At 66.9% G+C, this 57,671-nt stretch carries 49 protein-coding genes (1 of these 49 cut by a window edge); 17 read left to right on the plus strand and 32 right to left on the minus strand.

Features of this window, described 5'->3' with window-relative positions; translation table 11 throughout:
• Nucleotides 1-304: 304 nt before the first annotated feature.
• From MU582_20765 to MU582_20775, 3 genes are all read right to left on the minus strand, one after another.
• Entirely contained in the window at nt 305-1,444 is a 1,140-nt protein-coding gene (locus MU582_20765) for a S8 family peptidase (GenBank protein ID UPK74838.1), read from the minus strand.
• Between the two features lie 153 nt (nt 1,445-1,597).
• On the minus strand, nt 1,598-2,497 hold the full coding sequence (locus tag MU582_20770; GenBank protein UPK74839.1) for a helix-turn-helix domain-containing protein: 900 nt from the start codon (nt 2,495-2,497) through the stop codon (nt 1,598-1,600).
• A 163-nt stretch (nt 2,498-2,660) separates the two neighbouring features.
• On the minus strand, nt 2,661-4,082 hold the full coding sequence (locus tag MU582_20775; GenBank protein ID UPK74840.1) for an MFS transporter: 1,422 nt from the start codon (nt 4,080-4,082) through the stop codon (nt 2,661-2,663).
• 100 nt (nt 4,083-4,182) lie between these two features.
• On the opposite strand from MU582_20775, the gene MU582_20780 reads away from it, so the two are divergent.
• The gene (locus tag MU582_20780; protein UPK74841.1) at nt 4,183-5,043 is read left to right on the plus strand and encodes a helix-turn-helix transcriptional regulator; all 861 of its coding nucleotides are present in this window, start codon (nt 4,183-4,185) and stop codon (nt 5,041-5,043) included.
• A gap of 50 nt (nt 5,044-5,093) precedes the next feature.
• Here MU582_20780 and MU582_20785 read toward each other — a convergent pair whose 3' ends face one another.
• Nucleotides 5,094-6,956, minus strand: a complete 1,863-nt coding sequence (locus tag MU582_20785) for an ABC transporter ATP-binding protein/permease (protein UPK74842.1) — start codon at nt 6,954-6,956, stop codon at nt 5,094-5,096.
• Nucleotides 6,953-8,626 carry an ABC transporter ATP-binding protein/permease gene (locus MU582_20790; protein ID UPK77212.1) on the minus strand — a complete coding sequence of 558 codons (1,674 nt, stop codon included), beginning with the start codon at nt 8,624-8,626 and terminating at the stop codon, nt 6,953-6,955. Before MU582_20790 ends, MU582_20785 begins: the two co-directional genes overlap by 4 nt.
• A 308-nt stretch (nt 8,627-8,934) precedes the next feature.
• Between MU582_20790 and MU582_20795 the strand changes: the two genes are divergently transcribed.
• Entirely contained in the window at nt 8,935-9,087 is a 153-nt protein-coding gene (locus tag MU582_20795; protein ID UPK74843.1) for a hypothetical protein, read from the plus strand.
• Between the two features lie 11 nt (nt 9,088-9,098).
• Here MU582_20795 and MU582_20800 read toward each other — a convergent pair whose 3' ends face one another.
• The 3 genes from MU582_20800 to hisC form a co-directional block, all read right to left on the minus strand.
• The gene (locus MU582_20800) at nt 9,099-9,323 is read right to left on the minus strand and encodes an RNA-binding S4 domain-containing protein (protein UPK74844.1); all 225 of its coding nucleotides are present in this window, start codon (nt 9,321-9,323) and stop codon (nt 9,099-9,101) included.
• A 31-nt stretch (nt 9,324-9,354) separates the two neighbouring features.
• Nucleotides 9,355-11,175 (minus strand): prolyl oligopeptidase family serine peptidase, encoded by a 1,821-nt coding sequence (locus MU582_20805; protein UPK74845.1) that lies wholly within the window; start codon nt 11,173-11,175, stop codon nt 9,355-9,357.
• Nucleotides 11,176-11,290: 115 nt separating this feature from the next.
• A complete protein-coding gene (hisC, locus tag MU582_20810) occupies nt 11,291-12,376 on the minus strand; it encodes a histidinol-phosphate transaminase (protein ID UPK74846.1) in 1,086 nt (361 codons plus the stop codon).
• Between the two features lie 117 nt (nt 12,377-12,493).
• Here hisC and MU582_20815 point away from each other — a divergent pair, with 117 nt between their 5' ends.
• Nucleotides 12,494-12,631, plus strand: a complete 138-nt coding sequence (locus tag MU582_20815; protein ID UPK74847.1) for a hypothetical protein — start codon at nt 12,494-12,496, stop codon at nt 12,629-12,631.
• A 16-nt stretch (nt 12,632-12,647) separates the two neighbouring features.
• Here the strand turns inward: MU582_20815 and MU582_20820 are convergent, their stop codons facing one another.
• Nucleotides 12,648-13,523, minus strand: coding sequence for an SMP-30/gluconolactonase/LRE family protein (locus MU582_20820; protein UPK74848.1), 876 nt, complete (start codon nt 13,521-13,523; stop codon nt 12,648-12,650).
• A gap of 159 nt (nt 13,524-13,682) precedes the next feature.
• Complete coding sequence (locus MU582_20825; protein UPK74849.1) at nt 13,683-14,576, minus strand: arginine deiminase family protein; 894 nt, start codon at nt 14,574-14,576, stop codon at nt 13,683-13,685.
• A gap of 105 nt (nt 14,577-14,681) precedes the next feature.
• On the opposite strand from MU582_20825, the gene MU582_20830 reads away from it, so the two are divergent.
• The 7 genes from MU582_20830 to MU582_20860 all read left to right on the plus strand — a co-directional run bounded on the left by MU582_20830 (nt 14,682) and on the right by MU582_20860 (nt 21,201).
• On the plus strand, nt 14,682-15,347 hold the full coding sequence (locus tag MU582_20830) for a GntR family transcriptional regulator (GenBank protein UPK74850.1): 666 nt from the start codon (nt 14,682-14,684) through the stop codon (nt 15,345-15,347).
• Nucleotides 15,348-15,439: 92 nt separating this feature from the next.
• Nucleotides 15,440-15,817 (plus strand): phage holin family protein, encoded by a 378-nt coding sequence (locus MU582_20835; GenBank protein ID UPK74851.1) that lies wholly within the window; start codon nt 15,440-15,442, stop codon nt 15,815-15,817.
• 10 nt (nt 15,818-15,827) lie between these two features.
• Entirely contained in the window at nt 15,828-16,343 is a 516-nt protein-coding gene (locus MU582_20840) for a low molecular weight phosphotyrosine protein phosphatase (GenBank protein UPK74852.1), read from the plus strand.
• 47 nt (nt 16,344-16,390) lie between these two features.
• Complete coding sequence (locus MU582_20845; GenBank protein UPK74853.1) at nt 16,391-17,272, plus strand: fructosamine kinase family protein; 882 nt, start codon at nt 16,391-16,393, stop codon at nt 17,270-17,272.
• Between the two features lie 12 nt (nt 17,273-17,284).
• Nucleotides 17,285-17,977 carry a response regulator transcription factor gene (locus tag MU582_20850; GenBank protein ID UPK77213.1) on the plus strand — a complete coding sequence of 231 codons (693 nt, stop codon included), beginning with the start codon at nt 17,285-17,287 and terminating at the stop codon, nt 17,975-17,977.
• Nucleotides 17,978-17,982: 5 nt separating this feature from the next.
• On the plus strand, nt 17,983-19,428 hold the full coding sequence (locus MU582_20855) for a HAMP domain-containing histidine kinase (protein UPK74854.1): 1,446 nt from the start codon (nt 17,983-17,985) through the stop codon (nt 19,426-19,428).
• Nucleotides 19,429-19,851: 423 nt separating this feature from the next.
• Complete coding sequence (locus MU582_20860; GenBank protein ID UPK74855.1) at nt 19,852-21,201, plus strand: trypsin-like peptidase domain-containing protein; 1,350 nt, start codon at nt 19,852-19,854, stop codon at nt 21,199-21,201.
• A 49-nt stretch (nt 21,202-21,250) separates the two neighbouring features.
• Here MU582_20860 and MU582_20865 read toward each other — a convergent pair whose 3' ends face one another.
• From MU582_20865 to MU582_20930, 14 genes are all read right to left on the minus strand, one after another.
• On the minus strand, nt 21,251-23,125 hold the full coding sequence (locus MU582_20865) for an anthranilate synthase family protein (GenBank protein UPK74856.1): 1,875 nt from the start codon (nt 23,123-23,125) through the stop codon (nt 21,251-21,253).
• A 128-nt stretch (nt 23,126-23,253) separates the two neighbouring features.
• On the minus strand, nt 23,254-24,777 hold the full coding sequence (locus tag MU582_20870; protein ID UPK74857.1) for a DHA2 family efflux MFS transporter permease subunit: 1,524 nt from the start codon (nt 24,775-24,777) through the stop codon (nt 23,254-23,256).
• 255 nt (nt 24,778-25,032) lie between these two features.
• The gene (locus tag MU582_20875) at nt 25,033-26,700 is read right to left on the minus strand and encodes a metallophosphoesterase (GenBank protein ID UPK74858.1); all 1,668 of its coding nucleotides are present in this window, start codon (nt 26,698-26,700) and stop codon (nt 25,033-25,035) included.
• Nucleotides 26,701-26,742: 42 nt separating this feature from the next.
• Nucleotides 26,743-28,890: an AAA family ATPase gene (locus MU582_20880; protein ID UPK74859.1), complete on the minus strand. Its 2,148-nt coding sequence runs from the start codon at nt 28,888-28,890 to the stop codon at nt 26,743-26,745.
• 96 nt (nt 28,891-28,986) lie between these two features.
• Complete coding sequence (locus tag MU582_20885; GenBank protein UPK74860.1) at nt 28,987-29,760, minus strand: enoyl-CoA hydratase family protein; 774 nt, start codon at nt 29,758-29,760, stop codon at nt 28,987-28,989.
• Nucleotides 29,761-29,773: 13 nt separating this feature from the next.
• A complete protein-coding gene (locus MU582_20890) occupies nt 29,774-30,919 on the minus strand; it encodes a phosphatase PAP2 family protein (GenBank protein UPK74861.1) in 1,146 nt (381 codons plus the stop codon).
• A 25-nt stretch (nt 30,920-30,944) separates the two neighbouring features.
• Nucleotides 30,945-32,450: a glycosyltransferase family 39 protein gene (locus tag MU582_20895; GenBank protein UPK74862.1), complete on the minus strand. Its 1,506-nt coding sequence runs from the start codon at nt 32,448-32,450 to the stop codon at nt 30,945-30,947.
• Between the two features lie 288 nt (nt 32,451-32,738).
• Nucleotides 32,739-33,908: an acyl-CoA dehydrogenase gene (locus MU582_20900; protein UPK74863.1), complete on the minus strand. Its 1,170-nt coding sequence runs from the start codon at nt 33,906-33,908 to the stop codon at nt 32,739-32,741.
• On the minus strand, nt 33,901-35,865 hold the full coding sequence (locus MU582_20905; protein ID UPK74864.1) for a biotin/lipoyl-binding protein: 1,965 nt from the start codon (nt 35,863-35,865) through the stop codon (nt 33,901-33,903). Before MU582_20905 ends, MU582_20900 begins: the two co-directional genes overlap by 8 nt.
• Nucleotides 35,846-37,381, minus strand: coding sequence for an acyl-CoA carboxylase subunit beta (locus tag MU582_20910; protein UPK77214.1), 1,536 nt, complete (start codon nt 37,379-37,381; stop codon nt 35,846-35,848). The genes MU582_20905 and MU582_20910 overlap by 20 nt, the downstream gene beginning before the upstream one ends.
• Nucleotides 37,382-37,434: 53 nt before the next feature.
• Nucleotides 37,435-38,589 (minus strand): acyl-CoA dehydrogenase family protein, encoded by a 1,155-nt coding sequence (locus MU582_20915; protein ID UPK74865.1) that lies wholly within the window; start codon nt 38,587-38,589, stop codon nt 37,435-37,437.
• Entirely contained in the window at nt 38,586-40,337 is a 1,752-nt protein-coding gene (locus MU582_20920) for a DUF1446 domain-containing protein (protein ID UPK74866.1), read from the minus strand. The genes MU582_20915 and MU582_20920 overlap by 4 nt, the downstream gene beginning before the upstream one ends.
• Nucleotides 40,334-41,134: a TIGR03084 family metal-binding protein gene (locus MU582_20925; protein ID UPK74867.1), complete on the minus strand. Its 801-nt coding sequence runs from the start codon at nt 41,132-41,134 to the stop codon at nt 40,334-40,336. The genes MU582_20920 and MU582_20925 overlap by 4 nt, the downstream gene beginning before the upstream one ends.
• Nucleotides 41,131-41,745: a TetR/AcrR family transcriptional regulator gene (locus tag MU582_20930; GenBank protein ID UPK74868.1), complete on the minus strand. Its 615-nt coding sequence runs from the start codon at nt 41,743-41,745 to the stop codon at nt 41,131-41,133. The genes MU582_20925 and MU582_20930 overlap by 4 nt, the downstream gene beginning before the upstream one ends.
• Nucleotides 41,746-41,925: 180 nt before the next feature.
• Between MU582_20930 and MU582_20935 the strand changes: the two genes are divergently transcribed.
• The 5 genes from MU582_20935 to MU582_20955 are packed head-to-tail and all read left to right on the plus strand — an operon-like array spanning nt 41,926 to nt 46,984.
• Complete coding sequence (locus MU582_20935; protein UPK74869.1) at nt 41,926-42,984, plus strand: ABC transporter substrate-binding protein; 1,059 nt, start codon at nt 41,926-41,928, stop codon at nt 42,982-42,984.
• The gene (locus tag MU582_20940; GenBank protein UPK74870.1) at nt 42,981-43,826 is read left to right on the plus strand and encodes an ABC transporter permease; all 846 of its coding nucleotides are present in this window, start codon (nt 42,981-42,983) and stop codon (nt 43,824-43,826) included. The genes MU582_20935 and MU582_20940 overlap by 4 nt, the downstream gene beginning before the upstream one ends.
• Entirely contained in the window at nt 43,802-44,578 is a 777-nt protein-coding gene (locus MU582_20945) for an ABC transporter ATP-binding protein (GenBank protein UPK74871.1), read from the plus strand. The genes MU582_20940 and MU582_20945 overlap by 25 nt, the downstream gene beginning before the upstream one ends.
• 10 nt (nt 44,579-44,588) lie before the next feature.
• Nucleotides 44,589-45,929: an LLM class flavin-dependent oxidoreductase gene (locus MU582_20950; protein ID UPK74872.1), complete on the plus strand. Its 1,341-nt coding sequence runs from the start codon at nt 44,589-44,591 to the stop codon at nt 45,927-45,929.
• A gap of 32 nt (nt 45,930-45,961) precedes the next feature.
• A complete protein-coding gene (locus MU582_20955; protein UPK74873.1) occupies nt 45,962-46,984 on the plus strand; it encodes an aldo/keto reductase in 1,023 nt (340 codons plus the stop codon).
• A gap of 529 nt (nt 46,985-47,513) precedes the next feature.
• Here the strand turns inward: MU582_20955 and MU582_20960 are convergent.
• The 7 genes from MU582_20960 to glgA all read right to left on the minus strand — a co-directional run bounded on the left by MU582_20960 (nt 47,514) and on the right by glgA (nt 53,989).
• Nucleotides 47,514-48,284 carry an SDR family oxidoreductase gene (locus MU582_20960; protein ID UPK74874.1) on the minus strand — a complete coding sequence of 257 codons (771 nt, stop codon included), beginning with the start codon at nt 48,282-48,284 and terminating at the stop codon, nt 47,514-47,516.
• A 16-nt stretch (nt 48,285-48,300) separates the two neighbouring features.
• The gene (locus tag MU582_20965) at nt 48,301-48,957 is read right to left on the minus strand and encodes a histidine phosphatase family protein (protein UPK74875.1); all 657 of its coding nucleotides are present in this window, start codon (nt 48,955-48,957) and stop codon (nt 48,301-48,303) included.
• On the minus strand, nt 48,957-49,769 hold the full coding sequence (locus tag MU582_20970) for an SDR family NAD(P)-dependent oxidoreductase (GenBank protein ID UPK74876.1): 813 nt from the start codon (nt 49,767-49,769) through the stop codon (nt 48,957-48,959). Before MU582_20970 ends, MU582_20965 begins: the two co-directional genes overlap by 1 nt.
• Nucleotides 49,770-49,779: 10 nt before the next feature.
• On the minus strand, nt 49,780-50,826 hold the full coding sequence (locus MU582_20975) for a phosphotransferase family protein (protein ID UPK74877.1): 1,047 nt from the start codon (nt 50,824-50,826) through the stop codon (nt 49,780-49,782).
• Nucleotides 50,827-50,880: 54 nt separating this feature from the next.
• Nucleotides 50,881-51,972: a DUF4185 domain-containing protein gene (locus MU582_20980; protein ID UPK74878.1), complete on the minus strand. Its 1,092-nt coding sequence runs from the start codon at nt 51,970-51,972 to the stop codon at nt 50,881-50,883.
• Between the two features lie 95 nt (nt 51,973-52,067).
• Nucleotides 52,068-52,706 (minus strand): hypothetical protein, encoded by a 639-nt coding sequence (locus MU582_20985; protein ID UPK74879.1) that lies wholly within the window; start codon nt 52,704-52,706, stop codon nt 52,068-52,070.
• 92 nt (nt 52,707-52,798) lie between these two features.
• Nucleotides 52,799-53,989, minus strand: coding sequence for a glycogen synthase (gene glgA / locus MU582_20990; protein UPK74880.1), 1,191 nt, complete (start codon nt 53,987-53,989; stop codon nt 52,799-52,801).
• A 726-nt stretch (nt 53,990-54,715) separates the two neighbouring features.
• Here glgA and glgC point away from each other — a divergent pair.
• Nucleotides 54,716-55,987 carry a glucose-1-phosphate adenylyltransferase gene (gene glgC / locus MU582_20995; GenBank protein UPK74881.1) on the plus strand — a complete coding sequence of 424 codons (1,272 nt, stop codon included), beginning with the start codon at nt 54,716-54,718 and terminating at the stop codon, nt 55,985-55,987.
• On the opposite strand, the gene MU582_21000 is transcribed toward glgC, so the two are convergent.
• Nucleotides 55,963-57,597: an alpha/beta hydrolase gene (locus tag MU582_21000; protein ID UPK74882.1), complete on the minus strand. Its 1,635-nt coding sequence runs from the start codon at nt 57,595-57,597 to the stop codon at nt 55,963-55,965. The two genes, glgC and MU582_21000, sit on opposite strands and share 25 nt — an antisense overlap.
• A gap of 63 nt (nt 57,598-57,660) precedes the next feature.
• On the opposite strand from MU582_21000, the gene MU582_21005 reads away from it, so the two are divergent.
• Nucleotides 57,661-57,671, plus strand: partial view of a pirin family protein gene (locus MU582_21005; GenBank protein UPK74883.1) — the 5' end (the start) only. It continues 985 nt past the right edge of the window; the window shows 11 of its 996 coding nt (coding positions 1-11); it begins with the start codon at nt 57,661-57,663; its stop codon lies beyond the right edge, outside the window.

Genomic DNA, 57,671 nt, shown 5'->3' on the forward strand with positions numbered 1-57,671 from the left:
CATATTCAAGCCGGAACGAGCAAGCCGGCAGCGAGCCCCAGCCCGAAACTGCCGATCCCGCGTCGCCGCGTCTTTTCCCAACCGGACGAAGCGGGAAGGCCGACAACGAACGGAACTCGAGCGGACGGATGTCGCCGTAGAACTACGGAACGCCGACAGCGCACCTCAACCGAAGCGGCGGGTTGTCGCACCGTCAGGCCCTACTCTCGGACGCAGAAATGCGCCCGGCGGGCCGAGCACAGGGAACTCGGTCCGCCGGGCGGTCTTGCAGCAGTACTCCGACGAGTACGCGGCTATGCGCCTCCTAGAAGTCCTGCGGGTAGTTCAGCAGCAGGTTCGCCGTACCCTCGGGCAGACCCTGGATCGCGTCCGGGACTGCGCCGTCGACGAGGCCCTGGCTGACCGCGGCCGGGTCGGCGTCGGGGTTCGCCTCGAGGTACAGCGCGGCGACTCCGGCAACGTGCGGCGAGGCCATCGACGTACCGCTGATCGTGTTCGTGGCGTCGTCGCCACCGATCCAGTCCGACGTGATGTCGGTGCCCGGAGCGGCCAGGTCGACGCAGGAACCGCCGTTCGTGAAGTCCGACGCCGAATCGTCGTCGGCAGTCGACGCAACCGTCAGCGCGTCCGGAACCGCCGCTGGCGACGACTCACACGCATCCGCGCCGTAGTCGTTGCCGGCCGCGACCGCGTACGTCACGCCCGCCTCGATCGAGCCCGCAACCGCGTCGTCGAGGGCCGGATCTGCCGGACCGCCGAGGCTCATGTTCGCGACCGACGGACCACTGGCGTTCTCGGTGACCCAGTCGATGCCCTTGACGACACCCTCGGTCGAACCGCTGCCGTTCGCGTCGAGTACGCGTACGGGCTCGATTGCGACCTCCTTCGCGAGTCCGTGCTCGGTGCCGCCGACCGTGCCGGCAACGTGCGTGCCGTGCCCGTTGGCGTCATCCGTGCCACCGTCGACCGCGGAGAATCCTTCGCCGACCCGTCCCTCGAAGTCCTGGTGCGTGGCGTTGATGCCGGTGTCGATGATGTAGGCGGTTACGCCCGCACCGGTCTCGTTGTAGGTGTACGAATCGTCGGCCGGCAGTGCCTCCTGGTCGACCCGGTCGAGACCCCAGCTCGGAGTCGGCGTCTGGGTCTCGGTGGCGTGGACCTCCTGGTTTGCCTGGACGTACGCGACGCGCGGATCGGCGCGCATCTCGTCTACTGCGGACTTGCTCATCGACGCCGAGAAGCCAGTGAGCGCGCTCTTGTACTCCTCGCGCACCGTGGCGCCGGCGTCGGCGGCGATCGAACTCACGGAGTTCCGTGCGGCGATCCCGGCGTCGTCCTTCAGCACCACGATGTACTTACCCGGAATGGCCGACTCGCTCTTCGCTCCGTACAGCGGAGCCATCGCGTCCGAGCTCGGTGACGACGGAGCGGCGTGGGCAACCATCGGGGTTGCCAATGCGAGTGCCGAAACCGAACCGATCGCTACCCTGGTAATGACCTTTGTGAACATGTACGTCCCTCGATTGCTCGCGGATTGCGGACAACACGAGGCTGCCCGTCGGATCGCGGTTCAATCGCGCGGAAGTTACTTAACAGTTCAGGTCGTCGCGTACGCAGGGTCTTGCGTCCACCGCACCGCGTAGCGACCCGGCGGGAGATTGTGCCGGATCACGCGTACGCAATGCGTGCTGTCGACGGCAATCGGCGCATGGACCTCATCGCTCCCGTCGAGCGTGCTCTGCACCAGCTCGCACGCTGTCGGAAGCGCGTCGGGGTCGAACTGGATCTCGAGTACGAACTCACGCAAAGACGCCCTGCGCGCCGTTGCATACTCCATATCCGAGGGCGGGCCGCCGAGCGCGTACTCGACGATGATCGACTCGCCACGGTCCAGAACCCGGTCGAGTAGGACCTCTTGGGCGATCAGCGACGACCGATGGTCGGTGTACGTCTCACCCGCCGCACAGTGCAGTAGCGGCTCGAACGTCGGGTCGGGCCCATCAGGGTCGCGTTTGACCCGGAGCACCAGGAAACGGTCGGCACCGTCGACCTCGGAGTTCAGTACGCGGCGTACCCACCGCGAACGCATCCGGCACGACTCGTCCACATGGATCGTGCAGTGGTCGCTCATGATGTCGAGCATCTCGCGCAGCCGAGAGTCGGCGCGTAGCAGCCGCTCGGACATCGGGTCGCCGCTGTCGAGGATGTCGCGCAGCAGGGTGCTCGCAGCATTGGTGCGCGTACGAACCGTGCGACCGAGATGTGCCTGCAGCTCGCCCGCGGATAGCCCGAGCAGCTCCTCGATGTGCGGAAGAGCGGCGACGCTGGCCCGGCGACCCGGCTCGCTGCGTCCCGACTGCCAGTAGCTCAGGGTCGCGACGCTGATGTCGACACCCCGCTCGCCGAGGCGGGCTTGGATCCGCTCCAGGCTCAGCCCGCTGTCGGCGATCGCCGAGCGCAGAATCGGCGCGAACCCGCTCTTCGTACGTTCGCTCATCGATCCCCGACCCAGCCACAGCCCCCCGAAGGCGTGTCGATCATGGCAGGCCCTTCCGCAGCGTTACTTGTCCGTGACACAAGGTACCCGGCCACCGGGCGACCGGGGAGACCCGTGGTCGATATGCGGTCGGCGGCCGGTGTACGGGCGGCACACGCTGCGGCTACACCGCCCGTCGCGGAGCGAGCGAACGAGTGAGCCCGGCGAGGGCAAGGATGACCAGCGCGAGCGGCAACATGGTGAGGCCGAACGCATCGGACGCACCCCTGCCGTCGACGAGGCCGAGGTACAGCGAGCCGACGATCGCGCTGCCCATGCCGAGGCACATCTGCAGCGTCGTGATGAGTACGCCGCTGCCCAAGCCGGCGGCAGCGGTCGGTACACCGCTCAGCACGATGCCGAACAGCGGCGACCAGACCAGTCCGACCCCGAATCCGCAGACGAGCAGCGCCGGCAGGACCGTCGCCGTGTGCGATGGGTCGTCGTGCTGTACGGCGTAACCGACCGCCGCGTACCCGAATGCCGCCAGAACGGCACCGACCGTCAACACCACTACGCCGTACCGCGCCACAAGTCGCCCGGCAACGATCGACGCTGCCAGGAACGCCAGCGACATCGGCAGCAGACTCACCCCGATCTCGAGCGGTGTCATCCCGCTCGCTTGCGCGCAGAGTGCGTACACGAACATGAACCCGCCGAACGCAGTGAAGAAGGGCGCGCCGATCGCGAGACCGACAGCCATGGTGCGCATCGCCACCATCGACGGTGGTACGAGGGGCATTCCGCCGTGTCGCTCGGCGCGCTGCTGCCACCACCAGAAGCCGGCCGCGACAGGTACGAAGGCTGCGAGTGCGAGCCAGGTCCAGGCCGGCCAGCCGACGGCACGGCCCTCTGTGATCGGCCCGATCAACAACGTCATCGCCGTAGCGAGCAGAACCGCACCCACCAGATCGAGCCGCGGCCTCGACGCCCCGCGTACCTCTGGCACCCAGCGAGCAACGGCGAGCATCACGACGCCCGCGATCGGAGCGTTGACCCAGAAGACGGCGCGCCACCCGAGCCAGTCGAGGCCCGAGCTCGTCAGCGCGCCCGCGAAGAGGAACGCGACGGACGTGGCGACGCCCGCGGTCGCTCCGAACAGACCCACGGCGCGCTCACGGTGCCGGCCCTCGTTGCCGGCATGAATCATCGCAAGTACCTGCGGGGCGACCATCGCGGCAGCGACGCCCTGCGCCAGGCGAGCCGCGATCAACTGGCTCGGGGTCTGCGCAACGGAGGCGAGCACGCTGGCGAGCGCGAAGGAGGCGGAACCAATCTGCAGCATTCGGCGACGACCGAATCCGTCGCCGAGACGACCGCCGATGACCACCAGGCTGGCGTACGCGACGCCGTACGTCGCGATCACCAGTTGGAGCACCGCGGGAGACGCGTCCAGCTCGGCGCCGAGCTCACCGAGCGCGACGTTGACGCCGAAGAAGGACATGACGGGAAGCGTGGCCGCGGCCAGGATCGCGAACAGCGCCGGGAAGGACATACGTCTCGGCGCCCGCTGGTCGGCCGAGAGCTCGGAGAGGGAAACTGTCATGGGTCGATCATGTTGCGGTCTGATCCTGGTAGTAAGTGCTTGATTATCCTGGTATTGGGGGTACCTGGTACTGACCGCACGACCCGGCAATAATCGGATCATGTCAACGAGGTCTGACAGTCGGCGTACCGAACTCGCCGACTTCCTTCGTACCCGCCGCGAGCGGATCACACCCGACGACGTCGGGCTGCCGTCAGGCGGGCGGAGACGTACGCCCGGGCTACGACGCGAGGAGGTCGCGCACCTCGCGGGCGTCGGCGTCACTTGGTACACCTGGCTCGAGCAGGGACGCCGGATCAACGCATCGGTTCAGGTCCTCGACGCGATCGCGCGCACCTTGCGCATGGACGCTCAGGAGCGCTGGCACCTGTTGAAGCTCGCCGGTGTGGCGATCGTCCCCGGCAACGCGCCGACGGCACCACCCGAAGGCGTCGAGACGATTCTGTCGCAGCTCGACCCGTTTCCCGCCTTCGTGATCTCGGAGCGATACGACATCCTCGCTTACAACCGGGCGTACGGCCTCATGGTCGGCGACCTCGACGAGGTCGACCCGGATGAGCGCAACCACCTCTGGCTGTACTTCACCGACCCGTACTGGCGCCGCATCTGCATGAACCGCGCCCCGGCCGCGCGTCACCTGGTCAACAACCTGCGCGCAGCCATGGCCAACCACCTCGATGATCCGCTCTGGACGTCGCTGATCGGGCGTCTCACGGCCGCGTCGCCGGAGTTCTCGGACCTGTGGAAACGCCACGACGTGACGTCGACGGCGCAGCCGGAGAAGAGCTTCCGCAGTCCGTACGGCGTCCTCCATGTGCACGGCACCCGGCTGTCGGTCGGCGACGACGGGCTCAATCGGTTGCTGATCTACTCGCCCCGCGACAACGAGAGCCGGATCCGGCTCGAGCGCCTCTGCAGCGAAGGGCTGCCAGCGGGCGTGCGAACCCCGGAACCAGTTTGACCCCGGCCGCTCAGCCAAGCCGAGCGCGCATGCATGCACCACGACTCGACCTAGGCGAGCGAGGCGATCCAGGCATCGTGAAGATCGGCGTACCGCCCAGAGCCGGCGGCCACCAAATCTGCCGGAGCGCCGTCTTCGACGATGCGGCCGTGCTCGAGCACGACGACCCGGTCGGCCACCTCGACGGTCGTGAGCCGGTGCGCGATGATCACGGAGGTCCGGTCGGCGAGGATCGTGCGCAGTGCGCGCTGCACGAGGCGCTCGCTGGGTACGTCGAGCGACGATGTCGCCTCGTCGAGGATCAGCACCGCGGGGTCGGCGAGAAACGCACGAGCGAAGGCGATCAGCTGCTTCTGCCCCGCCGACAGCCGCCCACCGCGCGACTCCACTTGGGTTTCGTAACCGAGCGGCATTGCTTCGATGAACGTGGAGGCACCGATGGCGTCGGCCGCCCGGCGCACCTCCTCATCGGAGGCGTCAGGTTTGCCCAGTCGGATGTTGTCGGCGATGGAGCCGGCGAACATGAAGTTCTCCTGGGTGACCATCACGACGTCGTGGCGTAGGTCGTCGTCGGCGATATCGCGTAGGTCGACGCCGTCGAGGAGAACCCTACCCGCCGTCGGGTCGTAGAAGCGGGCGACCAGCTTCGCAATCGTCGTCTTGCCGGCACCGGTCGTGCCGACGAGCGCGAGAGTCTGCCCCGCGGGAATCTCCAGATCGAGCCCGGGCAGGACGGGCCGACCCTCCTGGTACTCGAACCGCACCTCGCGGAAGGCGACGTCGCCGTGCACCGTGCCGAGATCGACCGGTCGACTCGGCTCGGCGACGTCCGGCTCCTCTTCGAGCACTCCGGACAGCTTCTCGAGTGCGGCGCTGGCCGACTGGAAGGTGTTGTAGAACTGGCTGATCTCCTGCATCGGCTCGAAGAACTGCCGCAGGTAGATCAGGAACGCGGTCAGCACGCCGATCGTGACGGCGCCGTCGAAGACGCGGTACGCCCCGACGAACAAGACCGCCGCGATGGTGACGTTGCCGATCAGCTTGATGCCCGGCATGAACAGCGCGACGAGCCGGAAGGCGTTCTCGTTCGCGATCCGGTTGTCGTCGTTGACCTCCGCGAACAGCTCCTCGTTGCGGTGCTCCCGCCGGAACGCCTGCACGGCGCGGATGCCGGTCATCGACTCGACGAAGTGCACGATCAACGCCGCGATCGTGACCCGCGTACGCCGGTAGGTGAGCGCGGACTGGCGCCGAAACCACGATGTGAGCAGCAGCAGGACCGGGAACGACAGTAACGAGATCAGACCCAGCTCGAGGTCGAGGACGAGCAGCATGATCGCGGTGCCGACGAGCGTCAGCACGGCGGTGACCAGGCCGTCGAACCCGGTGTCGAGCATCTCCTCGATGGCATCGATATCCGAGGTCGAGCGGGAGATGACGCGACCCGAGGTGTAGCGATCGTGGAATGCCGGCGTCAGTCGCTGGAAATGCCGGAACAGCCGGCGCCGGAGTTCGAGCAGAGACTGTTGACCGACGCGGCCGGCCATGATCAAGAACGCCTGCCGGGTCACGGCCTGCACGAGCACGATCGCGACGACGGAGACGATGACCCAGGTCAGGATCGTCGTGCCGTCGCCGGCCTTCATCGGGGGTATGCCCTCGTCGATGCCGACCTTGACGAGGTACGGGATGGCTAGCCGGGCGGCGTTCTCGACCAGGACGACCGCGAGGATCGCGAAGAGCGTGCGCCGGTGCGGCGCCAGTAGCGAACCGAGCAGCCGGCGCGAGCGGTCGCGCAGCACGAGCGACTGAGTCGCCGCGACCTCGTCGATGTCTTCGGCGGCGACGCCCCTCCAACGGCTGTCGGGATCGGCGTCGTCGGAACGCGGCTCGTTCGTTTGTGGGTCGCTCATCGGCCGGCACCGACTTCGGCCTCGGCGTCTGCGGCAAGCAGCGAGCGGTACGCCGGGACGTTCGCGAGCAGTTCGGAGTGCTCACCCACATGGGTGAGCGTGCCGCCCTGCAGCAGTGCGACCTTGTCGGCCAGCAGCACCGTCGACGCCCGATGCGCGACCACGATGCCGGTCGCATCGGCAAGCACGTTGCGCAGCGCCGCTTCGACAAGAGCCTCGGTGTGTACGTCGAGCGCAGAAAGTGTGTCGTCGAGGACCAGGATCCGTGGCTGGGCGACGACCGCCCGTGCCAGAGCAAGACGCTGACGCTGACCGCCCGACAATGCCATGCCCTGCTCGCCGATGCGGGTGTCGAGGCCCCAAGGAAGGTCGTAGACGAACTGGGCCTGAGCCGTCTCGATCGCGGCTGCGATCTCGTCGTCGGTCGCGCCCGGTCGGCCGAGGGAGAGGTTCTCCCGCGCGCTCATCGAGAACAGCGTGGGTTCCTCGAAGGCGGTTGCAACCGTTGACCGAAGCGAGTCGATGGTCAGATCACGCACATCGACCCCGTCGATGGTGACCCGTCCACCGGTCACATCGTGCAACCGCGGGATGAGCCCGGTCAGCACGGTCTTGCCCGCGCCGGTCGCGCCCACGACTGCGACGGTCTCCCCCGGGCGTACGTCGAGGTCGACGCCGTCGAGGACGTCCTCGTCGCTGTCGGGGAAGCGGAACGACACCTGTTCGAACCGCAGATGCCCTTGCGGTCGCTCGAGGGTGACATCGCCGCCGACGATCGCGGGCCGGGTGTCCAGGATCTCGAGCACCCGATCGGAGGCCGTCATCGACTCCTGCGCCATCGCCAGGATGATGCCGAGTGCCTCGACCGGCCAGATCAGGCTCAGCATCAAGGTGACGAAGGCGACGAGCGTGCCCAGCGAAAGGGCGTCGTTGCCGACGGCGATCGACCCGAGCAGCAACACGAGCACGAGGGCGAGGTTGGGAAGCACCTCGAGGAACGTCCAGAACCGCGCCGAGAGGCGTACCTGGTCCATCGACGAGCCGTACAGCTTGACGGCCCGCCGGTCGTACTTTCCGAAGGCGTACTCGCGGCGGCCGAAGCTGCGGATCACCCGGATGCCGAGCGCCGCCTCCTCGACCTGGGTGGCCACATCGCCCTTCTCGTCCTGTACGCGGCGCGAGACCGTGGTGTACTTCCGCTCGAAGCGCATCGAGGTGTAGACGATCGGGATGGCGGCGAGCACCACCACGATGCCGAGCGGCCAGTAGAGCCGAAGCAACAGCACGGTGGTCACGATCAGCTGCACGATGTTGATGATCAGGAACAGCATCCCGAAACCGGAGAACCGGCGGATGGTGGACAGATCGCTGGTCACCCGAGACAGCAGCTGACCAGACTGCCAGCGGGCGTGGAACTCCATCGGCAGGGCATTCAGATGCGCGTACAAATCGCCCCGGATCGCGGTCTCGACCCCGAGCACGGCGCGAGCCTGCACCCAGCGGCGGATCAGGATCAGCACCGCCTCTACGATGCCGAGCGCGAGCGCCAGGAGGCCGAGCCAGACGATCCCGGCGCGGTCACGGTCGGCGATCGGCCCGTCGATCACTGCTCGGGTGACGAGCGGAATCGACAGTGCGATGAACACGCCGACAAGGGCTGTCACCAGCATCGTCACGAGCCGCCACCGGTATGGCCAGAGGTACCCGCGAAGCCTCCACAACGACGTGGTCGAGCGGGTACGCGCGCCTGGAGGGCGGGGCTGAGTGACGGATCTTGGTGGCATCAGGTGTTGGTTGCTCCTCGCGACGATCTGAGGATCAGAGTACGGCGCATCCCCGACAGGCCCGCAAACCGTTTTCTCGTCGGCCAGGGCCGCGTGACCAATCCTGAAACATCAAGCGAACTCGAGGTCAAGGGCAACCTGAACGGGGAGTTGGCCGTCTAGATGGGTGAGTCCGAATCGGGAGGAGACCCGCGATGGCACCTGACACCCCCACCGGACACGCGCCCGCCCCGACGAGCAGCGAGGTCGGGCTGTCCCGGCGCCTCCGGGTGAGCCTCTGGGTGGTCGCCATCACTGCCCGAAGTGCCGTCGACGCCTTCCGGACGCGTAACGCGACGCATCCGTGAAAAGCGGGCGATCAGCCGTGCGCCGCGACGCGTACGCTCTCGCCGCCGTACTCGACGACGTCACCGACCACCAACTGTCGGCCTCGCCGCGTTTCCAGCTCACCATTGACCACGATCTCACCGGCGGCGAGCAGCGATTTGACGTCCGAGCCCGAGTCGACGAGACCGGCCAACTTCAACAGCTGTCCGAGCCTGATGGACTCGTCGTTGATCTCGATCGCGCGTAGGTCGGCCATGGGTCGAGCGTAGGAGATGGCGCAGTACGCGTCACGCGGAGCCCTTGAGCTGCTCGGCCAGAAACGATACGACCGCCGGGTACGCAGTGAGCCGGTTGGCGCGCTTCGCGAGACCGTGACCCTCGTCGTCGAAGACCATCAGCTCACACGGTACGCCCGACTCATCGAGTGCCGACTTGATCTGCTCCGACTCCGTGAGCGGTACGCGTGGATCGTTCGCGCCGTGGATCACGAACAGCGGCGCAGAAATGTGGTCGAGGTACGTGATCGGCGATGCCGCCTCGAGGAACCTCCGGTCCTTCGCCAGCGAGCCGTACTCGCGTTCACGAAGTGCACGGCGATAGTCGGAGGTGTTCTCCAGGAACGTCACCAGTGACGACATGCCGACGATATCGACGCCCGCACGCCACGCCGGTGCCTGCATCGACAAGCCGGCGAGCACCATGTAGCCGCCGTAGCTGCCGCCGTACAGCGCCACCCGGTCGGCGTCACCGCCGACGTTGGGCACCCATTCACGGAGTGCGAGCAGGTCGGCGACCGCATCGAGTCGCAGCCGCCCGTCGTCCATGGAGTACCAGCGTTTTCCGTATCCCGTGGAGCCGCGGATGTTCGGGACGAGCACCGTCATCCCGGCGCCCACCATCGCCTGGACGACAGGGTTGAACACCCGCTGCGCCTGCGCTTCGGGCCCGCCGTGGATGTTGATGACGACCGCGCCGGTCGCTGCACCCGAGTCGAGGTGCGGACGATAGACGAAACACGGAATCGCCTCCTCGTCGATCGTCTCGACGCGATGGACCGTCGGCTCCACGAGCGCTTCGATCATGCCGTCCGGTGCACCGTCACCGGACGAAACCACCTTCTGTGCAACACCGCTGGCGACATCGAGGGTGAGAATGTCGCCCGGCACCCGCGGCGCGTTCAGGCCGATCACCGCGCGACCGGAGTCCGGCGACCAGCAGGCCGTGACCACACCTTCCGCGGGCAGCTGAACATCGCGTACGTGGCGTCCATCGGAGTCGTACACCGCGAGCTCGGTAGCGCCCTCGACGTGACGTACGACCAGCAGCACGACGCCGTCCGGAGATTGGAAGAAGTCGAGGTCGTGCTCATCGGACTCGACCAACCAGGTCCAGCTGCCGTCCGGGCGTACGCGCACGATGCCGCGGAACTCGCGATCGTGGTTCGAGGACATCAGCAGGCCGGTGCCGTCGGGTAGCCATTCGACACCGGTGTGCAGAGCATGGTCGTCAGCTGCGGTGACGGCAGCGACGCCACCGTCGACGGCGATGCTGACCTGCGTAGAGCACGGCGGCGCCGACAGACAGGTCACTGCGACCTCGCGCCCGGACGGCGACAGAGCGGCGTCGGCGACGTAACCGCCCGCGTCGTACAACGTCTGCTCGGCGCCCGTCGCGGTGTCGAGCACGACCACGTCGAAGTCGACGCCGTTGCGCCGGTTGGTCGCGAACAGGATGCGGCGCTCTCGTACGTCGAGCAGGTTGTGCATGAACTCCGGGCGGCGGACGAGCGGTTCCAGGTCATCGAGCGCCGCCGGACCCTCGCGGTCGAGGCGCAGCAACGACAGCTGGGTGTTCTCGTTGCCTCGGTCGTCGTGCTGTACGACAACGGCGCGTTCGCCGACCAGATAGCGACCGGTGCAGCGGTGGTCCAGTGCGGTCAACTCGCGCAACGAGCCGTCCGTGCCGATCTCGACGAGCTGGGTGGTGCCACTGCCGTCGTAGCCGGCCAGAATCCGGCCGGCGTCGTCGACATCGAGCGGCTCCCAGACATGCAGGTCGAGCAGTGCGCGTACGTCTGTGACCGGGAACTCTGCCCGATGCTTGCTCACGATCCGTCCCTCCCCGTTCCATCGACGCAGCCGGGCGTGCTGCGTCGGAGGGAGTCTAAGAGATCGCGACCGCTACGAGCTCGCGCGGATGGGGAACCGCCGGGCCAGCGAACCTCTAGCCGTGCGCGCGTCGCCACTCCTGTGCAACCTCGAGCACGATGTCGTTGGCCTCCGACTCGCCGATCGTGATGCGGGCTCCGTCGCCCGCGAACGGGCGGATCATCACACCCTCGGCTGCGCACGCCGCCGCGAAGTCCAGCGTGTCGGCGCCGAGCTCCAGCCAGAAGAAGTTCGCCTGTGTGTCGGGAACCGTCCAGCCTTGTCCGCGCAGCGCGTCGACGACCCGGGTGCGCTCGGCGACCAGCGCCTCGACCCGCTCGAGCAATGCGTCCTCCGCCTCCAGCGAAGCCGTCGCGGCGACCTGGGCGAAGTCCGAGACGCCGAACGGCAGCGATGCCTTGCGTACCGCCGCCGCGAGGGGCGCCGGCGCAATGGCGTACCCGATGCGCAGACCCGCGAGGCCATACGCCTTGGAGAAGGTACGCAGGCAGACGACGTTGTCTCGATCGCGATAGAGATCGACGCCGTCGGCGACGTGCGGGTCGCGGACGAACTCGCGATACGCCTCGTCGATGACCACCACGACATGCGGGGGCACCCGGTCGATGAACTCGCTCAGCGCATCGCGGCGTACGACCGGGCCGGTCGGGTTGTTGGGTGTGCACACGATGACGACCTTCGTGCGATCAGTGATCGCGTCGAGCATGGCGTCGAGGTCGTGCTCGGCCTTCGCATTGAGCGGCACGGTCACCGAGGTCGCGCCCGTCACCTGCACCGCGATCGGGTACGCCTCGAACGACCTCCATGCGTACACGACCTCGTCGCCGCGTTCACAGACCGCCTGCAGCAGGTGATAGAGCACCGCCACCGAGCCAGTGCCGGCGGCCAGGTTGTCGACGGGCACCCCGAACCGCTCCGAGAGGCGTTCGTACAAGTGCACGCTCCCCATGTCCGGGTAGCGGTTGATGCGCTCCGACGCGCCGGCGATCTTCTCGACAACACCCGGCAACGGCGGGTAAGGATTCTCGTTACTGGACAGCTTGAACGTCGATCGGCCGGCCTTCGGCTCCGGCGGTTTCCCTGGCCGGTAGGTGGGGATCGTCTCGAACACGTCGCGGATCCGGGGCTGTCGCTCGCTCATGAGGCCCGAGGGTATCCGAGCCCGAACTGTCGCTTTTGCGAATCCCTCCCCCTGCGCGCACCGCGCGGATATGCTGCTGAGCGTCTTGCCGCCACGGCGGCGCGGATTCGACAAGGAGTGCGCTGCGGCACGCACAGCTGCGTCGACTCGGGAGCATGTTCGCCGGGCAAGATCGGCAAGATGACGGGCATATTCGGTGACCACTACAAGAACGCCGAGCGGGTACGCATCCAGGTGGAGGCGTTCCGCAACTAGCGCACGGTCCGCGCCGTCAGGGCAACGCGCCGCGCGGCACGTCCACTTGGACGGCGAGTAGCACCCCGTCACGGGTGTGGCGTCGTTCGCGTTCGGCGAATGACGGCGCTGCGCACACATACAAGGTGCGTCCGTCGTTGCCACCGAGCATGCAGCCGTACGCCCCGAGCTTGCCGGTCGAGATCTCCTCGACGATCGCACCACGGAGGACGCGTAGCACCCGGTTCCCGAGCGCGTCTGCTACCCAGACGGCGCCTTCGACGTCCGCGCACATACCAACGGGCGCGGCAGGCGTCGATGCAGACGTACCGCTCGCCGCCTCGAGAGTCGCCCACGCACGGCGGTTGGTCAGGGCGCCATCGGTGCCGACGTCGAACTCCGTGACCCGATTGCCGAGTGTCTCCGCAACAAGCAGCGTGCTCTCGGGGGTGAGCACCATTCCGTTGGGCAAGTACAGCCCGTCGGCGACGACATCGACGTCGCCGTCAACGGACACTCGATAGAGGCGCGCCGTACGCATCGGCCCGCCGCCCATCAGGTCGTAGCCGAAGTCACCGACGTAGGTGAACCCGTTGGTCGAGACGATCAGTTCGTTGAGGTGGCCGGCCGGGTGCAGCGGCGTGAGATCGGCGTACGTGACCAGCTCACCGGACGCCTCGAGCCGCAAGATTCGATGGTCGCGCATCGAGGCGACGACAAGCCGATCATCGGGGAGCCAGCCGATGCCCGACGGCTGGCCGGGTACTTCGACCACGTGCTCGACGGCGCCGCCGAGGTCGATCGCGAGCACGGCCGGCGTGTACATATCCGAGACCCACAGGCGGCCGTCACGCCAGCGAGGCGCAATGGCATAGGAGAACCCGTCGGCGAACACTTCGACCTGCCGACTCATCCTTCGTGCCTCCCTCGCGCACCACCGGCCCGCCGATACACACGCGTACTCGGCCGGCCAGGAGGCGAGCCGTTATCTGAACCTTAAGGCACGAGGTGCACCCGCGCGGTCGAATCCGCCAGCAGGCTGAGAGCGGCCGGACGCACCGGGCAGCGGCTCTCAGGACGCGATGAGCTCCCCGCCGGGCACGGACGGCAGATCGCGGCCGATGACGATGTCGAGCGGGTTCGTCATGCACCGGATCGATCCGCCGCCCTTGTGGAACTCGCTCAGGTCGCACAGCTGCACGTCGAAGCCGGCTGCCTCGATCGCCTGGCGTACCCGCGGTGGGCAGTCGGGCATGACGACCGTTCGATCGACGACCACCGAGTTGGCGCAGAAGGTCAGCGCCTCGTCGACGTCCAGCACGATCGGCTCCGGAACGACGTCGAGCAACGCCTTCGCACTCGGCGCGTCGAACGCATCGGGGCAGACCATCGCAACGCGATCGTCGAGCGGGCAGAACGCGAGGTCGAGGTGGTACATCGCCGGATGCACGATGCGCAGCGCACGCACCCGTACGCCCAGCTCGGCCGCGAGCGACTTGAGACCGATCTCGTCGGAGCGCTTGCCGTGGCCGACCAGCAACGAGTCGCCGTACGGGAAGGCGTCGCCCGACTCGAAGTGGCCGCCGACGCCGCTGCGCCCGACGTACGCCGCTGCGTACCCCAACTCCGCGAAGAACTTCTCTGCGACCGGCGTCTCGGCGCGGCGCTGTTCGTACCGCATATGCGACATCAGCACTCTCGGCATCGAGGACATGTCGGTGACGGCGAGACCGAGGTTCATCGCGTACACCATGTCGGGCGAACCGGCCGCGCCCTCGAGCACGTCGACCCGGGCGCCGAGCGAACCGAGAAGCTCGCGCAGGCTCTGCCACTGCTCACGTGCGCGGATCGGATCGGGTTGATCGGCGAGGTCCATGAACGGGTTGATGCCGTATTCGATGCGGTAGTGGTCGGGGGTGACCATCGCGTAGTGGCGGCCCCAGGACAGGGTGTTTCCGCGGTTCATGTTCGCCTCCAATTTTGTCCGACAATCCGACACTCAGATCATAGCGGTCGACAGGCCCGGGCGGCGAACGAACGGGGTGATCGGCGATCGGGCAGAATCGGGGCCGTGTACGACGCACTCGAGTTCGAGCACAGCTCGACGGTCGAACGCGTTGCCGAGGCACTGCGGCACGCGCTGTTCGCGGGCGACCTCGTACCGGGAACCCCGCTGCGCGAGGTGGCGCTCGCCGACCAGCTCGGCGTTGCGCGCAGCACCGTGCGCGAGGCGCTGACCCAGCTCACCGGCGAAGGCCTGGTGACCCGCAAGCCGAACCGCGGAGTCGCGGTCACGTCGTACGACCGCGACCAGGTGCACGACCTCGTGGACGCTCGACTCGTCGTCGAACGCGCCGGCGCGCACTCCTGGGCCGATGCCGAACCCGCGCTTCGCGATGCCGTGCATGCGTCGCTGTCGCGGTACGAAGAGCTCGCGGAGTCCGGTGCCACGGCCCGCGACATCACCGAGGCACATCTGGACTTCCACCGCCGCATCGTGGGGCTCACCGGCAACGAACGCCTCTCAGCGCTCGCCGACCAGCTCTACGCCGAGATCCGGCTGGCACTCGCGCATCTCGACCGCCTGCGCAGTAACGCCCGGGCCCAGATCGCTGACCATCGCCGGCTGCTGGAGCTGATCGAGACGTCCGACGCCGCTACGGTCGATGCCGCGCTACGCGAGCACCTCGAGAATGCCGAGACGTCGATCCGCGACGCGCTGCTCGCCGACTGGTAGCCCACGTACGGACTCCTGCTGGATCACCCGGAATCCGTACTCACGCGGCAGGGCGCAGGGCGGATGATTGAACGGGATGCAAGTATGGTCGCGTGATTCGACTCATCGCCAGCTGGATCTTCAGCGCTGGAGCGATCGCGGTCGCGGCATGGCTGTTCGACAGCGTCGAGATCGGCGGCACCGACCGCAACGACGAGCTCATCACCCTCGCGATCGTGGCCGCGGTGTTCGCTCTGATCGATACGTTCGTCGCGCCGATCATCAAGCTGCTCTCGCTGCCGTTCATCATCGTCACGCTCGGGTTGGCGCTCATCGTCATCAACGCACTGCTGCTGATGCTCACCGCCAACATCGCCGACGCCGTCGGCGCCCAGTTCGTCGTCGACGGGTTCTGGGCAGCCGTATGGGGCTCGATCGTGATCTCGATCGTCAACGCGATCCTGCACGCGGTCTTCGACGTCGGCGACTGAGCGCTTTCCCATGACGGCACTTCCACCACCACACGATCCCGACGGCCCGTACCGCATCGCGGTCGTCTGCCTGGGCAACATCTGCCGCTCGCCGATGGCCGAGGTCGTGCTCACCGATGCGCTCGACGACGCGGGACTGAGCGACCGGGTCCACGTCGCATCGAGTGGCACGGGCGGCTGGCACTCGGGTGAGGGCATGGACGACCGCGCCGCGGCGACGCTCGAGTCGGCCGGCCACGACCCGAGCCGCCACCGGGCGCAACAGTTCGACGCCGGTTGGTTCGACGAGTACGACCTGATCCTGACCATGGACCACTCCAACTACCAGGACGTACGCGCCCTCGCCCGCTCCGCCGACGACGCAGCGCGAGTGCGGATGTTTCGCGCGTACGACCCGCAGGCATCCGAGGGCGACGACCAGGTGCCCGACCCGTGGTACGGCGGACGCAGCGGCTTCGACCGGGTGCTCGAGATGGTCGAACGCACAGCGAAATCGCTCACGGACCGGCTCGAGACCACGGCCTGAGTCGGCGACATCAGCGCAGTTCCGCCCCGACCCGGTAACGTCGAGGCATGGCAAGGATGTCTGGTATCGCTTCTCGGGCCGAGCGGCTGCTCGGCATCAGCGTCATCTCGACGACTCCCGTCGCCGGCGGCGACATCTGCACGAGCACTCGCCTGCGCCTGTCCGATGGGCGCAGCGCGATCGCCAAGACCCGACCCAACACCCCGCCCGACTTCTTCGCCCGTGAGGCCGCCGGGCTGCGGTGGCTCGCCGAGGCAGACAGCGCCCACGTACCCGATGTGCTCGGGGTCGCCGACGACTGCCTGCTGATCGACTGGGTCGAGCCGGGCAAACCCTCACCCGAGGCGGCCGCCGAGTTCGGCCACGAGTTGGCCCGAATGCATGCGGCGGGTTCTGACACCTTCGGCGCAGCTGACGACGGCTACATCGGGCTCGCCCCGCTGCCCAACAAGCCCGCCGACACCTGGCCGGAGTTCTACGCCACCCGCCGGGTACTCCCGTACCTCAAGCTCGCCCGCGACCGCGACGCCATCTCCACCGACGACGCGGCACCGATCGAGACGCTGATGCAGCGCATCACGGAGTTCTCGGGCCCGGCCGAGGAGCCCGCCCGCATCCACGGGGACCTGTGGTCGGGCAACATCGTCTGGGGCACCGACGGCGCCGTACACCTGATCGATCCCGCCGCACACGGCGGTCACCGGGAGACCGACATCGCGATGCTTTCGCTGTTCGGTGCACCGCATCTGCAGCGCATCCTCGAGGCTTACGAGGAGCAGGCGCCGCTCGCCGACGACTGGCGCGCTCGACTCCCACTGCATCAGCTGCACCCACTGCTCGTGCACGCGGCACTGTTCGGCGGCGGATACGGAGCACGCGCCGGCGCTGCGGCCGCATCCGTGCTCGACGGTACGGCCGGGCAGGAATAGACCGTGGACGAGATGAAGGTGCTCGTCGTCGACGACGACCGGGCCGTACGCGACTCGCTGAGGCGATCACTGGAGTTCAACGGTTACGCGGTCGACGTCGCCGCCGATGGCGCGGAGGCGCTCGCGCGAGTCCCCTTGATCGACCCGGACGCGATCATCATGGACGTGATGATGCCGCGGCTCGACGGGCTCGAGGCGACCCGCGCCCTACGCGATGCGGGCAACGACGTCGCGATCCTCGTACTCACGGCGCGCGACGCGGTCGACGACCGCGTCGACGGCCTCGATGCCGGTGCCGACGACTACCTCACCAAACCGTTCGCACTCGAAGAGCTACTCGCCCGCGTACGCGCGTTGCTGCGGCGCATGTCGCGTACCGCCGACGACGACGAGGAGTCGACCCAGCTCGCATTCGCCGACCTCACCCTCGACACCGCGACCCGCGAGGTCATGCGCGGCGAACGCGCCGTCTCGCTGACCCGCACAGAGTTCGCGCTGCTGGAGCTGTTCATGCAGCGACCGCGCCGGGTGCTCGAGCGGTCGTTCATCCTCGAGGAGGTGTGGGGATTCGACTTCCCTACATCGGCGAACTCGCTGGAGGTGTACGTCGGCTACGTACGCCGCAAGCTCGAGTCCGAGGATGAGCCGCGGCTGCTGCACACCGTACGCGGAGTCGGGTACGTGCTCCGCGAGAGCCCACCGTGATCGAGATGGGTGAACGCGAACCGGACACTGCCCCCGCGGCATCCCAACCCGACCGCTCGACGGGCCTCGTACCCAGCCTGCGCGAGCAGGTATCCGACCGGGTTTCGCTCGCGGCCCGGATCACCCTGCTCACAACGGTGGCCGTCGGTCTCACGATCGCTGCCGTCGGGGTGACGATCTTCCTGACCGTACGCACCGAGGTCAACCACTCGCTGGACACCTCACTGGTCAAACGTGCGCACGCCGTCGCCGACTCGCCGGAGGCCGCGGAGCAAATGCGCACGGGCGAGGTGCCGGGCGCGTTGGCCGCCGCCGACATCCTGATCGCACTCATCACACCCGATGGCACGTGGGCGATGGACGACCTCGGCCCCGCCCTCGGCGACCCGGAGCGAGCGGTCGCCAACGGCGTCAACGCCGAGTCGATCCGCACCGTGACGATCTACGACCGGCCGTACCGCGTGGTCGCCGTACAGTCCGGACACGGCACCTCCGTCGTCGTCGCGCAGTCGATGCAGTCGAGTGCGCGTACGCTCGACCGGCTCGAGATCGCATTGTGGGTCGTCGGAGCGGCGGGCGTCATCGTCGCCGGCATCGCGGGGTGGCTGGTCGCCACCAACTCTCTGCGCCCCGTACGCCGGCTCACCCGTGCGGCCGAGCGGGTCGCCCGCACCGAGCAGCTCACGCCAATCGAGGTGACCGGCGACGACGAGCTCGCGCGGCTCACCATCGCCTTCAACTCGATGCTCACGTCTCTCGATGCGTCCAAGCAACGCCAACGCCAGCTGGTGGCAGACGCCGGACACGAGCTCCGTACGCCGCTCACCAGTTTGCGTACGAACATCGAGCTGCTCAGCCAGGCCGAAGCGAAGGGCGGACTCGCGCCACGCGCACGCGGCGAGCTGATGGCCGACGTACGCGCTCAGATCGGCGAGCTGACCACCCTCGTCGGCGATCTCGTCGAGCTCGCCCGCGACACGTCGCCGAAGAGCGCGCCGGAGCCGATCGACCTGTCGGAGATCCTGATGAACTGCGTGCAGCGCGTACGTCTGCGCGCGCCGGGTATCGAGTTCAACGTCGAAAGCGAGCCTTGGGTGGTCGTCGGCGACGGCCAGTTGCTCGAGCGGGCCGTGACCAATCTGCTCGACAATGCCGCGAAGTGGAGCCCCCCGCTGGGCACCGTGACCGTACGACTGCGCGACGGAGTCCTCACCGTGGCCGACACCGGCCCCGGCATCAACGAAGAGGACCTCCCGCATGTGTTCGAGCGGTTCTACCGTTCCCGCGAGGCGCGGATGCTGCCCGGGTCCGGCCTCGGCCTGGCAATCGTCGCGCAGGCGGCCGGCCGGCACGGCGGTGCAGTCACCGCACGTCGCGCCCCGTCGGGTGGCGCGCTGATGACGCTCACGATTCCCGGCAAGCCGCCGAGCCAGGTGCCCGACGACAGCTGATCGCTGGCTGCCACTCATGGCCGGCGGTTCGGACGGCGCCCGGTGGTGCTTCACCAAGTAAGCATGGTGAAGTACCGCTTTGCACGGCAGGAACACCGTGCAAAGCGACTGGTTGCCGCGCCCGTTGGTACGTACGTGGCCACCGTGGCACAAGTCCTCTCACTCGTACCCGTCGCGCGTCGTCGGCGCCGACCGTGGTGCGGTTTGCCCTGGTACCAAGGCAAACCGCAGCCCGCAGCCGTACGCCCCAAGGCAAATGGTCACTGTCCCAAGGGACACTCCCCGTGGACAGTGACAACCGCCCTTGGGAAGTAGGACGGAGTTCCGCAGATCTTCAGACATGTCACAATCGCATCTCAGGCACATCTCAGCCACGCGGCACATCCTTGACGTATGAGCGCTGGAGATAGGAACGCTGGAGACATGAACGACGGGCGACCCCCTGAGCAGCAGCCGGCCTCCGAGCCGACGCCGCGACCGACACCCTCGCAGGCGTACGGTCCGCCGCCGGGTATGCCGCCCGGTCAGCCGAGCCAGCCCGCGTACGGCCGGCCGGAGCCGACGACGCAGTTCACGCATCGGTTCCCGACGGGCCCCGGCGTCGCCGAATCCGGTCAGCCGTCTGTTGGCCCCCAAGCGGCGCCCCAGTCCGAGCGCAATCGGCGACCACGCCTCGGACTGCTGGTCGGCGCGGCACTCGTCGCCGGTCTCGTCGGCGGCGGTGCGGGCGCGGCCGGGATCAACGCGCTCAATGACGACAATTCGTCAGGGTCGACGGATACCGCCGTATCCGGTACGTCGCTGTCGCAGCAGGTGTCGTCGACCGACAAGAAGCTGAAGAGCGGCACCATCGAATCGGTTGCCGCGAAGGTGCGCCCGTCGGTCGTACAGATCAATGTCTCGGGCTCGGGCATGGCCGACAGCGGCACCGGCATCATCATCAGCAAGGACGGCAAGATCCTCACCAACAACCATGTGGTCGAGGCCGCCGCAGAGAACGGCACCATCACGGTCGCGTTCGACGACAACACCACCGCGAAGGCCGAGATCATCGGCCGCGACCCGGTGACCGATATCGCGGTGATCCAGGCGCAGGACGTCTCCGACCTCGAGCCGGCAACTCTCGGCAAGTCCGCCGATCTGAAGGTCGGTCAGGACGTCGTCGCGGTCGGCTCGCCGTTCGGCCTGGAGAGCACGGTGACAAGCGGCATCGTCAGTGCGCTCAACCGCCCCGTCTCGGCCGGCGACGGCTCCGGGCAGACGTCGAACGTCTACCCGGCGATCCAGACCGATGCTGCCATCAACCCCGGCAACTCGGGCGGTCCGCTGGTCGATATGAACGGCAACGTCATCGGCATCAACTCCAGCATCCGCAGCAACTCCTCGGGCTCCGAGGCGGGCTCGATCGGCCTCGGCTTCGCCATCCCGATCGACCTCGCCCGCAACATCGCCAGCCAGGTGATCGACGGTCAGACCGTCCAACACGCGCAGATCGGCATCAGCGTCAAGGACTCGACCGGCTCGGACGATATGACCACGAACGGCGCGTTGGTCAGCAGCGTCGAGAAGGGCAGCCCCGGCGACGACGCGGAACTCAAGTCAGGTGACGTCATCACCAAGCTGAACTCCGATGTCATCACCGGCTCCCAGTCGCTGGTCGCGACAATCCGCGGGTACGCTCCCGGCGACACCGTCGAGCTCACGTACACCCGCGACGGTGACGAGCAGACGACGGACGTCGAGCTGGGCTCCGACAGCGGGCAGGCTCCCTGACGGTGCGATGAGTTGAGGAAGAGGATCCCTGCTCAGGGGATCCTCTTCCTCATTTCAGCAGGTCGGTGACGACGTCGCGCACGATCGCGAACCCGTCTCGGGTGAGGATCGACTCGGCGTGAAACTGCAGGCCCCGATAGTGCGGGCCGGCGAGCGTGTGTACGTCACCCGTCTCGGGATCGGTCTCAACCGTGACCCCCGTAGGGAGACCGGTGTCGGGTACGCGCGCGACGAACGTGTTGTAGAACCCGACGGTCCGCTCTCGCCCGCCGACGCTGAGAGTCGACTGCGTGCCCTGGAAGACGATGTCCTTGTACGCGAGGTCGAGCCCGATCGCCTTGGCGAGCACCTGATGCCCGAGGCAGACCGCGAGGAACGGGCGCTGCGCATCGAGCAGGGTACGTACGGCGGCGTCGAAGACCCTGATCTTGGGGTCGAATTCTGCGCGTGGGTCGCCCGGGCCGGGTCCGACCACGACAAGGTCGTACCCGTCGAGCGCACCGGGGACGTACCGGTCGTGCCGGACGAAGTCGGTCGTCATGCCCAAGACGCCGAAGACGTGCCCGAGCATGTTCACGAAGTCGTCTTCACCGTCGAGTACGACCACTCGCTTGCCGCGTAGTGCCTCGACGGGTTCCGTACCCGCCTGGTCCGAGAGCCAGAACTGGCTCAACCGCTGGTTTCGCTCGCCGAGTGCGATCAGCACATCGTCTTCTGAGGTCAATGCGCTCAGGTCGGCGCTGCTGACGCTCGCGCCCTCGACCAGGCCGAACGCCGACAGCACGCCGGAAGCCTTCGCCCACGTCTCGGCCGTCTCGTACTCGGCATCCGAGTCGCGGACGAGCGTCGCCCCCGCGGACACCGTGAGGTTGCCGTCGAGGTCGACGTCGGCCGTGCGGATCAGGATCGGCGCATCTGCGGTCTGAGCGCCATCGGCATCGCGTCCGATCAACGCCGCGATCGATGCGTAGTAGCCGCGGCCGCGCGGCTCGTAGCGTCGGATCAGCCGGCAGGCGTTCTCGACCGGACTTCCGGTGACGGTCGCCGCGAACATCGTGTCGCGCAGCACCTCGCGTACGTCTCGGTGCGTACGCCCGGCGAGGAGGTACTCGGTGTGTACGAGGTGCGACATCTGCTTGAGGTACGGCCCGAGTACGAGGCCGCCCTCGTGGCAGATGTCGCACATCATCTTCAGCTCTTCGTCGACCACCATGAACAGCTCGTAGATCTCCTTCTCGTCCCGCAGGAAGGAGATCATCGCGTCCGTGCGTGCCGCATGGGTTTCGAGGCCGCGCAGCCGGAAGGTGCCGCTGATCGGGTTCATCCGCACCTGGCCCGCGTCGACGCTGACATGCCGCTCGGGACTGGCGCCGATCAGGAAACGGTCGCCGGTGAAGATGCAGAACGTCCAGTACGCGCCGTGCTCGCGCAGGAGCAACCGTCGGAGTACCGACCATGCGGCCCGGTGCCCCCAGTCGGCAATGCGCGCGCGATAGTGCCGCGCCACGACGAGGTTCGCGCCCTCACCGTCGCCGATCTCGTCGCGGATGACCTCGCCGACCATCCGGGCATACTCGTCATCGCCGGTCTCGAATCCACCGCGATCGGCGAAGTCCAGCTCTGCTTCGGGCAGCAGCTCCAGCAGCTCTGCAAGCGGCAGCTCGGCGTTCAGGCGACATTCGATCACCGACAGCGGCGTGCCGTCCTGGTGGGCATCGAAGCCGCGCTCGCGGGCCTGCGCGAACGGAACCACGACGAGCCGGTCGTACCTCGGACCCGACTCGGGTACGCCGTCCTCGACGGGGATGTCGGCAAGGCTCTCGACATCCTCACGTGGACCGGCGACGAGCGTGACCACATCGGTCTCGCGCTGCCGGATGATCGCGTACGCGGGATGGTCGAGCAGGTCGTCGAGGATGCTCATGGGCGTCCGTTCAAAGGGTTTGGAGGGAAGTGGCGCGCGAGTCCCGATAGTAGTGCGACCCCGCGTACGACCGAGGGCCGCTCCCGGCATGTGGGAACGGCCCTCGGCGAGGTGCTGTCGGCGCGGCGTCAGGCGGCCGGAGCTTCGATCTTCTCCTCCGGCTCGCCGTCGACCGGACCCTCGTACTTGCGCCGCGGCAGCATCGCCGCCGGCACCAGGGTGAGCACCATCAGCGCGAAAGCCACCGTGTAGGTGGAGCCGAATGCCTCCGCAGCATCGCGGAACCCTGCTGCGAGCATCTGCGGCGACAGCTGCTCGAGGATCTCTGGGTTCTGCCACGACTGCGTCGCGGCGCCCGCGAAGTCGGAGTCCTTGATCTGGTTGGTCAGGACGACCGACATGATCGCCGTGCCGACCGACGCGGCGATCTGCTGAACGATGTTCATCAGGGTCGAGCCCCGCGCGATCGTGTGATCTCGCAGTGTCTGCAACGCCGCCGTCATCGTCGGCATCATGGTTGCGCCCATGCCGAGGCCCATCACGAACAGCGCACCGAGCAGCACCCAGTAGGAGGTGTCGGCCTCGATCTGGGTGAAGACTGCCATTGCTGCGATGATCGCGACCAGGCCGGACAACACGATCTTGCCCGGACCCATCGTGTCGACCATGCGGCCGGCCAACGGCATCGTGAGCATCGCGCCGATGCCCTGCGGTGCGATCAGCAGACCGGCGTCGAGCGTGCTCTCACCGCGCACCTGCAGGAAGTACGACGGGATGAACAGAGTCGCCCCGAAGAACGCGACCGCGAACAGGAACATCGTGATCACGGCGATGCTGAGCTGACGGTTCTTGAACAACCGCAGGTCGATCAGCGGATGTGCCGGGCGGAACGCGTGCCAGACGAACACCGCGATCAGAGCCGCGCCGACGATGGCCGGAATGAGCACCCGGTTGTCCATGACGGTGCCCTTCTCCGGAATCGAGGAGACACCGAACAGGAGCAGCGCGAGGCCCGGGGACAGCAGCAGCATGCCGATGAAGTCGAACGACTCCGACGGCTCCGGCGCGTCCTTCGGCAAGATGAGCAGCGCGTACACGAAGGCCAGGACACCGATCGGCAGGTTGATCAGGAAGATCCAGTGCCAGCTGGCCTGGTCGATCAGCCATCCGCCGAGGATCGGACCGCCGATCGGCCCGAGCAGCATCGGGATACCGAGGACGGCCATGACCCGGCCGACGCGGTGCGGACCGGCCGCGCGGGTCATGATCGTCATGCCGAGCGGCATCAACATGCCGCCGCCGAGGCCCTGTACGACCCGGAACCCGATCAGCGAGCCGATGTCCCACGAGACCGCGCAGAGCACCGAGCCGACGACGAAGAGCGTCAGCGCGAGCAGATAGAGCCGCTTCGTACCGAACCTGTCGGCCGCCCATCCGGTCAATGGGATGACGGTGGCCAGCGCCAGGGTATAGCCCGTCATCGACCACGCGACATCCGCCGGGCTCGCCTCGAAGACATCCTGGAACGTCGGCTGCGCGACGCTGACGACGGTGATGTCAAGGATCGACATGATCGCACCGAGCACGACGACTCCGGCGATCTTCAATACTGCGCCGTCGAGTTTGTCGTCGGCGTCAGACACAGCTGACATGAGTGGATCCCCCCACGGTCAAGAGCGGAATATCCGCACGAATTGTTCGTCGGCCGCCGACGTGGATAGCCACCACACCGGCCGTTGATGATCCTCGCAGAGGCCGGTGACAGCGGTCCAAACGTTTTGTGACCGGTCCCGGACGTATTTTCCGGGCGAAAGTAGAGAACACCCCCAGAACCACGGATATTCCCGGCCGGTGCGTACGAAGGTCGATTACCCGTCGTATGGCGAACGCCACACGACGGATCTGGGTCATTGCCCCTCGGCCTCGTCGGACTTATCGGATTCGCCGGATTCGTCGGTATCGTCCCCGGATCCATCGCGATTCTCGTCGGCGTCCTTCTTCGCCTGCTCGGCGTCCTTCTCGATCGACTTGTCGGTGACGATCTCTTCGTAGTCGGCGACGTTGATCTGCCCGCCGGTCTCGAAATTGACCGGCTGGAGTCCGACCGGTCGGCCGTCCTCGTCGTAGGTGATCAGGGTGGCCTGCGCCGGACGGCGCAACTTGCTGCCGAGGGCGAAGGCGTACGCGGCACCGCCGGTCGTGCCGTTGGTGTAGGTGGTCGTCACGCCGTTCTCGCCGGTGACGGTGTCGGGCCCGACCTGGCGATGCAGATGGCCGGAGACGATCAAGTCGACACATCCGGACCGTGCGACCTGCTCGCCGGTCGTGGGGCTGTGTACGACGACGGTGCTGACGTCCTCGTCCTCACAGGCGACGTCGGTGAGCCGGGCGCCCTGCTCCTCGATTGAGCCCGAGTCCTCGCCGTAGCCGGCGGTCAGCCCCGAGCTACGCGGATCGCTCGCTCCGAGGAAGCGGATGCCTTCGACGTCGGTGGGCTCACCGTCGAGCACCGTGAACCCGGCATCGTCGAGCGCGTCCCGTACGAAACCCCCCTTGTCGTGGTTGCCGGCGATCGCGACGACCTCGAAGTCTTCGTACGCGCGGGCCATCGAGTTGATGCTGAATGCCTCCCAAGACCCGCCGGTCGAGGTGTCGTCGCCCGCGTCGATGATCAAGTCGGCACGCGCTTCCCGCCCGATCGCGGCGATGACGGGATCCATGCCGATGTTGTCGTGCCGGTCGGACACCAGCACGGCGAGCTTCTGGTCCTCCTCCGGCATCCGGATGTCGTCGGCGATCGTCGGCACCCGGTCGGCCATGTCGCCGTAGAACTTCTGCGAGGTGCGGTACGTATCGAGCGCACCCTCGATCAGGGCGACGCCGCCACGGGTTGCACTGCCGGTCGACAGCTCGATGCGCTCCAGCTCGGGAGTGTCGTCGACCCCGGGAATCACATCGGGCAACCGTCGCCAACCGCTCTCGGCCGCCGACTCCGGATCGGGGCCGGTCGGCACCGCGATCAGCACGATCGCCGTCGCGAACACGCCGATCGTTGCGACGCCGACAGCGAGCTCCTTGCGGCCAACCCGACGCGGATGTCGCAGACGTTGCACCACCAGCAGGCGGCGCTCTCGCCCGGTGATCCGCCACGCGACCGCGATCAGCAGGGTCACGAGCAAGCCGACTCCAGCGCCGCGCAAGGCGCTGTCGACCGCCATCCCGACGAGATGGTTCTGTACTCGCGCGATCTCACCTTCGGGCTGTGCCGCGATCACCGCATCGCGGGCGATGAGCTCGTCGAGGTCTTCGACGTCGGTGTCACCGACGTCGATCGAAACGCCCAGGTCGAACGGCGCGTCGACCGGCATCCGCAGTTTGGGCAACATCGGCCCGAAGTCGAGCGTCGCGTGCTGGTCGAAGGTCGGCGAGACGGTCGTCGTATGGGCGCCGATCACGACGGTGCGCTGATCATGGTCGAACATCCAGAGCGCCGTCGGGACGGTCACGACGAGCCAGACCGCGACAAGCGGGAGAGCCAACCCGAGGAAACGGCGCGTCTTCGCCAGCCGGGTCATTGCTCTGGGGTTACTCCTCGAGACACTGGGGACAAGCCGGGTCTAGATCCGCGCCAGCCAGTCGTCGGTCGTACCGACCGATGTCAGCAACTGCGTTGCACGGGTCAACACGACATAGAGGGTACGCCAGCCAGCCTCCGACTCAAGGGTGATCTGGTCGGGTTCGACGACAACGACTCCGTCGAACTCGAGACCCTTCGTGTCCAACCCGTCGAGGACGCTGACTCGGCCGGAGTACGCGCCGAGGGACTCGGACAGCGATGCGGCGAGCTCGTCGCGGCGTGCCGAGGCCGTGACGACTGCGACGGTGCCCTCGACCTGCCCGGCAATCTCGTCGACGGCCGTACGTACGGAATCGAGCAGCTGCGACGGGTCGACGACGCGGTGCTCCGGCGGCGTGCCCGTACGCCGAACCGCGTCGGGAAGATCGGGGTCATCGACGGCAACGCGCGCGACATCAGCGGCGAACTCATAGATCTCCGCCGAGTTGCGGTAGTTGGTCGACAACCGGAAGTTGTGCTCGGCCTTACCGTCGAGAGCCGCGGCGCGTGCCTGTGCCGCCTCGTCGGGGAACGGCCACGACGACTGCGCGGCGTCACCGACGATCGTCCAGCTCGCGTACTTGCCTCGACGTCCGAGCATCCGCCATTGCATCGGCGAGAGGTCCTGTGCCTCGTCGACGAGTACGTGCGCGTAGCCGTCGTCTTCGATGCTCTGGGTCGTATGCACCCGGGAGGCCTCCTCGCGCTCGGCACGCTCGAAGGACATCAGCTGCTTGGGTACGTCGGCGTCGTCCGAGCCCTGCTCCGCGGGCGCCTCGCCGAGCAGGTAGCGCAGCTCGTCGATCAGCGGAACGTCTTCGACGGCGGCGTCATCGGGATCGGTCCAGGACGCACGGAGCAAACGCTGCTCGTCAGCGTCCAACAGCCCGTCGCCGAATCGGGCGAGACGCTCGGGGTCGCGCAGCCATCGCCATACCTCGACAGCGTCGAGGACGGGCCACCACGAGTCGATGAACTCCGCGAGCTCATCGGACGACTGCAGCTCCTCGACGAACTCCTCCTTGCCGCGTTCGAGCGCCCGCTCACCGCTGACCTGACGCCACAGGGTGTCGATCAGGTGCCCGCGCACCTTGGGGTACGCGCGGTTGCGACGCTGGCCACCGCCGAGCAACTGCCGGCGGATCGCGTTGAGGTCGCGGTGCTCGAGACGCACCACGTCGTCGCGGTAGAAGTAGCGGAAGTCCTGCGGTGCGCCGGGCGTGTCTGCACGCACGGCGCGCGCGAGCACCTGCTGCATCCGGGCAGATCCCTTGACCGAAGCGACGTCACCGGCATCGTGCCGCACAGCCTTGACACCGTCGACGACCTCACCGAGCGAGCGCAGGGTCACGCTCGTCTCGCCGAGGCTCGGCAGCACCCGGTCGATGTAGTTCATGAAGATGCCCGACGGGCCGACGACGAGTACGCCGCCGGACTCGAAGCGCCTCCGGTCGGTATAGAGCAGGTACGCCGCGCGATGCAGAGCGACGACCGTCTTGCCAGTGCCCGGGCCTCCGCCGATCGTCGTCGCACCGCGACTCGGCGCACGAATCGCTTCGTCCTGCTCCTTCTGGATGGTCGCGACGACCGAATGCATCGTCGCGTCACGGGCTCGACTCAGCGAGGCGAGCAGGGCGCCTTCGCCGACGACGACCATGTCGTCGGGGGCGTTGTCGGCGTCGAGCAGATCGTCCTCGACACCGATGACGACCTCGCCGTGGCAGCGCAACACGCGTCGGCGTACGACTCCGGACGGCTCCTGCGCCGTCGACCTGTAGAACAGCGCCGCTGCGGGAGCGCGCCAGTCGACGAGCATCACCTCGCGGTCGGCGTCGCGTACGCCGATGCGGCCGATGTAGCGCTCCTCGCCGTCGACGAGGTCGAGCCGGCCGAACACCAGCCCGTCGTGGGCCGCGTCGAGCGCCGCAATCCGTTTCGATGCCTGATAGACCATCGCGTCACGCTCGACGAGCGCGCCCTCGTGACCGACGCTCGCGCGTGCGTGGCCTTCCGCAACCAGCGAGCGCGCGACCTTCGACGCCTCGTCGAGGCGCGCGTACACACCGTCTACGTACGCCTGCTCGTGCGCAATCTCGTCCTGGGCCTGCTGCTGCGACGCTGTGGGGCGCACCGATTCGCTCTCTGCCACCGAACTCCTTCACCGGGCGGAACGAACAAGTCTATGCGATCGGTCGTCGCATCCGAACGCCGTCTCACACGTCTCGTGAGACGTGCGGAGCGGGTACTACGACGTGGACTTCTTTCGGTTCAGGAAGGCGATCATCGCTTCGCGTGCCTCATCGCTTGCGAACAATCGCGACGACTGCGCAGCGACCACATCTCCGAGGTCGTCGATGCGCTCGACGAGGGCGCGGTTGACCAGGGCCTTCGTCTCACGGAGCCCCTGCGGTGTGCCCTTCCGGAGCCCGGCCAGCACCGAGGAGATCGCTTTGTCGAGCTCGTCGTCGGGGACGACCTTGGTGACCAGACCGATCCGCTGTGCCTCCTCGGCGTCGAAGGTCCACCCGGTGAGGTACATCAGGGCGGCATCGCGCTCGGTCAGCCGGGGCAGCGTGGTCAGAGAGATCACCGCCGGCGCCAGCCCCAGGCGTACCTCGGTGAACGCGAACGAGACCGAGTCGGCCGCGACCACGACATCTGCCGCGCCGACGATGCCGAGCCCACCTGCGCGTACCGGCCCGTGCAGGCGTACGACCACGGGTTTGGTCGCGGTGGCGATCTGGCGCTGCAGCGTCACCAGAGCGCGAGCGCCCTCGTCCATTCCACCGTCGGCCGCCTCGGACATGTCGGCGCCTGAGCAGAACACCGGACCCGCCGCTGCGACCACGATCGCGCGTACGCCCGAGTCGGCGTCGGCAACGCCGATCAGGTGCATCAGCTCGGTGACGAGCTGGCGGCTCAGCGCGTTGCGGTTCTGCTGGCTGTCGAGCGTGATCGTCGCGACCTCGGAGTCGACCTCGAGGCGAACGAGCGGCTCCTTGATGCTCGGCTCAGTCATGCGCCCAAGCCTCTCAGACGCGCGTACCTGTGTGCTCACCGCTCACGTCTTCACGCTCACGGGCCGACGCGAGCGTACGACCACCGCCCGGGTAGATCGTCCAGCGCGCGAACAGCACCGACAATATCGCCAACACAATGCCCGCGATGTCGTCGACGACGAAGTGGTAGCCGAGGTAGAGCGTCGCGACGACCGTCGCTGCGAGGTACCCGGTCATGACCAGAGTTGCGACCCGAAAACCGTAGTAGCGCAACATCAACACGATCATGCAGGTGAAGCCGACGTGCAGGCTCGCGAACGCACCGATGCTCGCGAACGCATCGCTCGCCGACGGGTCCTCCAGCAGATGCAGCCGGTCGACCAGGAGCGTCTCCTGCTTGGAGTTGATGAACGTACGCGAGAGTCCGTCGAAGTCGCCCGGCGCCGATGCGAACGGACCGAGCGACGGGATCAGGTAGTACGAAAGCGTGCCGAGGATCCACGCCCAGATCGCCGCGGTCAAGAACACGTACCCGTCACGGATGCGGCCTGCGAACACCAGTGCGGCAACGAACGAGATCGGCACGATGTACGCGAACGACTCATAGATGCCCGCGATGACGTACGACCCGATGTGCTCGCCGAACAACCCGTGCAACAGCGACGCCGGCGTGTGCCCGAAGAACACGTCTTTCTCGAAGTCGTTCAGCGCGTCGTCGTGGTAGCCGCGGAAGACCACCCAGCTCTTCAAGTTGCGATAGAAGAGATAGACGAGGTGGTACGCGAGCAGTCCGCTGATCGCGAGCGCGAGTCGATCGGTCGGCCAGCGCCGGCGCAGCGTCGCGACCACCTTGCCGATGGAGATGCCCCGACGACCCGACCGGATCACGGCGTCGACCAGGCACAGAATCACGAACCAGAGCAGCGACAGACCCATCCGGGTCCAGAACATCGCGCCGCCCGGGTCTCGGATCGGCACACCCACCTGGATGGAACGAGCGATCATGACCGCGCCGAACAGCGCGACGGTCACCCACAGGGTGATCACCCACCGATATGCGCGCCACCCTTTGGCGGGTGGTGCGTCGGTCTCGGCAGGTTCGGCGAAGAATCCGGCGGCTTGAATGATGCGGTCCCCCATCATGACTGTGCTTGCTTCGTTGAGTTGTGGTTGTTTCATCGCTGGGTGCGCGGGCACACAGCGATCAGTCGTAGTGCTGCAGCTTGGGCCAGACGGTCGTCCAGCCACCGGCGGGTCGCCGGCAGATGGTGATCGGCGCGCCCTGCTCCTGGTTGCCGACGCCGAGTTCGTTGTCCAGCCAGTCTGCGACCGAACACGAACCGAACAGCGGCTCCAACTGGCTCGGGCTGGTGCCGACGAAGATCGCAGTATCGGCGGACTCGGACGGACGCGCCTGGTAGTAGAGCTCGTTCTGGGCGCTGTACACCTCGTCCATGCCGTGATCGGGCCCATACCGCGCAATCGCACCCGCCTCGCCGTAGTTGTCGGCGATGACGACGGCCTGGTCGCGTTCATCGACCGCCAGCCGCTCACGTACGTCGGCGACCTGTTGGACGTACGCCGGCCAGCCGACCTGGTCTTGCGCGATCTGGTTGAACGTCGGGATAGGTGTCGAGCCGAGAAGGTTCAGCGGTACGACCGGTAGCGCGATCAGCACCGAGATGACGGCGTTGGCCCCGACCGCACCGATCACCGTCCACGCCCGGCGGGTGGAGCCTGCGGCCACCCACTGCGCGACGACGACACAGCCCGCGGCCAGGAAAGCCGTCATCAGGCCCAACGGGTAGTAGACCTGCGACCCTCCGACGAAGACCAGCACCACCACGACCGGCAGCGCGGCGGCGACGAAACGGACGGGTCGCCATCGCGGCGACCGGAACAACTCTCGCAGGCCGACCAGCCACACCGGGGCCAGCGCCACTCCGAAGGTGACGAGCATGACCGGAATCAGCAGCATTCGTACCTGGCTGGCGTTGTGCTCGGCGAGCGCCTCGCCCATCGTCAGCTGTGGCCAGTCGTTCATCGCCTGGTAGATGAGATTGGGGAGCCCGACGAGCAACGCGATGGCGCCCGACGCCCATACCCAGCGCGACCGGAACAGGTCGCGCGGGCCGACGGCAGCGATACCGGCGGCGAGACCGACCAGGAGCACCGCGATCAGCAGCTTGTTGTACATGCTCAGGCCGGTCACCAGGCCCGCGAGCAACCACCACTTCGGCTCGTTGCGAAGTACCGCTCGGATCATGAACAACAGCACCGCCGGCCATACGACGAGGTCGACGGTCGCAGTCAGCAGCACCCGCGCGAACTCGAGCGGGATCAGCGACGTGCCGTACGCCCACGCGCACAGTGTCTGTGCGTCACGGTCGCCGCCGAGCTCGCGGGCGATCAGCGTGACGACGAGGATCGACAATGCCATCAGCGCCGTCGCCGGGATGTGGATCGCCCACGTCTCATCGGCGATCGCACTGAACATCCGGGCGAGCAGCGGCGTCAGGGGCGGCTGGTCGACGTACCCCCAGTCCAGCGGCAGCATCCGGAAGTACATCTCGTCGCGGTGATACCCGTACGCCGGACTCGCCGACGTCAGCGCTGCGGCGACCGTCGCCATCGCAACGAGGACGGGCCCGAGCGCGAGCCGAGGAACGACGTGGGTACGCGTACCTCGCGCGTAGCCGACCGAGGTCACGGCCGCGTCTCGTGCAGTCGTGAACGGGCCCGGGGCGCGCGTCTGTCGACCACGGCCGATGTACGACCGCGGGTCGGACAGGACCCGGCGGGGCGATGCAACGCACTCTCCGTTCGAGGGCGAGGTGGAAACGGTGCTGATAGCAGCATAAGAGATCGCCCACTGAGCCGGGTCGCGAGGAGTTCGGGCCGGGTCGCGAGGAGTTCGGTGCGAATTGCACCACGCAGGACTGTGACGGTGGTGCAATTCGCACCAAACTCCGCCGAGCGGGCCAATGCCGAGACGGCCTCAGTACGACTTGGGCAGCCCCAAACTGAACTGAGCGATGAAGTTGAGCACCATCTCCCGGCTCACCGGCGCGATCCGCGACAGCCGCGACGCGGCGACGAGGGCACCCATGCCGTACTCGGTGGTGAGACCGTTACCGCCGTGCGTCTGCACCGCGCGGTCGACGGCATTGCAGACGGCCTCACCGGCGGCGTACTTCGCCATATTGGCCGCCTCGCCCGCACCCATCAGATCGCCCGCGCCGTAGAGAGCGGCAGCTCGCTGGGTCATCAACCGAGCCAGCTCGATCTCGATATGCGACTCGGCCAGCGGATGAGCTATCGCCTGATGTCCGCCGATCGGCTGCTTCCACACTTCTCGCGAGGCGGCGTACGCGACACCCTTCGCCAACGCGTACCTCGCCATACCCGTCGCGAACGATGCGGCCATGATGCGTTCGGGGTTGAGCCCGGCGAACAGCTGCTCGAGGCCGGCATCCTCGCTGCCGACGAGCGCATCGGAGGGCAGGCGTACGTCGTCGAAGAACAGCGTGAACTGCTTCTCTGGCGAGACGACCTCCATCTCGATCTGCTGCGCGACGAAGCCATCCGCATCGGTAGGAACGATGAACAACGCCGGTTTGAGTTTTCCGGTCTTCGCATCCTCCATCCGGGCGACGACAAGCAGGTGTGGGGCCTCGTCGACTCCGGAGATGAAGGTCTTCCCTCCGTTCAGAATCCACTCGTCACCGTCACGCTGGGCGGTGGTCACGATCCGATGCGAGTTGGAGCCGGCATCGGACTCCGTGATCGAGAAGGCCATCTTCGTCGTGCCCTCGGCGAATCCCGGCAGCCAATGCTGCTTCTGAGCATCCGTGCCGTACTGACCGATCACCGTGGCACAGATCGCCGGCGAGACGACCATCATGAGTAGTGGGCACCCGGCGGCAGCGAACTCCTCACACACGGCGGCGAGATCGCCGATGCCCCCGCCTCCGCCGCCGTACTCTTCCGGTACGGCGACGCCGAGGTAGCCGTTCTTGCCGGCCTCCGCCCATAGCTCGTCGGTCTTCTCGCCGGTACGCGCGCGCTCGATGAAGTAGTCGTGCCCGTACTTCGAGGCGAGATCGGCGACGGCCTGCCGCAGCGCTTGGCGCTCGGCAGACTCGCTGAACGTGGGTACGTCACTCATCTTCGTTCTCTCCTTCGTCGATCACCGCGAGAACGGTGCCAGCGTCTACCTGTTGTCCTGCGGTCACACCGACCTCAGCCACGATGCCGTCGACCGGTGCGTTGATCGGGTGCTGCATCTTCATCGCCTCGAGAACGAGCACGGTCTGACCTTTGGCGACCTGGTCTCCGGCCGACACCGCAACCGACGCAACGGCCGCCGGCATCGGGGCGAGCAGGGATCCCTCGGCGACTTCGTCTGCGGGGTCGGAAAATCGTGGTACTCGGCGCAGGTCGACCGACCCGCTCGGCCCGTCAACGTAAGCGAAGTCGTCTTCGAAACGGACTTCGTACGACTCGCCGACTCCCCCGTGACCGAGCCGCGCGCAGTGGCCACCGACTTCGATCACATCGAGTCCGTCGACGACGAAACGTCTACGCTCATTGGCGTATGAGACCTCGATCCGCTCATCGCCGAGCAGGTACGCGCGGCTCCGGCGCTGCGACGGAACGTTGCGGAACGCCGTCGGGATACGGCTCTGCACGCTCGCCGAGGACTGCGTGGCATGTGCTTGTACGAGCGCTGCAGCAGTCGCATAGCGCTGTATCGCCGCCTCCGAACGACGTGGCGCCGTCCACAGCTCCTTCCGATCGTCCAGCAGCCGGGTGTGCACGTCTCCGGCGCCGAACTGCTCATCGGACAGGATGGCAGTCAACAGATCGAGATTCGTGACGATCCCGTGCACCCGGGCGCGGCGAAGCGAGCCACGTAGCATCCGGATCGCCTGCGTGCGGTCGGGCGCCCATGCGACGACCTTCGCCAGCATGGCGTCGTAATGGATGCCGACGACCGATCCGGGTGCTACGGCCGCGTCTACCCGTACGCCGTATGCGTCGGGGTTGGCGAACTCCGCCTCGGCTCCGCCGAACTCGAAGGCGCGTACGGTGCCGGTCTGCGCGCGCCAGTCGTCGGCGGGATCCTCGGCGTAGACGCGTACCTCGATCGCATGCGAATCGCGCGGTTGCGGTTCGGTTCCGAGCGCACGCCCTTCTGCCACGGCGATCTGCAGCTCGACGAGGTCGACGCCCCAAACGGATTCGGTCACCGGATGCTCGACCTGGAGTCGTGTGTTCATCTCCAAGAAGCTGACGGTCGCGTGACCTGACTCGACTCCGTCCACGAGGAACTCAACAGTGCCGGCGCCGACGTAGTCGACCGCCATGACCGCTGCGCGAGCCGCGTCGTGCAACCGCGTACGTACTGCGTCGGAGATGCCTGGTGCCGGGGTCTCCTCGACGACCTTCTGGTGCCGTCGCTGGATCGAGCAGTCGCGCTCGCCCAACACCCAGCAGGTGCCGTGCCGATCGGCCAGAACCTGTACTTCGATGTGCCGTGCCGTCGGAAGGTACGGCTCGACGAACACCGTGCCGTCGCCGAACGACGCCAGTGCCTCCGCCTCGGCCGCCGCGACCGCCGCATCGAGCTCGCCCGACTCCGTCACGACGCGCATACCGCGACCACCGCCTCCGGCAGAAGCCTTTACCAGCATGGGGAAACTGCCCGACTCGGCAGTGAGGACCGGAACTCCCGCAGCGGCCATGATCTCCTTGGCGCGTACCTTAGAGCCCATCTGTTCGATCGTCTTCGGCTCCGGGCCGATCCAGGTGAGGCCAGCGTCGAGCACGGCCTGCGCGAACTCGGCGTTCTCCGACAAGAAGCCATAGCCCGGATGGATCGCGTCCGCTCCGGTGACTCGCGCGGCCTCGACGATCAGGTCGCCGCGCAAGTACGTGTCTGCCGCGGCGTTACCTGGCAGCCGGACCGCGGCGTCCGCTTCCCGTACGAACGGCGCAGCGTCGTCGGCGTCGGAGTGGACTGCCACCGTTTCGATGCCAAGCCGACGGCAGGTGCGGATGACACGTCGCGCGATCTCACCACGGTTTGCGACAAGCACCCGCTCACATACGGAAGACGCCATAGCCCTCTGCCCCCTTCACCTCGGCGTTGTGAATGGCCGACAAGCAGATGCCGAGCACCGTACGGGTGTCGCGCGGGTCGATCACGCCATCGTCGTAGAGCATCCCTGACGTGAAGTACGCAAGGGATTGTTCTTCGATCTGCTGCTCGATGTACGCACGCATCTGCTTGTCGCCGTCTTCGTCGTACGGCTGACCCTTCGCTTCGGCCGCCTGTCTGGCAACGATGCTGACGACACCCGCCAACTGGGCCGGCCCCATCACCGCTGACTTGGCGTTCGGCCAGCTGAACATGAACCGCGGCTCGTACGCCCGGCCGGACATGCCGTAGTTGCCCGCGCCGTACGACGCACCCAGTACGACCGAGAGGTGCGGCACCGTGCTGTTGGAGACGGCGTTGATCATCTGCGCGCCGTGCTTGATGATGCCGCCCTGCTCGTACTCAGCGCCGACCATGTAGCCGGTCGTGTTGTGCAGGAACAGCAGCGGGGTGTCGGTCTGATTGGCCAGCTGGATGAACTGCGCGGCCTTCTGCGACTCCTCGCTGAACAACACTCCTCGTGCATTCGCGAGAATGCCGATCGGATACCCATGGAGCTGGGCATAGCCGGTCACCAGACTGCTGCCGTACAAGGGTTTGTGCTCGTCGAACTCGGATCCGTCGACGATGCGGGCGATCACCTCCCGCGGGTCGAACGGCAGCTTCGGGTCGTTCGGAACGATGCCGAGAAGCTCCTCGATATCGTAGGCAGGCTCCGCGTACACCGGTACTGGTGGCGAACCGTGCTTGCGCCAGTTGAGCCTTCGTACGATCTGTCGGCCGAGCAGGATTGCGTCGTGTTCGTCGGCAGCCAGGTAGTCGGCCAGCCCGGACTGGCGCGCGTGCATCCTGGCACCGCCGAGCGACTCGTCGTCGGACTCCTCGCCGGTGGCCATCTTCACCAGCGGCGGACCACCGAGGAACACCTTCGCACCGCCGTCGACCATCACCACGTAATCGCTCATACCCGGGACGTACGCGCCACCGGCGGTCGAGTTGCCGAACACGAGCGCAATGGTCGGCACCCGAGCCGCGCTCGCCCTGGTGATGTTGCGGAAGGATGCGCCTCCGGGGATGAAGATGTCCTTCTGGGTAGGCAGATCTGCGCCACCGGACTCGACCAGGTTGATGGTCGGAAGGCGGTTCTCGGCAGCGATCTGGGCCGCTCGTTGTCCCTTCTTCAACGTGGACGGGTTACTCGATCCGCCTTTGACCGTTGGGTCATTGGCGACGATCATGCACTCGACGCCCTCGACGACGCCGATGCCGGTGACGATGCTCCCGCCGACAGCGAAGTCGGTGCCCCACGCGGCAAGGCTGGACAGCTCCAGGAATGCGGAGTCTTCGTCGATCAGCAGCTCGATGCGTTCGCGAGCGAGCAGTTTGCCACGCTTGTGATGACGCTCCACGTACTTCTCGCCGCCGCCGGCCAACGCTTTCGCATGCTGCTCGGCGAGGTCGGCGACACGCTCGGTCATGGCGTCGCGGTTGGCGGCGAACTCCGGCGCCGCAGTGTCGATAGTCGTCCGGATCACGTGTACCCCAAGAGTTTCGCTGCCAAGTCGGTCAGGACTTCGTTCGTACCGCCGCCGATGCCGAGGATGCGTGCATCGCGGTAGTGGCGCTCGACCTCGGACTCGCGCAGGTAGCCCGCACCGCCGAAGATCTGCACCGCCTCGTTGACGACGTAGTCACATGCGGCAACGGCGTCGTTCTTCGCGATGCTCGCGTCGAGCGCGATCCGCTGCTCGTCATCGGCTCCTGCTGCGGCACGTTTCACAACGTCCTGTGTGTACGTACGCGCAGTGGTGGTTGCGCGGTGCATCTCCACGAGCTTGTGCCGGATGATCTGCCTGCTGATCAACGGGCGTCCGAAAGTCTCACGTTTGCGGGCGTACTCAACGGCCAGATCGAGGCACCGTTGGGCCGTCGCGTACGCCTGGACTGCGAGACTGAGCCGCTCGGGTACGAACTGTCGCATGATCGCGACGAACCCGGCGTCCTCGTCGCCGACCAGGTTGGCGACCGGAACCCGGGCACCGTCGAAGGCGAGCTCGGCGGTGTCGGAGCACAGCCACCCCATCTTGTTCAGCGGCCGGCCGACCGCGAATCCGCGTGTGTGCTTGTCGATCACCAGCAGCGAGATCCCACCGAAGCCCTCGCCGCCGGTACGCACCGCGGTGGTGACGAAGTCCGCGCGTACACCTGAGGTGATGAACGTCTTGGCCCCACTGACCTCGTACGCGTCGCCGTCTCGTACGGCTCGGGTCGTCAGGTTGGCGACGTCGGATCCGCCCCCGGGCTCGGTGACCGCCAACGACCCGATCAGCTCTCCGGCGAGCGTTGGCCGTACGTAGTGGTCGATCAGGCTCGTGTCGCCCGATGCGACGATGTGCGGCAAGGCGATGCCGTGCGTGAACAATGCGGCGACGAGTCCGGATGACCCTCCTGCTTCGATGATCGCCTCGGTGACGATCGCCGTGTCGACGACCGTGCCGCCCTGACCGCCGACCGCCTCAGGGAATCCGACGCCGAGGAGCCCAGCATCGGCGGCACGCTTGTGGAGCTCGCGAGGCACCTCGCCGGCGTCCTCCCAATCAGCGAGGTAAGGGACGATCTCGCGCTCGGCGAATCGGGTCGCGCTCTCCTTCAGTGCCGTGCGCTCGGGCGTACTCCACTCGGTCACGGCGCCCCCAGAAGCTGCTCGGGTACCTCGACCTCGCGCGCACGCAGCCACTCGCCGATCGCCTTGGCTTGCGGATCGAACCTCGTCGAGGCCGCGACGCCCTCACCGAGGAGGCCGTGCAGCACGATGTTGACTGCATGGAGGTTGGGCAGCGGATGAATGTCGACGTCGAGATCGGCCGCTTCCGGAAGCAACTGCTTGACGGCCTTCTCGTCGAGCAGCGCGCGAAGCCATTCGTACGCGCTGTCGCGGTCGGGATGATTGCTGCTCACCCACACGCCGAGGTTCGCGTCACCGCCCTTGTCGCCGCTGCGGGCGTACGCGATTCGGCCGAGCGGCGCGCGTACGGTGGCGGCAGTTTCCGGTCCCGTCGTTTTGTAGCTATCACGCATAGCTCCAATAGGTTTGTAGCTGTGCGTGAGGGATACAGAATCGGACGGCGGCGAAATCGGCGTACGCGAACCGTCGGCATGGACGGCAACCTGCTCGGGAACATCCTGGTCGACGTACGCGGGCTCGTAGATGCCGAAGGGTGACCCGCTCCCAGGCGGGGCGGTCATGGTGAAGCCGGGGATCGACCCGAGGGCGAGTTCGACGGCAGCGCCCGAGAAGCTGCGACCGACCGCATCAAGCGTCGCTGCCCGTACGTGGCACCGCAGCCGAGCGGTCGCATCGGCCTGGGTCGCGGGGTCGGGACGGTCCGTGCGTTCGAGCTGCCATTCGACGGTATCGATCGGCAGCGACGCAAGCGCATCGCTCAACTGATCACGTACGAAGGCCGCCTTGGCCTCGATGTCGAGGCCGGTCAGCAGGAACTCGACGTTGTTGCGGAAGCCACCCAGTCGGTTCAGGCACACCTTCACCTGCCCAGGCGGCGGCGAGCCGCGTACGCCCGTGATCGCCACTCGGTCCGGACCGTCGGCTGCGAGCATCAGGGAGTCCAGACGGGTGACGACGTCCGGCCCCAGGTATGCGGGCGAGTCGATCTCGTAGACGAGCTGCGCCGTCACCGTGTCGACCGTCACCGCACCGCCCGTGCCGGGGTGCTTGGTGATGACGGAGTCGCCGGCCTCATCGATCTCCGCAATCGGAAACCCGAACCGACGCCCACTCTTCGACGCGAGGTCGAGCGACTCGAACCCCGCGACGTTACCGCCGGTCGCCTGGGTACCGCATTCGATCACGTGGCCCGCTGCGACCGCGCCCGCGAGCCGGTCGTAGTCGGCGCGACCCCAACCGTGGTGCGCTATGGCCGGGCCGACCGCGAGCGACGCATCCGTGACCCGGCCCGTCACCACCACGTCAGCGCCGCCTCGAAGCGCCTCGGCGATCCCGAAGGCGCCGAGGTACGCGTTGGCGGTGAGCGGTTCGCCGAACCCGAGCTCCGCGGAGCGGGGCAGCAAATCGTCACCTTCGACGTACGCTACCGACGCTGAGATCCCTTGGTCCGTGGCGATCTCTCGGATGCGACCAGCGAGGGCGGCCGGGTTGAGCCCACCGGCGTTGGTGACGATACGTACGCCCCGACCCATCGCGAGACCGAGGCAGTCCTCCAGTTGTCGCACGAAGGTCTTCGCATAACCGAGCGACTCGTCGCGCAGCTTGTCGCGGCCGAGTATGAGCATCGTCAGCTCGGCGAGGTAGTCGCCGGTGAGGTAGTCCAGCTCGCCGCCCTCGAGCATCTCGCGCACCGCGGACCGCCGGTCACCGTAGAAGCCCGACGCATTGCCGATGCGGACGGCTGTCATGCGGACTCCCGCTCAGCGAGGCGCACCGGGTCGCGTCCGGGCATACCCGCGAACGCCTGCGCGATTGTCAACCACTGCTCGGCGTCGGAACCGTCGGCGTGTACGTCGACGTCGTCGAGATGCCGGCGGCGGGTGACCAGCAGCGCGAAGTCCCACGCCGAGCCGGTGACCCGCTCGGAAGCATCCTGCGGACCCCAGGTCCAGACCTCGCCACTCGGACCGGTGAGCTCGACGTACACCTCTGTCTCGGGTAGCTCGAGACCGCGCACCGCGTACGCGAAGCCACGCGTACGTACTCCGATGTGGCAGACGTGGCGCGCTCTTGGCGTCACCGGCACGTCGACCCCGAGCGCTTCGGCGACGTCATGTCCGTGCGCCCAGGTCTCCATCAAGCGGGCCGTGGCCATGCTCGCCGGGCTCATCGGCGGGCCGAACCACGCGATCCGCTCACCGGATGGCACGCCTCGGAGTGCGTACGCAAGGGCAGCCCGGCCATCGCGCCAGCGGGTCAGCACCTCACGCGGCCCGAGCGCGACAAGGTCGGACGCCGCCTTGTCGACGTATCCGGTCGGGTCTTCGGCTGCCGCTTGCAGGAACTCGCCGAAGCCGGCACCGGTGGCCGCCTTGCGTGAGGCCTCGTCGGTCCAGTGCAGATGCGCTATCTGGTGGGCGATGGTCCATCCGACGGCTGGGGTCTGCGCAGCCCACCCGTCGTCGGTGAGTGTGCTGACCCATGAGTCCAGTTGGTCGCTCTCGGCGGCGAGGTCGGTCAGCACCTCGGCGAGTCGGTCGGTCATCTCCGGCTGGCTCCGATCTTGTCGTCGATTGTTTGCGCCCAGACGGCGAGGATGCGTTTACGGCGGCGGGAGTCGTCGGCGATGGTGTCGGCAAGACCCAAACCGCGTAGCAGGTCGAGCGTTGCCTGCACGAGCTCACGCGCGCCGGAGTCGGACTCGTCGATGCCGAGCAATGCGACCGCCTGACGATGCGTTTCGCGACCGATTCGTTGCTCGAGCGGACCGACGGCGTCGCGCAATGCCGAGTCGGTACGTGCGGCCACCCAGAGCTCGAGCGCAGCCAGGAAGACCGGGCTGGTGAACTGATCGCTGAGAATCCCGAGTACCGCCCGCGTACGCCTGCGTGCGGGCAGGTGCTCGGCCGCGGCCGCCAGCTCGGCGCGGCGCTTCGTCGCGATGTACTCGACGGCGGCGACCACCAAGTCCTGTTTGGTCGGAAAGTGATGTAGCTGAGCGCCCCTCGAGACGCCGGCTCGGTCCGAGACCACGGTTGTCGTCGTACCCGCCCAGCCGCGCTCGACCAGGACGTCGATGGTCGCGTCGAGAAGCCTGGTGCGCATGACGCGGCTGCGCTCACCTTGTGGCGTACGTACACGCGACTCGACGGCCATGCCGTTCAGCATGGCCCGCCCAGTTACAAACAGTCAAGCCTGCTTGTAACTGGCGCTGGACGACCGAACACTTTGATGTGACGCAGGTCTCACGTTTCAGTCTTTGTATAGTAATTTGCTCGACTTAATCTGTTACTGATGTCTCGGGCCACCCATCCACCTCACGATGAGGAGACCAACGTGCGTCTACACAGACCCAACACCCGCGGGCGCCTCGTACTGGCGGCCATCGCCGTTGCAGTCGTGACGACCGCATGCTCGTCGGCGAACGGGCAGGGGCCGAGTCTGGACTCCGACGAACCGATACCGAACAAGGTCGACAAGGACACCGTCTTGCGCATCGGCGACCCGGAGACCCAGACGGCACTCGAACTGTCCGGCCAGATCGACAAGCTGCCCTTCAAGGTGGAATGGGCAAACTTGAGCGGGGGTCCGCAGACCAGCGAGGCGTTTCGGGCCGACGCACTCGATGTCGGCGCGGTCGCAGACATCCCCCCGCTGTTCGCCCACTGGACCGGCCTCGACGTGAAGATCGTCGCGGCGCAGTTCCGCAAGGATCCTGTGCACCATCCGATCTACCAGCTCGGCGTCGCCCCGGGCGTCGACGTCAAGAGCCTCGACGACCTGCGGGGCAAGAAGATCGCGTACAGCCCCGGACAGGCCCAGGGTGCGCTCGTTCTCCGCGTACTGGCCAAGGCCGGGCTCGAGCAGGACGACGTCGAGTTGGTCGAGATGGCGAGCACCGAAGACGTCTACGTCGATGCAGTCGGTAGCGGCCAGGTCGACGTCGCCCCACTCGGCGGCGTGCTCAACCGCACGTACCTCGCAAAGTACGGCGATGAGGGTGGTACGACGATCACGCACGGACTTCGTGACGACCCGTTCCATCTGTACGTACAGTCGTCGGTCCTCGACGACGCGGACAAGGCCGCCGCGCTCAAGGAGTACGTGAAGTACTGGGCCCGTGCCCAGCAGTGGATGCGTGACCATCCGCAGGAGTGGATCAAGGGCTACTACGTCGACCATGAGGGACTGAGCGAAGCGGACGGCAAGTACCTGTTCAAGGCCTTCGGCCAGGTCGACATCCCGGCCAGCTGGGATGACGTGATCGAACGTCACCAGGAAACGGCCGACCTGCTCGCGAAGGAGCAGGATCGCGAGGAGTTCGACGTCGAGGACATCTACGACCGCCGTTACGAAGCGGTCGGAGCCAAGGCACTGCAGGGTGCCGACCGATGACCGCGACGCTCACTGCCCCCACGAAAGAACCCACATCCGACAATGCCGTCGACGAACGCGTACGAAAGCGGCGGCTCGGTCTCGGACGTCAGATCCCGTTCGGACTGGCACTCGGACCTTTGCTCCTGCTCGCGATCTGGACCATCGGATCGGCATCGGGATGGATCGAGCCTCGGGTCCTGTCGGAGCCGTGGACGGTCGTTTCGACCTTTCAGGACCTCGTGTCCGACGGCCGCCTGCAAGACAATCTGACCGTGTCGCTGCAACGTGCGTTGATCGGCCTCGGCATCGGCGTCGCTGCAGGTCTCGTACTCGCGCTGCTGTCGGGTCTCAGCCGACTCGGCGAGGCGATCATCGACGGCCCCATCCAGATCAAACGCTCGATTCCGAACCTCGCGCTCATTCCCTTGCTGATCTTGTGGTTCGGCATCGGCGAGCAGATGAAGATCATCACCATCGCACTCGGCGTGATGATCCCGATCTACATCCACACCCACAACGGACTGCGCAGCATCGACAGCCGCTACGTCGAGCTGGCACAGACCAGCGATCTGCGCCGGTACGCATTCATCCGATCTGTCGTACTGCCAGGGGCACTTCCGGGGTTCCTGCTCGGCATGCGCTTCGCGGTCACATCCGCCTGGCTGTCCCTGATCGTCGTCGAGCAGGTCAACGCCACCGAGGGACTCGGTTACATGATCACGCTCGCCAAGACGTACGGGCAGACCGACGTCATCATCGTCGGTCTCGTCGTGTACGCGGCGCTCGGCCTCGTATCGGACGGGATCGTACGACTAGTACAGAGGAGGGCGCTCGCATGGCGGCGAACGTTGGACAGCTGACCGGCGACGAATACTCGGTTTCGATACGTGACTTGCGCCGCAGCTTCAGCAGCAGTGGCGGCGTACTCAACGGCCTCGATCTCGACATACCCGCCGGCGAGTTCGTCGCGCTGCTCGGTCGATCCGGTAGCGGCAAGTCGACCCTCCTGCGTGCGCTGGCGGGACTCGACCACGACGTACGAGGTTCCGGGCGCGTACGCGTGCCGGAGAAGGTGTCGGTCGTGTTCCAGGACTCACGGCTCCTGCCCTGGCAACGCATCCTCGACAACGTGATCCTCGGTCTGCGCGACAAGAACGCGGATGAGCGAGGGCGGACCGCACTCGCCGAGGTGGGGCTCGAAGGGCGCGAGCGAGCGTGGCCGAACGAGCTCTCCGGCGGCGAGGCCCAGCGAGCGGCGCTCGCACGTTCGCTCGTCCGTGACCCGCAGCTCCTCCTCGCCGATGAGCCGTTCGGCGCGCTCGACGCACTGACCCGGATACGCATGCACGACCTGCTACGCAGGCTGTGCGAAGTACATCGGCCAAGCGTCCTGCTGGTCACGCACGACGTGGACGAGGCGATCGTCCTCGCCGACCGCGTGATCGTCCTGGTCGACGGGGTCATCGGTTCGGACGTCCGAGTGAACATGCCCGGTCACCGCTCGCCGGCCGATCCACGGTTCGCCGAGCTCCGGGCGACGCTGCTGGACAAGCTCGGCGTCATCGACGGCGTACCCGATGACAGTCAATCCCCCGCAGTTGCGACAGCCTGAGGAGAACGACATGACCGCACGTCAGCTCAAGCTCAACCTGTTCATCTATCCGGGAGGACACCACGAGGCGGCCTGGCGATACGCCGGATCAGCACCCGATCGCGTCCTCGACATCGCCTACTACCAGGACCTCGCCTTGCGCGCCGAAGGAGCGCGGTTCGACGCGGTGTTCTTCGCCGACGGCCCGTCGTTGCCCGAGAACGTCCAGTACGCCTCGAGGTTCCGGCTCGAGCCCCTCACCTGGATGTCGGCCATCGCCGCCGTCACGTCGCGTATCGGTCTCATCGGCACCGCATCCACGACGTACTACGAGCCGTACAACCTGGCTCGGCTGTTCGCATCGCTGGATCACCTCAGCAAAGGTCGTGCGGGCTGGAACATCGTCACCACCGGCTCCGCCGACGCTGCGCCCAACTTCGGCATGGCCGAACACCCTGTGCACGCGGACCGATACGACCGCGCCGCGGAGTTCGTCGACGTGGTCACGAAGCTATGGGACAGCTGGGAAGACTCGGCGCACGTCGCGGATCCGCTCAGCGGCCGGTTCGCTGATCCGGATAGAATCCACCCGGTCGACCACGTCGGCGCGAACTTCCGCGTGCGAGGGCCGCTCAACACCCCGCGTACACCACAAGGCAGGCCGGTGTACGTACAGGCAGGCTCGTCAGTAGACGGACGCTCGTTCGCAGCGCGCTACGCGGAGGCGATCTTCACTGCGCACCAGACGCTGAGTAGCGCGCAGGAGTTCTACAGCGACATCAAACAGCGCGTACGCGGCGTGGGCCGCTCACCCGACAGCACGCTGGTGCTCCCCGGCATCAGCCCGTACATCGGCTCGACCGAAGCCGAAGCGCAGGCGCTGCACGATGAGCTCAACTCCCTGACCCAGCCGGCGTACTCGTTGTCCTTGCTGCGCTCTCTGACCGGCGTCGACCTCGCTGAGTACGACCTCGACGCACCGTTTCCACGGCACGTGCTCCGTTCCGAGGGCGACCGCGCGCAGAGCAGCCGGTATCGCCTCGTCGCGGACATCGTCGAACGGGAGCGACCAACCCTGCGTCAGGTCATGCACCGACTCGCGGGAGCACGCGGTCATCAGGTCGTCGTCGGTACGCCCGAGCAGATCGCCGACCGGATGGAGACCTGGTTCACCGCGGGTGCCGCCGACGGATTCAATGTCATGCCTCCGTGGCTGACCGGCGGGTTCGACCGGTTCGTCGAGCACGTACTCCCGATCCTCCGCAAGCGCGGGCTCTTCCGCAACGACTACGAGGGCACGACCCTTCGAGAGCACTACGGCCTCGCGCGACCACCCAGCCAGTACGAGTCGCTGCGCACTGCGACGGCGTGACGATCGTCAACACCCAACGAGAGAAGGAATCCATGACGTACCGCAACCTCGGCCGCACCGGCCTGAAGGTCAGTCCGCTGACCCTTGGCACCATGATGTTCGGTCAGTGGGGCAACCCCGACCACGACGACTCGATCCGGGTGATCCGCCGCGCACTCGACGCCGGCATCAACGTGATCGACACAGCCGACGTGTACTCCCGCGGCGAGTCGGAGGTGATCGTCGGAAAGGCACTCGCCGGGCGACGTGACGATGTCATCCTCGCAACGAAGTTCCACGGCACGATGTCCGACGACGATCCGAATCAGCAGGGCAACTCACGGCGCTGGATCATCCGTGAGGTCGAGGAGTCGCTGCGTCGGCTCGACACCGACTACATCGACGTCTACCAAGTGCATCGGCCGCGGCCCGAGACAGATATCGAGCAGACCCTCGGTGCGCTCTCGGATCTCGTGCACCAGGGGAAGATCCGCTACATCGGCACGTCGACGTTTCTGCCATCGCAGATCGTCGAGGCACAATGGGCCGCCGAGCGGCGCGTACTCGAACGCCCGGTGACCGAGCAACCGCCGTACTCGATCCTGGCACGTGAAGCCGAGCGCGATGTACTTCCGATCGCCGAACGTTACGGGCTCGGCGTCCTGCCATGGAGCCCGCTCGCCGGCGGCTGGTTGGCCGGCCGGTACCGCGGAAGCGACGCTGTGATCACCCCACGGACCAAACGACAGCCGGGTCGCCACGACCCGAACCTGCCCGCAAACGTACGAAAGGCCGAAGCGGTCGAGAAGCTCGTCGCGCTCGCCGACGAAGCAAGTCTGTCACTCATCCACCTCGCGCTCGGGTTCGTACTGGCGCATCCGGCTGTCTCCTCGGCGATCATCGGGCCACGCACGTTGGAGCAGCTCGAGGACCAGCTGGCGGCCGACAAGATCGTGCTGACCGACGACGTACTGGACCGGATCGACGAGATCGTCGCGCCCGGTACGACGCTCAACGACGCCGACCGCGGATACGCTCCTCCGTCGCTCGCGTACGCCTGGGCACGCCGTCGCTGAGCCTGCCCGGCACGACCCACGGCTCGCTCGGGTTCGGAGCGGCTTCCGTGGCCAGGTGGCTCCGGCTCGCTGCCGGGGTTCCCCACTCCTTTGGTTCTGGAAAGACGGCGGCGACGCCGGCGCGCCACTTCGGGTGAGGTTGCTTGGCGGCTTTCCCGCCACCTTAGTGTGGGATCGGGGTAAGGTTCTGTTTCGGTGTCACATCAGTCTCGGACGCCGCGTGCGTACCAGCGGGCATGGCAACCTGTCACCTTGCATGGTGTCGCTGCCATGCAAAGTGGAGTCTCACCATGTTTACTTGGTAAACCACCACCGACCGACCCCACAAAAGCCAACCGAATCGGGTTAGCCGGCAAGCAACCCAGCCCCGTAGCTGCGGCTCCCGCGTCGCCGCGTCTTTGCCCAGCCCAAGGAGCGGGATAGCCGACAGCGGCGAGAGGTGAAGCGACGGGATGTCGCCGAAGGAAGCGGGCGAGCCGGAAGCGAGCGCCACCGGACTCGAGCGGCGAGAGGTCGCACCTACCCGCGACTACACCATCCGGCGGACGATCGAGAGCGGCGCATGGCGCATCACGAACCCGATCGGCTTCCAGGGCCACCCCGGCACCTCGGCCTGGGTGACCTCCTTTTCTATCGCGGCGACCATCGCACGGCAACCGGTCTCGGTGTCGACCATCATCTTGGTGCCACCCGCCCCCGACTCGGCAGCCCGTTCGTTCATCTCCGAGGCGATATAGCCGGGGTAGAGCGTGGTGACCGAGATGTCGAGGCCGGGTCGGCGCATGAGGTCGGTACGAATACCTTCGCCGAGCATCGCGAGTCCGGCCTTCGTCGCGGCGTACGTCGTCATGGAGCTGGGCATCCCGCGCATGGCAGACATCGAAGACACGAGCACCAGGTGACCTGACTCGCGCTCGTAGAAGTGCGCCATCGCGGCCTCGCACTGGGCGAGCGCACCGACGAAGTTCGTCATCGCCGTGTCGCGGTTAGCGTCGAACCTGCCGCTACCGATGCGTGCTCCTTTGCCGAGGCCGGCGTTCACGATGGCGCGGTCGATCCCGCCGAGCGTCGTCGTCGCCGCCGTGAACTCCTCGAAGACTCGGTCGTGGTCGTTGACGTCGAGCTCGTGGCAGCTGACCTCGATACGGGGGTTCGCTGCGACGAGCTCGTCGCGCAGCGCCTCGAGCCGGTCGATTCGACGCGCCGCGAGTGCGAGATTGTGACCGCGGGCCGCGAACTCCCGAGCCATGCCCTCGCCCAGGCCGGCGCTTGCTCCGGTGATCCAGATGTTCTGTCGCATAGGCGTTCGCTCCGAGTCAGGCGTACGTGATGTCGGCCGTGGCCAGATGTGCGTGTTCGTTGAACGATACGAGCATCGGTCGGTCGTCTCGTACGAGGACCTTGTGCGTACTCGTGTTGATGATCGGAGCGGCCAATGCGGGCCAACGGTCGTCCGCGACGCCGAGCAGGTCGCATACGACACCCGCGATGACGCCGCCAGACGTGACCACGACCGTCTTGTCGTCGGCGCCGAGCCCGTTGAGGATGCCGGTGAACGCATCACCGACCCTCGCCCTGAACTGGCGGTACGTCTCACGGTACGCACGGGCGCCGTCGCCGGCGATCCACCGATGCAACCCGACGTCGAACATCTCCTCCATCGACGACTCGTCGAGCTCGGGTAGCGAGCCGTCCGCGCCGAGCGACTCGGCGAAGACGTCGACATGGTCGAACTCCTCCAGTCCGTCGACGACCTCGACCGTCGGCGCCGCGCCGTACCCGGCACGGATCTCGTCTGCGGTCTCACGATGCCGGCGCATCGTGCCGCTGATGATCCGAGTCGGTTCGAAGCCCGGCGTACGCCACGACTCGCCGAGCGTGCGGGCTTGGCGGTGCCCGTGTTCAGACAACACGTCGTAGTCGGCGGCACCCCATGACGCCTGGCCGTGCCGGACGAGAACGACCAGCGCCATCAGCCGACCTCGGTCTCTCGGCCGGCAGCCTTCTTGCCTTCGCGAAGCATCACCGCGTCGTACAGCGGACGGGCGAGCCGCTTGGCGTAGTACGCGAGCCGGCCGTTGCGATCGGTGAGGATGACATGGCGCCGGGCGTCGACGCCGGCGAGAACACGACCGGCGATCAGGTCTGCCGACATCGGCGACTCGTCGATCAGGCGGCGCGCCCCCTCCTTCGAGTCGGGGTCGTTGCCGCGCAGCGACGACGCGAGGTTGGTCCGGAAGAACGTCGGACAGACGACCGAGACGTCGACGCCGTACGGGGCGAGCTCGTAGCGCAACGACTCGCTCAGCGCGACGACGCCCGCCTTGACCGAGGTGTACTCGGTCATCCGCGGCGGATGTACGAGCCCTGCCGCCGATGCGATGTTGACGAGGTGGCCGGTCCGCTGCCCCTTCATCATCGGCGTGAACGTACGGCAACCGCGTACGACACCGAGCAGGTTGATGTCGACGATCCACTGCCACTGGTCGATCGAGGTGAGCTCCATGCGTCCGCCCGCGGCGACGCCGGCGTTGTTCACGAGCAGGTCGAGCCCTTTCCACTCGGCAGTGACCCACTCCAACGCAGCAGCCCAATCGGCATCCTCGCGTACGTCGAGCCTGCGATATGCCACACCGGGCAGATCGTCGAATACGGCAGGGCGTTCGTTGGCGACATCGCTCGCGAGTACGCGGGCCCCGCGGCGTACCAGCTCACGCACCAACGCCAGGCCGAGCCCGGACGCAGCACCGGTCACCAGCACGCGGTCGTTGCTCCTGATCGTCACGCTGGTGAGCCTACGCGCGGTCGCGGATCTCCTGACAACGACCATGCAGGTACTCGACCGTCGCGCCGAAACCGGCGAAATCGGGGTTCGAGGTCTGCCCGAGGTGGTAGCGGTAGTAGATCTGCTGCAGGATCACCGCCAGTCGGAAGATGCCGTAGACCTCGTAGAACGGCCATGCGTCGGGCGACAGCTCCATGCGGAGGCAGTAGTACTCGAAGATATCGGCGCGCGTCGGCATACCCGGCAGATGACTCGGCTGCCGGCGCAGCCCGAGCATGCCTGGCGGATCGTCGGACTGCACCCAGTACGCGAGCGCGCACGCGAGGTCCATCAGCGGGTCGCCGATGGTGGCCATCTCCCAGTCGAGGACGGCCCGGATCTTGGTCAGTCCCTCGTCGAGCACGAGGTTGTCGAGGCGGTAGTCGTTGTGGATCACACAGCTGTCGACGTCGGCCGGCTGAACCGCCTCCAGCCACGAGGCGATCGGCTCGAAGTCGGGAGCGCCCGGGGTCATCGCCTTGCGATAGCGATCGGTCCAGCCGGTCACCTGCCGGGAAACGTAGCCGTCGCCCTTACCTAGATCGACGAGGTCGACGGCTCGAGGGTCGATTCGGTGCAGATCGACGAAGCGATCGACGAACACGCTCGCGAGCGCACCCGCGTCGTCGCGGGACAACGCGTAACCGTCTGGCAGGTTCGCGCGCAGAACGACACCCGGAATGCGTTCCATGACGTAGAACTGCGATCCGATGACGTCTTCGTCGGTGCACAGGGCGATCATGTCGGGTACGTATTGGAACTTGGGCTTGAGGCGAGACTGCACGGTGTACTCACGCACCATGTCGTGCGCCCCGCCGGCCTTCGCGCCCGCCGGCGGACGCCGCAAGATGAGCGAGCCGTCCGGATATCCGAGGAGGTACGTGAGGTTCGATGCGCCGCCTCGATACTGCTCGACGGTCGGTACGCCGGCGATGCCGACCTCGTCGTCGAGCCATGCCGCGACGGCCGAGACGTCGAAGGCATCCTCATGCCGTACGGCGGTGCGTTCGCTGGTCATTGCGTCATCTTCGCAGCGATCGACCGATTCCGCGCGCCCGGCGTACGGGAAGGGTCACAAGGTGCCGACGTACTGACTCACGTGATAGGCGTTCGACGTCCACTTGGAAACCAACAGGTGCAGGTTGCCCGCGCCGGACTTCGACCAAGGGTGGATGAACCCGCCGTACAGATTGGGCTCTTGTGCGAACGTCACCTGGATGGCCTCAGGCGACCACGGTTTGTCCGGTCCTTCCGCGGTACGAGTGACGATCGACAGGTCGCTCATCCGCAGGTACGACATCGCCCACGTACCGTCGTCGAGCTTTCGTACGGACGGCTCGCCCATCCCGCCGTGCAGGATCCCGGTGCACGGGTTGCCCCACGCCCACGATCCGTTCAGGTAGCCCCACGGTTCGTACGCGGCCTTGTCGAACATCGCATCCCACGGCACACGCTGCAGCATCATCGGACCGACCTGGCGCCCCGCGGCCACCGAGAAGACATAGACGTACGCTCCGTCGCGCTGCATCGTCCACATCTGGAACGGGTCGTTGTTGGCGTCGTTGTTCCACCAGACGTACGGCGTGCGCCGGAACGTGTTGCCGTCCGTCGAATGTGCAATGCCTGCGTAGTTCGACCGCCACGAGGGAGTGCCGTCGTACCAGTCGCGGATGCTCATGTACGAGACGATCTGCTCCCCGGTCTCGGGGAAGCCGATCCCGTCGTTCGGGATCACGGTGAACTCCGGGGTGCCGGCGCCGTCGTCGGTCCGGTGCCCGTTGTACATGATCTCGGGAGCGAGGCCGTCACCTGCGACGCCGGCGGCGCTGTCGAACACGATGCCCTCAGCGCTTCCCGGGTGGGTCGCCGAACGCAGCATCACCGGCGAGCGCCAGTCGGGTCCGCCGGGCATCGCGGAGCTGAAGGTGTCGCCGAACAGGTAGCCGATCGAGCCGTTCTCGAGTACGTACGGGATACCGAGATCGGTGCCGACCACCCGCCAACGTCGGTCAGGGTCCTTGCCGACACCGGTGATCGTCTGTTTGTAGATCGATGCGGCGCCGGCGCTTGGGAGTAGCCCTTGCGGGAGAGCGGTCGACCCGAGCGCGGCACCGAGGCCGAGCCCTGTTGATGTAGCCAGAAATGCCCGACGGCTCAGTGCCATGGCGGTGTCCTTTTGTCCACGTGCGCCCAATTGCGCAATTGTGAACTTAGACCCCCCGAGCGGCCCCGGGTCCTCGGCTGGCAGAGGGTCGCGGATCAGGTCGCATAGCGACCGGTGCGGCGCCGGACGTACGCGATCGTGACCGCCGCGAGCAGCGGCCCCCACAGGACGAGCGGCGCGTAGGCAACACTGGCCACCAGGAACTGCCAGTCGAACTCGGCGAACGGGTTCTCAGGGGAGATGTCGGTCCATTGGATCGTCTTGTGGAAGAACGACGTGAACGTCGTCCACGCCCACAGCGGCGTCAAGATCAACGATCCGAGGACTGCCGGGATGACTGCGAGACTGATCGGCACCCGACGACCTCGCAGACCGGGCAGCCAGCGCGGAAACACCTCACCCCAGCGCGCGACCAGCCCGATCGCGGTGAAAGCGAGCAGTTCGGACAGGATCGAGAGCAGTACTACGTACAGTCCGAGCGGAATCCATGCCGGAAGGTCACCGTTGACGTCGGCACCCGCGGGCGCGGGGTCAACCAGCGGCACATGGAACGTGAACGTCAGGATCCGCCAGATGCTGCTGCCCACCACCACGAACGGGATGGTGTACGCGGCGATCCGCGCCCATCGGGGCACACCGGCGACCGCGGCATGGGCCGATCGCCACGCGGTACGCACGCGCCCGCGCCGATCGCTGGACCGAGGGGGGATGGAGACACTCGCATCAGTTGACATGCCACGAATCTCGCACCGCGCCAACACGTACGGATCGCCCGAGCAGATGAGGTTCGTCCCACCAGGGAGGGATCTGGCGCTTCGCCGTCGGGTCAGCCCAGCACTTCGCGGTAGACCTGCATCGTGCTCTCCCCGACGGCATCCCAACTGAACGACTCGACCGCCCTCCGCCGCCCGGCCGCTCCGTACGCCGCCGCACGTACGGGGTCCGACAGCGCCTCGGTGAGGGCTGCGGCCAGATCGCGTTCGAACTGTTCAGGATCTGCGGGTGTGCCGGTGCCGTCACCGAGCTGTTCGATCGGCACCAGCCATCCCGTCTCGCCGTCGGCCACCACCTCGGGAATGCCACCGGTAGCGGTTGCCACGACTGCCGTCTCGCAGGCCATCGCCTCGAGATTGACGATGCCGAGCGGTTCGTACACCGACGGGCAGACGAACACCGTCGCGGCCGTCAGCATCGCGACGACGTCTGAGCGCGCGAGCATCTGTGGAATCCAGACGACGTTCTCATGAGTCTCACGCAGCTCGGCGACGAGCGCTTCGACTTCCCGCTCGACGTCGCGGGTGTCCGGCGCGCCGGCGCAGAGGATCAGCTGGGTGTCCGTCGGAAGCAGTCGCGCGGCGCGCAACAGATGTGGCAGACCCTTCTGTCGCGTGATCCGGCCGACGTACACGACGCTCGGCAGATCCGGATCTGCGCCGAGCGCGCGAACGCGGGCCCGCTCGGGAGACGGGGTCCAGGCGTCTGTATCGATCCCGTTGCGGACAACGACGACCTTCGTCGGGTCGACGTCGGGATAGCAGCGAAGGACATCGGCACGCATCGCGTCGCTCACCGCGATGATCCGGGCGGCGTTCTCGTACGCCTGCCGCTCCACCCAGGAGCTGACTGCGTAGCCGCCGCCCAACTGCTCGGCCTTCCACGGTCGCAGCGGCTCCAGACTGTGCGCAGTCACGACATGCGGCACACCGTGCAGCAGGGATCCGACGTGACCGGCGTGGTTCGCATACCACGTATGCGAGTGCACCAGGTCCGTACCGGCGCAGTCGTCGATCATGGTCAGATCCGTTGCCAGCGTGCGGATCGCGGCGCTCGCATCGGCGAGTTCGACCGGTGTGAGGTATCCGGTCGTACCCTCCTCATCACGCGGGTCGCCGAAGCACCGCACCCGCAAGTCGACGTCGTCACGCGCGCGCAGCGCACTCGCCAGCTCGGCAACGTGCACGCCCGCCCCGCCGTACACCTCCGGCGGGTACTCACGGCTCAGGATGTCGACTCGCATAGCCTCTCCTCACGGCACGACCCGTTCGGCCAACGTTAGTGCTTCGAACGTGCTCGCGTCCTGACAGTGCTGGGAGTGCACGCGTCGGCCTTCGGTGCGACTACCCGACCGCCCGATTCCTCGTCGCGTTCGGCTCTCGGCTTCCCTCGGTGCGACCACCCGCCTGCCCGATTCTCGGCGCTGTCGGCGTTGCCCGCTTCCTTCGGCCGGGCAAAAGACGGGGCGACGCGCGGAGCCGCCACTTCGGTTCGGTTGCTTGGCGGCTCTCCCGTCACCTTGACATTGGATCGGGGTAAAGTTTGGATTCGGTGTCACTTCCGTACCGGTAGTCGCTGGCGTACCAACGAGTACGGCAACGTGTCACTTTGCACGGCGTCTCTGCCGTGCAAAGTGGAGTTTCACCATGTTTACTTGGTAAAGCGCCACCCCCCGCAAAAGCCAACCGAAATGGGAAAAGCCGGCCAGCAACCCGAGGTCGTAGCTGCGGCTCCCGCGTCGCCGCGTCTATTGCCCAACCGTCGCAGTATGGAAAGCCGACAGCGAAGCCGAGCGGGCAAGCGGGTAGTCGTACGGCGGACGGGGAAGGCCGACAGCGAGCGGACCAGGGCAGACGGGTAGTCGCACAGTAGGAAGCGGAAGCCGACTGCGACGAGAACCGAAGCGGCGGACAGTCGCCCGACGAAGCGAGTCGGCCACCCGGGCGCTATGCGCATTAGTCTCGTCTCCGTGAGCCCACGTACGCGCAACCCCAAGGTGCTCGCGATCGTCCTTGCCGGTGGCGAGGGCAAACGTCTGCTGCCGCTCACTGCCGACCGCGCGAAACCCGCCGTGCCATTCGGCGGTACGTACCGGCTGATCGACTTCACGCTGTCGAACATCGTTAACTCGGGGTACCTGCAGGTCATCGTCCTCACCCAGTACAAGTCGCACAGCCTGGACCGGCACATCAGTACGGCCTGGCGCCTGCCGACGATGCTGGACAACTATGTCGCACCCGTGCCGGCGCAGCAGCGGGTCGGGAAACATTGGTACCTCGGTAGCGCCGATGCGATCTATCAGAGTCTCAACCTGATCCGCGATGCCCGCCCCGACCTGGTATTGGTTGCGGGCGCCGACCACGTGTACCGCATGGACTTCTCCCAGATGGTCGCTGCGCACTGTGCGTCCGGCGCATCCGCAACGGTCGGTGCGATCCGGCAGCCGATCGAGCATGCCGGGCAACTCGGCGTGATCGAGGTCGACCCCGCCGACCCGACCCGGATCGTGGCGTTCCGAGAGAAGCCGGAATCACCCGTACCACTTGTCGATACGCCACATCACGTACTCGCGTCGATGGGCAACTACGTCTTCGACACCGATGCCCTCGTCGAGGCGGTCAGTGCCGACGCGCATGCCCATGCCACGGCGCACGACATGGGCGGCGACATCGTGCCGACCTTCGTCGAACGCGGAGAGGCTGCGGTCTACGACTTCCGCGGCAACGATGTCGCCGGTTCGTACAACCGCGACCGCGACTATTGGCGCGACGTCGGCACGCTCGAGGCGTACCACGCAGCACATATGGATCTCGTCTCACCGCTGCCGGTTTTCAACCTCTACAACTATGAGTGGCCGACCTACACGCACTACGGGCCATACCCTCCGGCGAAATTGGTCCACGGCGCCAACGGCGAACCTGCTCGTACGGAGGACTCGATCGTGTCGGCGGGCGCCGTCATCACCGGCGGCACCGTACGAGAGTCGGTGCTGTCGCCGCGCTGCTTCGTCGATGCCGACGCGCTTGTGACCAACTCGGTGCTTCTCGACGACGTGTACGTGGGCAAGGGAGCCCAGGTCCACAACGCGATTCTCGACAAGTCGGTCAACGTACCCGCTGGGATGCGGATCGGCTCGGACCCCGAGGCCGACCGCGCCAACGGGCTGTACGTCGGCGGGTCGGGCCTCATAGTGGCAGAGAAGGGGCTGCCGCTCGGTCAGCCCCTCGGCGGGAACAACTGACGGTCCGGCTTGCACACGGTGCCCGCCTCGGGCAGGTTCTGCCCGAGCAGGTAGTCGGCCATCTTGTCGGTCACGCACCGGCTTTGGCCGATCGCGCCGTGCCCCCAGGTGTCGAGCATCAACAGGCGTGACTTCGCGAGTACCCGGTTCGCTGCCCGCGCCCCGCTGATCGGCGTGGCGGGATCGTGCGAGTTACCGATGATCAACACCGGGGTCGAGGTCTTCACCCGCCACGGTCCGTGGAAAGCATCGGCCGACGAGCCCGGCCAACCGGCGCACAGCGACGAGCTCCAGGTCCAGAGTCGTCCGAACCAAGGCATCGTGTAGTCATCGCGCTTACTCGCCCTGATCCAGGCGTTCGGCCGCTTGGGGTTGGCCGTGTCGGAGCAGGCGACCCCGGAGAACGCATCGGAGAATCCACGCGCCTGCGGCCCAACCTGCGGCGCGGCGTACGGACCGGGCAGCTCCCTGCGAATGGCGCGCAGCCTCTTGGCCAGACGCTGGACGTCAGCGGACGCCTGCGCATGCAGGCGCGAGCCCGGTTTCGCCTTCGACGTGCGATAGAGACGCTGTGTGTAGCGCATCAGGGAGCGATAGCTCTGACGCGCGTACAACCCGCTGAGCACATCGCCGACGATGGACTCGTAACGCACGTGCTGCTTGCCGACGACGAGCTTGCCCTTGCGCGCCTTGCGGATGACCGCGCGCCACATGTGCTCGACGTCGCCCGAGGCTCCGCAGCGCTTCTTGCCGACCCGAGCGCATTCGTCGAGCGCCGACATCCAGGCCTCGTACGCGCCGTAGCCACTTCGCAACCGGGTCGAGAACGGCAGCTTGCGACCGGCGTCTCCACGGCCGGTCGACCAGGCGACCGGGTCGAGCACACCGTCGAGGATGACTGCGCGTACTCGGTCGGGGAACATCGCGGCGTACGTCGAGCCGAGGTAGGTGCCGTAGGAGACGCCGTAGTAGGTGAGCTTGTCGTCACCGAGCGCTTGCCGGACAAGATCCATGTCGCGGGCAGTGTCGGCCGTCGACATGTGGTCGAGGAGGGCGTTCTTGTGCTTCGCGCAGAAGGCTCGCAGATCGTTGTCGGCCTTAATCCACTTGCGTTCGGCCTTGCGCTTCAACGGGAACGGTAGCGGTGGCCAGCCCGGCGCGTGGTGCCATTTGCCCTTGCACTCGGCGATCGCTGACCCGCCGACGCCTCGGGGGTCGACTCCCACGATGTCGAAGCGTTGTCGTACCGACTTGCCGAACAGGTTGATCGCGTCGAACACGAACCCGCTCGAGCTTCCGCCCGGACCGCCGGGGTTGATGAACAGCGATCCGATGCGCTGTTTCGGCTTCGTCGCACGATGACGCTGTACGAATACCTTCGTCTTCGGGCCGTCGGGGTTGTCGTAGTCGAGCGGCACCCGCACGTTGGCGCAGTCGAACTTCTTGGCGAACTCGCACTTGTGCCAGTTGATATCGGGCACCGGCGCGGCGACCTGATCGGGCGACGCCGTAGGTGCCGCGGAGCGCGCCGTGGTGGGCGCGGCGAGGAGTGAGCCGGCCAGCCCGATCGCCCCGAAAACGGCAGCGGCGCGTACGACGAGATGCTTCATCAAGACCCCCGTTGTCGACAGTGTTCGCACCCTATCGGGGCCCGGGGTCGTTACGCTGCTTCGGTGAGCAATCT

The sequence above is a fragment of the Nocardioidaceae bacterium SCSIO 66511 genome, from assembly GCA_023100825.1.
Classification (GTDB): Bacteria; Actinomycetota; Actinomycetes; order Propionibacteriales; family Nocardioidaceae; genus Solicola.

Excerpts from the sequence above, each read along its gene's own strand:
- MU582_20765 (UPK74838.1), bottom strand. The coding sequence starts at position 1,444 with ATGGTTGCCCACGCCGCTCCGTCGTCACCGAGCTCGGACGCGATGGCT.
- MU582_20770 (UPK74839.1), bottom strand. The coding sequence starts at position 2,497 with ATGAGCGAACGTACGAAGAGCGGGTTCGCGCCGATTCTGCGCTCGGCG.
- MU582_20775 (UPK74840.1), bottom strand. The coding sequence starts at position 4,082 with ATGACAGTTTCCCTCTCCGAGCTCTCGGCCGACCAGCGGGCGCCGAGA.
- MU582_20780 (UPK74841.1), top strand. The coding sequence starts at position 4,183 with ATGTCAACGAGGTCTGACAGTCGGCGTACCGAACTCGCCGACTTCCTT.
- MU582_20785 (UPK74842.1), bottom strand. The coding sequence starts at position 6,956 with ATGAGCGACCCACAAACGAACGAGCCGCGTTCCGACGACGCCGATCCC.
- MU582_20790 (UPK77212.1), bottom strand. The coding sequence starts at position 8,626 with ATGCTGGTGACAGCCCTTGTCGGCGTGTTCATCGCACTGTCGATTCCG.
- MU582_20795 (UPK74843.1), top strand. The coding sequence starts at position 8,935 with ATGGCACCTGACACCCCCACCGGACACGCGCCCGCCCCGACGAGCAGC.
- MU582_20800 (UPK74844.1), bottom strand. The coding sequence starts at position 9,323 with ATGGCCGACCTACGCGCGATCGAGATCAACGACGAGTCCATCAGGCTC.
- hisC (UPK74846.1), bottom strand. The coding sequence starts at position 12,376 with ATGAGCGAGCGACAGCCCCGGATCCGCGACGTGTTCGAGACGATCCCC.
- MU582_20820 (UPK74848.1), bottom strand. The coding sequence starts at position 13,523 with ATGAGTCGGCAGGTCGAAGTGTTCGCCGACGGGTTCTCCTATGCCATT.
- MU582_20825 (UPK74849.1), bottom strand. The coding sequence starts at position 14,576 with ATGAACCGCGGAAACACCCTGTCCTGGGGCCGCCACTACGCGATGGTC.
- MU582_20840 (UPK74852.1), top strand. The coding sequence starts at position 15,828 with ATGACGGCACTTCCACCACCACACGATCCCGACGGCCCGTACCGCATC.
- MU582_20845 (UPK74853.1), top strand. The coding sequence starts at position 16,391 with ATGGCAAGGATGTCTGGTATCGCTTCTCGGGCCGAGCGGCTGCTCGGC.
- MU582_20850 (UPK77213.1), top strand. The coding sequence starts at position 17,285 with ATGAAGGTGCTCGTCGTCGACGACGACCGGGCCGTACGCGACTCGCTG.
- MU582_20855 (UPK74854.1), top strand. The coding sequence starts at position 17,983 with ATGGGTGAACGCGAACCGGACACTGCCCCCGCGGCATCCCAACCCGAC.
- MU582_20860 (UPK74855.1), top strand. The coding sequence starts at position 19,852 with ATGAACGACGGGCGACCCCCTGAGCAGCAGCCGGCCTCCGAGCCGACG.
- MU582_20865 (UPK74856.1), bottom strand. The coding sequence starts at position 23,125 with ATGAGCATCCTCGACGACCTGCTCGACCATCCCGCGTACGCGATCATC.
- MU582_20870 (UPK74857.1), bottom strand. The coding sequence starts at position 24,777 with ATGTCAGCTGTGTCTGACGCCGACGACAAACTCGACGGCGCAGTATTG.
- MU582_20875 (UPK74858.1), bottom strand. The coding sequence starts at position 26,700 with ATGACCCGGCTGGCGAAGACGCGCCGTTTCCTCGGGTTGGCTCTCCCG.
- MU582_20885 (UPK74860.1), bottom strand. The coding sequence starts at position 29,760 with ATGACTGAGCCGAGCATCAAGGAGCCGCTCGTTCGCCTCGAGGTCGAC.
- MU582_20890 (UPK74861.1), bottom strand. The coding sequence starts at position 30,919 with ATGAAACAACCACAACTCAACGAAGCAAGCACAGTCATGATGGGGGAC.
- MU582_20900 (UPK74863.1), bottom strand. The coding sequence starts at position 33,908 with ATGAGTGACGTACCCACGTTCAGCGAGTCTGCCGAGCGCCAAGCGCTG.
- MU582_20905 (UPK74864.1), bottom strand. The coding sequence starts at position 35,865 with ATGGCGTCTTCCGTATGTGAGCGGGTGCTTGTCGCAAACCGTGGTGAG.
- MU582_20910 (UPK77214.1), bottom strand. The coding sequence starts at position 37,381 with ATGACCGAGCGTGTCGCCGACCTCGCCGAGCAGCATGCGAAAGCGTTG.
- MU582_20920 (UPK74866.1), bottom strand. The coding sequence starts at position 40,337 with ATGACAGCCGTCCGCATCGGCAATGCGTCGGGCTTCTACGGTGACCGG.
- MU582_20925 (UPK74867.1), bottom strand. The coding sequence starts at position 41,134 with ATGACCGACCGACTCGCCGAGGTGCTGACCGACCTCGCCGCCGAGAGC.
- MU582_20930 (UPK74868.1), bottom strand. The coding sequence starts at position 41,745 with ATGGCCGTCGAGTCGCGTGTACGTACGCCACAAGGTGAGCGCAGCCGC.
- MU582_20940 (UPK74870.1), top strand. The coding sequence starts at position 42,981 with ATGACCGCGACGCTCACTGCCCCCACGAAAGAACCCACATCCGACAAT.
- MU582_20945 (UPK74871.1), top strand. The coding sequence starts at position 43,802 with ATGGCGGCGAACGTTGGACAGCTGACCGGCGACGAATACTCGGTTTCG.
- MU582_20950 (UPK74872.1), top strand. The coding sequence starts at position 44,589 with ATGACCGCACGTCAGCTCAAGCTCAACCTGTTCATCTATCCGGGAGGA.
- MU582_20955 (UPK74873.1), top strand. The coding sequence starts at position 45,962 with ATGACGTACCGCAACCTCGGCCGCACCGGCCTGAAGGTCAGTCCGCTG.
- MU582_20960 (UPK74874.1), bottom strand. The coding sequence starts at position 48,284 with ATGCGACAGAACATCTGGATCACCGGAGCAAGCGCCGGCCTGGGCGAG.
- MU582_20965 (UPK74875.1), bottom strand. The coding sequence starts at position 48,957 with ATGGCGCTGGTCGTTCTCGTCCGGCACGGCCAGGCGTCATGGGGTGCC.
- MU582_20975 (UPK74877.1), bottom strand. The coding sequence starts at position 50,826 with ATGACCAGCGAACGCACCGCCGTACGGCATGAGGATGCCTTCGACGTC.
- MU582_20980 (UPK74878.1), bottom strand. The coding sequence starts at position 51,972 with ATGGCACTGAGCCGTCGGGCATTTCTGGCTACATCAACAGGGCTCGGC.
- MU582_20985 (UPK74879.1), bottom strand. The coding sequence starts at position 52,706 with ATGTCAACTGATGCGAGTGTCTCCATCCCCCCTCGGTCCAGCGATCGG.
- glgA (UPK74880.1), bottom strand. The coding sequence starts at position 53,989 with ATGCGAGTCGACATCCTGAGCCGTGAGTACCCGCCGGAGGTGTACGGC.
- MU582_21000 (UPK74882.1), bottom strand. The coding sequence starts at position 57,597 with ATGAAGCATCTCGTCGTACGCGCCGCTGCCGTTTTCGGGGCGATCGGG.